The 57,671-nt window shown below is 49.5% G+C and carries 50 protein-coding genes (1 of these 50 running past the window's edge); 32 read left to right on the top strand and 18 right to left on the bottom strand.

Features of this window, described 5'->3' with window-relative positions; genetic code table 11:
* Both SPL68_RS00250 and SPL68_RS00245 read left to right on the top strand, forming a co-directional pair.
* Positions 1–2,072, top strand: partial view of a TonB-dependent receptor gene (locus SPL68_RS00250; RefSeq protein ID WP_323813055.1) — the 3' portion only. The gene continues 271 nt to the left of window position 1, outside the view; only the last 2,072 of its 2,343 coding nucleotides appear in the window; its start codon lies beyond the left edge, outside the window; its stop codon occupies positions 2,070–2,072.
* Between the two features lie 99 nt (positions 2,073–2,171).
* Positions 2,172–3,515, top strand: coding sequence for a PepSY-associated TM helix domain-containing protein (locus SPL68_RS00245; protein WP_323813054.1), 1,344 nt, complete (start codon positions 2,172–2,174; stop codon positions 3,513–3,515).
* Between the two features lie 24 nt (positions 3,516–3,539).
* On the opposite strand, the gene SPL68_RS00240 is transcribed toward SPL68_RS00245, so the two are convergent.
* Positions 3,540–3,956 (bottom strand): group II truncated hemoglobin, encoded by a 417-nt coding sequence (locus SPL68_RS00240; protein ID WP_323813053.1) that lies wholly within the window; start codon positions 3,954–3,956, stop codon positions 3,540–3,542.
* Between the two features lie 84 nt (positions 3,957–4,040).
* Here SPL68_RS00240 and SPL68_RS00235 point away from each other — a divergent pair, with 84 nt between their 5' ends.
* The 3 genes from SPL68_RS00235 (at position 4,041) to SPL68_RS00225 (ending at position 6,634) form a co-directional block, all read left to right on the top strand.
* Positions 4,041–5,009 carry a hypothetical protein gene (locus tag SPL68_RS00235; RefSeq protein WP_323813052.1) on the top strand — a complete coding sequence of 323 codons (969 nt, stop codon included), beginning with the start codon at positions 4,041–4,043 and terminating at the stop codon, positions 5,007–5,009.
* 87 nt (positions 5,010–5,096) lie between these two features.
* Entirely contained in the window at positions 5,097–5,576 is a 480-nt protein-coding gene (locus tag SPL68_RS00230; protein ID WP_323813051.1) for a DUF2721 domain-containing protein, read from the top strand.
* A gap of 17 nt (positions 5,577–5,593) precedes the next feature.
* Positions 5,594–6,634, top strand: coding sequence for an alpha/beta hydrolase (locus tag SPL68_RS00225; protein ID WP_323813050.1), 1,041 nt, complete (start codon positions 5,594–5,596; stop codon positions 6,632–6,634).
* An 87-nt stretch (positions 6,635–6,721) separates the two neighbouring features.
* Here the strand turns inward: SPL68_RS00225 and SPL68_RS00220 are convergent, their stop codons facing one another.
* The 3 genes from SPL68_RS00220 to SPL68_RS00210 form a co-directional block, all read right to left on the bottom strand.
* Positions 6,722–7,741 carry a cytochrome d ubiquinol oxidase subunit II gene (locus SPL68_RS00220; RefSeq protein WP_323813049.1) on the bottom strand — a complete coding sequence of 340 codons (1,020 nt, stop codon included), beginning with the start codon at positions 7,739–7,741 and terminating at the stop codon, positions 6,722–6,724.
* Between the two features lie 10 nt (positions 7,742–7,751).
* Entirely contained in the window at positions 7,752–9,137 is a 1,386-nt protein-coding gene (locus tag SPL68_RS00215; protein WP_323813048.1) for a cytochrome ubiquinol oxidase subunit I, read from the bottom strand.
* 132 nt (positions 9,138–9,269) lie between these two features.
* A complete protein-coding gene (locus tag SPL68_RS00210) occupies positions 9,270–9,839 on the bottom strand; it encodes a GbsR/MarR family transcriptional regulator (RefSeq protein ID WP_323813047.1) in 570 nt (189 codons plus the stop codon).
* A 71-nt stretch (positions 9,840–9,910) separates the two neighbouring features.
* Here SPL68_RS00210 and SPL68_RS00205 point away from each other — a divergent pair, with 71 nt between their 5' ends.
* Genes SPL68_RS00205 through SPL68_RS00195 form a run of 3 tightly spaced genes read left to right on the top strand, consistent with a single transcriptional unit; the run spans position 9,911 to position 11,877 of the window.
* Positions 9,911–10,372 (top strand): hypothetical protein, encoded by a 462-nt coding sequence (locus SPL68_RS00205; RefSeq protein ID WP_323813046.1) that lies wholly within the window; start codon positions 9,911–9,913, stop codon positions 10,370–10,372.
* 18 nt (positions 10,373–10,390) lie between these two features.
* Positions 10,391–10,834, top strand: coding sequence for a thiol-disulfide oxidoreductase DCC family protein (locus SPL68_RS00200; protein WP_323813045.1), 444 nt, complete (start codon positions 10,391–10,393; stop codon positions 10,832–10,834).
* 59 nt (positions 10,835–10,893) lie between these two features.
* A complete protein-coding gene (locus SPL68_RS00195; RefSeq protein ID WP_323813044.1) occupies positions 10,894–11,877 on the top strand; it encodes a TIGR01777 family oxidoreductase in 984 nt (327 codons plus the stop codon).
* A 67-nt stretch (positions 11,878–11,944) separates the two neighbouring features.
* Here the strand turns inward: SPL68_RS00195 and SPL68_RS00190 are convergent, their stop codons facing one another.
* The gene (locus SPL68_RS00190; protein ID WP_323813043.1) at positions 11,945–13,942 is read right to left on the bottom strand and encodes a glycoside hydrolase family 11 protein; all 1,998 of its coding nucleotides are present in this window, start codon (positions 13,940–13,942) and stop codon (positions 11,945–11,947) included.
* A 386-nt stretch (positions 13,943–14,328) separates the two neighbouring features.
* On the opposite strand from SPL68_RS00190, the gene SPL68_RS00185 reads away from it, so the two are divergent.
* Complete coding sequence (locus SPL68_RS00185) at positions 14,329–15,543, top strand: class I SAM-dependent methyltransferase (RefSeq protein WP_323813042.1); 1,215 nt, start codon at positions 14,329–14,331, stop codon at positions 15,541–15,543.
* A gap of 64 nt (positions 15,544–15,607) precedes the next feature.
* On the opposite strand, the gene SPL68_RS00180 is transcribed toward SPL68_RS00185, so the two are convergent.
* From SPL68_RS00180 to SPL68_RS00165, 4 genes are all read right to left on the bottom strand, one after another.
* Entirely contained in the window at positions 15,608–16,909 is a 1,302-nt protein-coding gene (locus tag SPL68_RS00180) for a glycerophosphodiester phosphodiesterase family protein (RefSeq protein WP_323813041.1), read from the bottom strand.
* A gap of 545 nt (positions 16,910–17,454) precedes the next feature.
* Complete coding sequence (locus tag SPL68_RS00175; protein ID WP_323813040.1) at positions 17,455–17,754, bottom strand: YebG family protein; 300 nt, start codon at positions 17,752–17,754, stop codon at positions 17,455–17,457.
* 63 nt (positions 17,755–17,817) lie between these two features.
* Positions 17,818–18,855, bottom strand: a complete 1,038-nt coding sequence (locus SPL68_RS00170) for a glycosyltransferase family 2 protein (RefSeq protein ID WP_323813039.1) — start codon at positions 18,853–18,855, stop codon at positions 17,818–17,820.
* 66 nt (positions 18,856–18,921) lie between these two features.
* Positions 18,922–19,683 carry an MliC family protein gene (locus SPL68_RS00165; protein WP_323813038.1) on the bottom strand — a complete coding sequence of 254 codons (762 nt, stop codon included), beginning with the start codon at positions 19,681–19,683 and terminating at the stop codon, positions 18,922–18,924.
* Positions 19,684–19,771: 88 nt separating this feature from the next.
* Between SPL68_RS00165 and murJ the strand changes: the two genes are divergently transcribed.
* The 6 genes from murJ (at position 19,772) to ispH (ending at position 27,299) form a co-directional block, all read left to right on the top strand.
* The gene (gene murJ, locus SPL68_RS00160; RefSeq protein ID WP_323813037.1) at positions 19,772–21,397 is read left to right on the top strand and encodes a murein biosynthesis integral membrane protein MurJ; all 1,626 of its coding nucleotides are present in this window, start codon (positions 19,772–19,774) and stop codon (positions 21,395–21,397) included.
* 102 nt (positions 21,398–21,499) lie between these two features.
* Positions 21,500–22,453, top strand: coding sequence for a bifunctional riboflavin kinase/FAD synthetase (gene ribF / locus SPL68_RS00155; protein ID WP_323813036.1), 954 nt, complete (start codon positions 21,500–21,502; stop codon positions 22,451–22,453).
* A 28-nt stretch (positions 22,454–22,481) separates the two neighbouring features.
* Positions 22,482–25,280, top strand: a complete 2,799-nt coding sequence (gene ileS, locus SPL68_RS00150; protein WP_323813035.1) for an isoleucine--tRNA ligase — start codon at positions 22,482–22,484, stop codon at positions 25,278–25,280.
* A gap of 126 nt (positions 25,281–25,406) precedes the next feature.
* Positions 25,407–25,916 carry a signal peptidase II gene (gene lspA, locus SPL68_RS00145; protein ID WP_323813034.1) on the top strand — a complete coding sequence of 170 codons (510 nt, stop codon included), beginning with the start codon at positions 25,407–25,409 and terminating at the stop codon, positions 25,914–25,916.
* Positions 25,909–26,358, top strand: a complete 450-nt coding sequence (locus SPL68_RS00140) for an FKBP-type peptidyl-prolyl cis-trans isomerase (protein WP_323813033.1) — start codon at positions 25,909–25,911, stop codon at positions 26,356–26,358. Before lspA ends, SPL68_RS00140 begins: the two co-directional genes overlap by 8 nt.
* Before the next feature lie 2 nt (positions 26,359–26,360).
* Positions 26,361–27,299: a 4-hydroxy-3-methylbut-2-enyl diphosphate reductase gene (gene ispH, locus SPL68_RS00135; RefSeq protein WP_323813032.1), complete on the top strand. Its 939-nt coding sequence runs from the start codon at positions 26,361–26,363 to the stop codon at positions 27,297–27,299.
* 22 nt (positions 27,300–27,321) lie between these two features.
* On the opposite strand, the gene SPL68_RS00130 is transcribed toward ispH, so the two are convergent.
* The gene (locus SPL68_RS00130) at positions 27,322–27,849 is read right to left on the bottom strand and encodes a GspH/FimT family pseudopilin (RefSeq protein ID WP_323813031.1); all 528 of its coding nucleotides are present in this window, start codon (positions 27,847–27,849) and stop codon (positions 27,322–27,324) included.
* 226 nt (positions 27,850–28,075) lie between these two features.
* Between SPL68_RS00130 and SPL68_RS00125 the strand changes: the two genes are divergently transcribed.
* Genes SPL68_RS00125 through SPL68_RS00100 form a run of 6 tightly spaced genes read left to right on the top strand, consistent with a single transcriptional unit; the run spans position 28,076 to position 35,576 of the window.
* Positions 28,076–28,621, top strand: a complete 546-nt coding sequence (locus SPL68_RS00125; RefSeq protein WP_323813030.1) for a GspH/FimT family pseudopilin — start codon at positions 28,076–28,078, stop codon at positions 28,619–28,621.
* A gap of 12 nt (positions 28,622–28,633) precedes the next feature.
* Entirely contained in the window at positions 28,634–29,095 is a 462-nt protein-coding gene (gene pilV, locus SPL68_RS00120; protein ID WP_323813029.1) for a type IV pilus modification protein PilV, read from the top strand.
* Between the two features lie 10 nt (positions 29,096–29,105).
* On the top strand, positions 29,106–30,164 hold the full coding sequence (locus tag SPL68_RS00115; RefSeq protein ID WP_323813028.1) for a PilW family protein: 1,059 nt from the start codon (positions 29,106–29,108) through the stop codon (positions 30,162–30,164).
* 20 nt (positions 30,165–30,184) lie between these two features.
* Positions 30,185–30,730, top strand: coding sequence for a pilus assembly PilX family protein (locus tag SPL68_RS00110; RefSeq protein ID WP_323813027.1), 546 nt, complete (start codon positions 30,185–30,187; stop codon positions 30,728–30,730).
* A 22-nt stretch (positions 30,731–30,752) separates the two neighbouring features.
* Positions 30,753–35,114: a pilus assembly protein gene (locus SPL68_RS00105; RefSeq protein ID WP_323813026.1), complete on the top strand. Its 4,362-nt coding sequence runs from the start codon at positions 30,753–30,755 to the stop codon at positions 35,112–35,114.
* Between the two features lie 12 nt (positions 35,115–35,126).
* On the top strand, positions 35,127–35,576 hold the full coding sequence (locus tag SPL68_RS00100) for a type IV pilin protein (protein WP_323813025.1): 450 nt from the start codon (positions 35,127–35,129) through the stop codon (positions 35,574–35,576).
* An 84-nt stretch (positions 35,577–35,660) separates the two neighbouring features.
* On the opposite strand, the gene SPL68_RS00095 is transcribed toward SPL68_RS00100, so the two are convergent.
* Both SPL68_RS00095 and SPL68_RS00090 read right to left on the bottom strand, forming a co-directional pair.
* Positions 35,661–37,061 (bottom strand): sigma-54-dependent transcriptional regulator, encoded by a 1,401-nt coding sequence (locus tag SPL68_RS00095; protein ID WP_323813024.1) that lies wholly within the window; start codon positions 37,059–37,061, stop codon positions 35,661–35,663.
* A 46-nt stretch (positions 37,062–37,107) separates the two neighbouring features.
* Positions 37,108–38,754: a sensor histidine kinase gene (locus SPL68_RS00090; protein WP_323813023.1), complete on the bottom strand. Its 1,647-nt coding sequence runs from the start codon at positions 38,752–38,754 to the stop codon at positions 37,108–37,110.
* A gap of 304 nt (positions 38,755–39,058) precedes the next feature.
* Here SPL68_RS00090 and SPL68_RS00085 point away from each other — a divergent pair, with 304 nt between their 5' ends.
* Positions 39,059–40,687, top strand: a complete 1,629-nt coding sequence (locus SPL68_RS00085) for an NAD+ synthase (RefSeq protein WP_323813022.1) — start codon at positions 39,059–39,061, stop codon at positions 40,685–40,687.
* Between the two features lie 67 nt (positions 40,688–40,754).
* Here SPL68_RS00085 and SPL68_RS00080 read toward each other — a convergent pair whose 3' ends face one another.
* Positions 40,755–41,657, bottom strand: coding sequence for an outer membrane protein assembly factor BamD (locus SPL68_RS00080; RefSeq protein WP_323813021.1), 903 nt, complete (start codon positions 41,655–41,657; stop codon positions 40,755–40,757).
* Between the two features lie 160 nt (positions 41,658–41,817).
* Here SPL68_RS00080 and rluD point away from each other — a divergent pair, with 160 nt between their 5' ends.
* From rluD to SPL68_RS00060, 4 genes are all read left to right on the top strand, one after another.
* Positions 41,818–42,783, top strand: coding sequence for a 23S rRNA pseudouridine(1911/1915/1917) synthase RluD (rluD, locus tag SPL68_RS00075; protein ID WP_323813020.1), 966 nt, complete (start codon positions 41,818–41,820; stop codon positions 42,781–42,783).
* On the top strand, positions 42,776–43,534 hold the full coding sequence (gene pgeF, locus SPL68_RS00070; protein WP_323813019.1) for a peptidoglycan editing factor PgeF: 759 nt from the start codon (positions 42,776–42,778) through the stop codon (positions 43,532–43,534). The genes rluD and pgeF overlap by 8 nt, the downstream gene beginning before the upstream one ends.
* A 120-nt stretch (positions 43,535–43,654) precedes the next feature.
* Entirely contained in the window at positions 43,655–44,413 is a 759-nt protein-coding gene (locus SPL68_RS00065) for a copper homeostasis protein CutC (RefSeq protein WP_323813018.1), read from the top strand.
* 39 nt (positions 44,414–44,452) lie between these two features.
* Entirely contained in the window at positions 44,453–44,986 is a 534-nt protein-coding gene (locus tag SPL68_RS00060) for a magnetosome magnetite crystal formation protein family (RefSeq protein ID WP_323813017.1), read from the top strand.
* Positions 44,987–45,022: 36 nt separating this feature from the next.
* Here the strand turns inward: SPL68_RS00060 and SPL68_RS00055 are convergent, their stop codons facing one another.
* Positions 45,023–45,400 carry a termination factor Rho gene (locus SPL68_RS00055; RefSeq protein ID WP_323813016.1) on the bottom strand — a complete coding sequence of 126 codons (378 nt, stop codon included), beginning with the start codon at positions 45,398–45,400 and terminating at the stop codon, positions 45,023–45,025.
* A 151-nt stretch (positions 45,401–45,551) separates the two neighbouring features.
* Entirely contained in the window at positions 45,552–46,124 is a 573-nt protein-coding gene (locus SPL68_RS00050) for a DUF4142 domain-containing protein (RefSeq protein WP_323813015.1), read from the bottom strand.
* Positions 46,125–46,640: 516 nt separating this feature from the next.
* Here SPL68_RS00050 and clpB point away from each other — a divergent pair.
* Complete coding sequence (clpB, locus tag SPL68_RS00045; RefSeq protein ID WP_323813014.1) at positions 46,641–49,298, top strand: ATP-dependent chaperone ClpB; 2,658 nt, start codon at positions 46,641–46,643, stop codon at positions 49,296–49,298.
* A 107-nt stretch (positions 49,299–49,405) separates the two neighbouring features.
* Here the strand turns inward: clpB and SPL68_RS00040 are convergent, their stop codons facing one another.
* Positions 49,406–49,831, bottom strand: coding sequence for a DUF4124 domain-containing protein (locus SPL68_RS00040; RefSeq protein ID WP_323813013.1), 426 nt, complete (start codon positions 49,829–49,831; stop codon positions 49,406–49,408).
* Positions 49,832–50,376: 545 nt separating this feature from the next.
* Here SPL68_RS00040 and SPL68_RS00035 point away from each other — a divergent pair.
* From SPL68_RS00035 to SPL68_RS00025, 3 genes are all read left to right on the top strand, one after another.
* Complete coding sequence (locus tag SPL68_RS00035) at positions 50,377–52,110, top strand: acetolactate synthase 3 large subunit (RefSeq protein ID WP_323813012.1); 1,734 nt, start codon at positions 50,377–50,379, stop codon at positions 52,108–52,110.
* A gap of 1 nt (position 52,111) precedes the next feature.
* Entirely contained in the window at positions 52,112–52,603 is a 492-nt protein-coding gene (gene ilvN, locus SPL68_RS00030) for an acetolactate synthase small subunit (RefSeq protein ID WP_323813011.1), read from the top strand.
* A 78-nt stretch (positions 52,604–52,681) separates the two neighbouring features.
* Positions 52,682–53,245, top strand: a complete 564-nt coding sequence (locus SPL68_RS00025) for a DNA-3-methyladenine glycosylase (protein ID WP_323813010.1) — start codon at positions 52,682–52,684, stop codon at positions 53,243–53,245.
* 4 nt (positions 53,246–53,249) lie between these two features.
* On the opposite strand, the gene ilvY is transcribed toward SPL68_RS00025, so the two are convergent.
* Positions 53,250–54,116, bottom strand: a complete 867-nt coding sequence (ilvY, locus tag SPL68_RS00020; RefSeq protein WP_323813009.1) for an HTH-type transcriptional activator IlvY — start codon at positions 54,114–54,116, stop codon at positions 53,250–53,252.
* A 148-nt stretch (positions 54,117–54,264) separates the two neighbouring features.
* Here ilvY and ilvC point away from each other — a divergent pair, with 148 nt between their 5' ends.
* Entirely contained in the window at positions 54,265–55,281 is a 1,017-nt protein-coding gene (gene ilvC / locus SPL68_RS00015; RefSeq protein ID WP_323813008.1) for a ketol-acid reductoisomerase, read from the top strand.
* Positions 55,282–55,353: 72 nt separating this feature from the next.
* Here the strand turns inward: ilvC and SPL68_RS00010 are convergent, their stop codons facing one another.
* Positions 55,354–56,253, bottom strand: coding sequence for an HDOD domain-containing protein (locus SPL68_RS00010; RefSeq protein WP_323813007.1), 900 nt, complete (start codon positions 56,251–56,253; stop codon positions 55,354–55,356).
* 153 nt (positions 56,254–56,406) lie between these two features.
* On the opposite strand from SPL68_RS00010, the gene pssA reads away from it, so the two are divergent.
* Complete coding sequence (pssA, locus tag SPL68_RS00005; RefSeq protein WP_323813006.1) at positions 56,407–57,240, top strand: CDP-diacylglycerol--serine O-phosphatidyltransferase; 834 nt, start codon at positions 56,407–56,409, stop codon at positions 57,238–57,240.
* Positions 57,241–57,671 lie beyond the last annotated feature (431 nt).

The raw sequence follows: 57,671 nt of genomic DNA, 5'->3' as shown, positions 1-57,671 counted from the left end.
GCGACTCCAACGGCACTCTCGGTTTGCGCGGTTCCAATATGTTTGCCACACCGCGCTCAATGGTCTTCGCCGACGGCGTCCCTCTGCATTATTTACTGCAAACCCGCTGGAGCGGTGCGCCGCGCTGGACCATGGTGAGCGCGAGCGAAATTGCGCAGGTTGAAATCCTCTATGGCCCTTTCTCTGCCGAATACAGCGGCAACTCAATGGGCGGTGTCATTCTGATTGAAACCGCCATTCCGCAAGAGCGCGAAGTGCATATCGATGTAGATTATTTCACACAGGATTTTTCTGCCTACGGTTTTAACGGCAATGTCGATGGCTACAAAACTTTTGTCTCCTACGGCGATGCTTTTCACAGTGAAAGCTGGGGCGATTTAAGTGTGTATCTCTCCTACAACCGCTTGGAAAATAACAGCCAGCCGCAAAGTTTTTATTTTGATAGCAAGCGCACTCTCTCCAATGCCACACCCGTTACCGGCTTGATTAAAGATCAGGATGTGTATGGCAACGATGCCTACTACTTTGGTGATACTGGTGTTGAGCAGGCGACAACGGACAATTTCAAAATCAAACTCGGTTACGATTTTGAAAACTGGTCAAGCTTGTTAAATATCGCCTATGAAGATCGCAATACCTTGCGCGATTCACCTAACAGCTATTTAAAAAATGCCAATGGTGAAACTGTCTGGGCGGGCAATTTTATTCAGGACGATGTGGCTATCACCGTTCCTGCATCGCGCTTGGGTGCAAGTGAATTGGATCGCCGCAGTTTATCGACGGGTTTGCGCATCAAAGGCGATTTAAACGAGCACACACGTTTTGAAATGAATATGAGTGACTTCCGAATTTTGGAAGACAACAGCCGCGCATCCAGTCGCGCAGTCGCAGATCCTCTTTTTCAAGGTAATGGCTTAACCACTAATTATGACGATACCGGCTGGCAAACACTGGAGGGGAAATTTACGTTTTCCGATTTGGGTGTTGATGGCATTGAGTTAATTACCGGCGCGCGCTACGAAGCTTACGAATTAAATCTGGATACCTACAATTCCACATCATGGACGCAAGGCGATAACAACGGTTTCACCGGTCGCAGCGGCGGCAAAACCAATATCACTGCCGCCTTTGCGCAAATGAATTGGGATATTAATGAGCGTTGGGATTTGGCACTGGGTGGCCGCTATGAGCGCTGGGAAAGTGAAGGCGGCTATTACAGTAAAGATGTTGCTGCAACGCCGGAATTTGATTTGGTTGCAGTGGACGATGCTTCCAGCAATCAATTCTCGCCAAAGTTTTCCGTCGGATTTGTTCCGACGGATACCTGGTTGATTCGCTACTCTGCTGCAAAAGCCTATCGCTTCCCGATTGTGGAGGAGTTGTTTGCGCAGAGCCAATCCTATTCATCAGCTGTTGAAGCTCAGCCAGATTTAAAACCGGAGAATGGTTTACATCACAACCTGATGTTTGAAAAACAATTTGATTCAGGTTACGCGCGCATCAATTTATTTACTGAAACCGTTCAGGATGCAATTGAATCGCAAACTTCCTTTTTGCCTAGCGGTTCACCGGTTGCTTCTGTCACCACTTTCTCGGCAGTTGATGAAGTAGAAACTGACGGCGTGGAATTGATTGTGAATCGCTACGGTGTGTTGGTGCCTGAGTTGGATATTCGTTTCAATATCGCTTACACCAAATCGATTATTGCCGATAACAGCACTATTGAAGATACCAATCCCAATGTGCCCAGCATTGAAGGCAATGACTATCCACGTATGCCGCGCTGGCGCAGTAATTTAATGGCGACTTATCACGCAACTGATCGCTGGGATGTCAGCGCGAATGTGCAATATGCCGATAAAAGTTTTGGTCGTTTGCAAAACGACGACACCGCAGAAAACGTGATGGGCGCGCAGGATGGTTATACCCGCATCGGCCTCAAAACCACTTACGACCTGAGCGACAATTTGGAGCTGGGATTGGGGGTGGATAACCTCACCAACGAGATCAGTTATGTCGCTCACCCATGGCCGGGTAGAAGCCTCTACGCCAGCCTGTCGTACGATATGTAATAAAAAATCGGAGCACCCGTAGGTTGGGTTAGGCGCGAGTACAACGAGCACCGTAACCCAACATGACCATCTCCAAATACAAGAAAAGGGTTCGATAAAATGAACGCCAGCACTCAAGTTAGCCAATCAAATCAATCCCGCGTGCTTTATCGCACCATTTGGCGCTGGCATTTTTATGCCGGCATTTTTTGTATTCCGTTTGTGATTATCTTGTCGATCACCGGCGCAATTTATTTATTCAAACCCTATTACGAAAGTTGGCAGGAAAGCCAATACAACGAATTGGCAATCAGTGGTGAGCACCTGCCTGCCAATCAAGTTATTCAAGCTGCTCTGGATGCAATCCCCAACGGAAAACTATTGAACTATCGCCTGCCGCAAACAGAAACCGATGCGGTATTGATCAAAGTACAGGCCGAACAAAACTGGCAAGTATTTGTGAACCCTTACACCGCAGAAGTATTGGGCAAACAAGACAGTCAATGGCAGCTGATGAATGTGGTAAAAACCATTCACGGCGAATTAATGATTGGCAATGTCGGCTCGGTTTTGGTTGAGCTGGCGGCTTGCTGGGCGATTGTGTTGATCGTATCCGGTTTGTATTTGTGGTGGCCGCGCAATGCACAGGGTCTAGCCGGTGTTTTGTATCCGCGCTTGCGCGATGGCAGCCGTATTTTTTGGCGCGACCTGCACGCAGTTACCGGTATCTGGATTTCATCACTGGCCTTATTTTTATTAATTACCGGATTGCCTTGGGCGATGGTATGGGGCGCAGCCTTAAAAGAAGTGCGCAGTTTTGAAATGAAACCTGTGCAGCAGGATTGGACGCAAAGCCGCGCGCAGGAGCATCAACACTGGCGCGCGCAAGCAGCAGAAAGATTTGATCTCACACCCGATGTATTGCGCACCGCAGAGCAATTGCAATTGGCGCCGCCAGTGGAATTGAGTGTGGCCAGTGTTAATCATCAGCATGATCATGCTACGCAAGTGCATCGCACGGAATACACCTGGAAAGCTTCATCGCAAAATGCCAACCGCCCGCAGCGCGCCGATGTTTGGATTAAAGGCGATGGCAGCATCGAAAAACAAAGCGGCTTTGCGGAAAAGAAATTGTTGGATAAAGCAATAGGTGTAGGAATTGCCGCGCACGAAGGCGCACTCTTCGGTTGGTTTAATTTAGTGCTCGGCGTACTCACTTGCCTTGGTTTGATTTTGATTAGCGTCAGCGGTTTTATTTTATGGCGCAAACGCAAACCCGATGCAAGCCTGGGCGCACCGCGGGTTATGCAAGGTAAGGTGGGTTTTACGGTTGTGGCAATTACGCTGGTGCTCGCGGCGTTTTTGCCGTTAATGGCGATCTCATTAATCGCGTTATTGCTGATTGAATTTGTGTTGTTGCGCCGTATCAAGCCCTTGAGCGATTGGCTCGGGTTAAGCCACTAATTAGTGCGGCTTTTGCTGTGATTTTTACTGCGGCTTTTTACTCGTCATAAAAATTCGCTCTGCCGGAATGCGCAGTTGTGCAAGCAAATACTTGGAAAAACTATCTGAGTAGGATTGTTTGGCAATTGCGCGCTCCATACACAACAGCCATGCATCGCGCTCGGCCTCGCCAATCGCTAAATGTGCATGATCGCGCGGGATATTAATGCTCCCGTATTTATCCTGATAACGCACTGGCCCACCCATCCAACCGCATAAAAACAAAGTCAGTTTGTCGCGCGATTCGGTGAGGTCGGCTTTGTGCATTTTGCGAATCGTCAACGCCTCTGGCAGCGTATCCATCTCGGTATAAAAATCGTCGACCAACTGGCGAATGCCATCAATGCCTCCCGCTGCCTGAAAGGATGTATCGGAAAATCCATAGAGTGGTGTATCGGTCATTTCGTTGGCTCTTGTTTTGCAGGTTAGGGTAATTGCACTAAAGTTCCTTGTAGAAACCGGTTTGGTCTTATCAAGGAAACTTCAATGTGGGTGTCGCTCCCTGCGCTTAGTGCGCAATTATCCCCGATTCGGCTGGGGATGCTAGCTTTGGTTGCCGGATGCAGTGTCTGGTCTTCCGCTTCATTGGCGATAGGCGAAAAGCTGATGGATCAATTGATCTCCAGCGATTTTGTCTACGACCGCAATATCTCCAACGCGCCGCCGCTGATGATTGGCTATCTGGATACCAACGCGCAAAACGGCCTGACCTTTGATGGTGAATGTCCGCCCGCATTGGCAGACGACTGCCGCCTGAGTTATCGCAGCCTATCGCAAGGGTTCGGGACGCCAGTGTGGGTGGGGCAAAAAAATATGCTGGTGCTGGGCGAAACGCTGGATGTGGATTACTTCAGCAATCGCACCGAATCCTTTTCTATCTACACTGGCGGCGTGTTGGCTGCTTGGATCAATCAGCCTTCAGAGCAATGGCAGCAGGGCGCGTTTGTCTATAACTATTGGAATCTGGGCGATGATCAAGAGCGCGCGGATACCAGTACTACTTATGCCGGATATGTTGCCCGCTATCGCCACTCGGCGCGTTTCCACTCCTATTTGGGTTTGATTTATACAGATGCGCTGGAGCGCGCATTGGTATTTCCCTACGCGGCGTTTGATTGGTTTGTGGATGACCGCTGGACCATTAGCGCTATCTTGCCTTGGCCACTACTGACCTATAGCCCCAACCCCGATCAGGCATTTAAAGTTGGTGCTGTGGTGACTGGCTCCTCTTGGGCCAGTGCAAGCGATGGTGATGTTTATTCACGCGATTTTACCCAGCTCAATCTCGGCTTTGTGTTTGAGCAGCGTTTGAGCGAATTGTTTTGGGGGGAATTCAGTTTGGGTTACGCGGGGCTAGGGCGATTGAGTGTGGATTCGGATCAAGACAGCGAATTGGAAACGAATTTGGAATCCAGCCCCTATTTTCGTATCGGCATTACGGTGCGCCCGTTTTAATCGCAGGCTTGAGCTTTTTGGCTGAGGCGCTATTGTGTGCCGCTTGATAAGCCCAATCGGGCGTTGAATGATTTAAGAGAAATTATTATGAGCCTAACCTCTACTGCCGCTGCACATTTTGGCGATGTGGCCCAAGCCATCCAACTAGCACTTGCACCGGTATTTTTATTAACCGGGATCGCCGGATTATTAAATGTAATGGCGGGGCGTTTAGCGCGCATTATTGATCGCGGTCGCGATTTAATGGAACACAAAATCCCTCATGATGAAGATGGCAATCATGAAATGTGGCAAAAAGAGTTGGTGCGTCTTGAACGTCGCCGCCGCTATGCCAGCGCTGCTATTACCGCCTGTACTTGCTCAGCTTTATTTGTGTGTATTGTGGTAGCAGTGATTTTTTTGCAAGTGATTTTGCAAGTAGGTTTAAATTGGGTAATCAGTTTTTTGTTTACCGCATCGACACTATCGTTAGTCATCGGTCTTGCGTACTTTTTACACGAAGTTCATCTCGCCACCCGCTCGATTCGCATTCATGTAGTTGAACTTCCGGAGCGGTTGATTAAATAAAAATCGGAGCAGGTTAAATGGTGATAGTGCGTAGATTTTTGAGAATCCCTTTTTCAATATTTTTATTATTTTCTTTTTGCTCAATAGCTTTCGCTTCGGAAGCTGAAAGCCTTGGCATAGGTGCATCCGTTAAAAAAGCAGATATGACTGCCGCTCAGCCTGTGTCATCGTCACTGCTATATTCGCAGGAAATTTCTCTATGGCCAGAGAGCTCCAAAGTATTGCAGGCTGGAATTGAAATTATTTCCAATGATGAATACGCATTAAGTCATCCTTGGCTTGTTATTACCCATCCCACAATGATCCGTTACACCCCCCAAAAGAAATCAACAGGAACTGCAGTTATTGTTTTTCCTGGCGGCGGATATAAAGGTGTAGCTATAGGCAGGGAAAGTACAATTGGATTTAATGGAGCTGATGTTTGCCAGTGGCTTACCAGCGCTGGAATCAATTGTTTTATTCTAAAGTATCGAGTGCCGAATTCTGGATGTAGCTGGAATTCCAAATTGCGCCAGCATGAAACGCCAAATATACCAATGGCGTTACAAGATGCCCAGAGAGCGATAGCCATCCTTAGATACCATGCAAAAAAGTATGATTTGGATCCAAATAAAATAGGCGTAATGGGGTTTTCGTCAGGAGGAAATTTGGCGGTTCTTGCCAGTGCGCTCTTTAAAAAAAGAGCCTACGAGCCAATTGATAAAGCAGATCAGGTAAGCAGTCGTCCTGACTTTGCTATACCCGTTTATCCTGGGCACTTGACGATGGAGCATAAAAATAAAAAACCGCGTGCAATGGCTAAAAAAGAACTTAACTCTGATATCGAAATATCATCAGCAATTCCGCCAACGCTTCTAATTCACGCACTAGATGATCCAATTGACCCTGTTCATTATTCAAAAGTTTATGATCGGGAACTAAGGCGAGCCGGAGTAAACGTGAAGCTTATGTTGTATGAAACTGGTGGTCATGGTTTTGGGGTAAAAAAGCAAGGGAAGGATACAGACAAATGGACAGCAGATGCATTGGATTGGCTCAAAGAAATCAATATGCTTTGAGATTAACTTGTTGATTGAATCAGCTTTAATTTTTGGGGCACAAGGGATTGTTGTCCTTTCCCTTGTACCGATTGTTGTTAAGGTTAGTCAGTAGTACTTCAACTGCGTCGCCTTACCGTGGAAAACTTTGTAGGCAAAAAAGGTGTAGCCTAGGATGGTCGGTAATACGATGATCACGCCGTACAAAATAAACATTAGCGATTCTGGGGCGCTGGCGGCTTGCCATATATCGAGTTTGTTGGGGACTACATAAGGAAAAAAGCTGTAGGCCAAGCCGATGAAACTCAATAAGAAAATCATCGCTGCAGAGACAAAAGGAATCCAGCAGCCAGCATCTTTTTCATAGGGATAATGACGTAGATAGCGATCCACAATAAACAGCAGCACAAAGCAAAATATTGGAATAATCATCAATATTAAAAACAATGAGCTGCCAAACCATTTGTTGAAAATAGTATCGCTGACTAAAGGGTTAACAATCGATACCGCAATAATTCCCAACGTCATCAACCATGCGCAGCGGCGCGCCCACCAAACTGCGCGCTTTTGCAATTCGCCTTCGGTTTTCATCACCAGCCATGCCGCGCCGATAAAACTGTATCCGGCAGTGACACAAATTGCACTGAGTGCGGCAAATGCATGTGCGGCAATTGAGTCTTCAAAGCCCATCACAAACAAGCCGAGCATATAACCCTGTGCAAGGGTGGCGAGTAGTGATCCTGTTTTGAAAACCCTATCCCACAAGTCTTTGTGATCTGCCGGCGCTTTTGCGCGAAAGTCAAAGGCAACGCCGCGCAGAATTAATCCCGCCAGCATTACCGTAACAGGCAGATACAAATGAAATAAAATTTGGCTGTGCGCAAGCGGGAAGGCGATCAATAAAATACCCACGCCGAGCACTAGCCAGGTTTCGTTTGCATCCCAAAAGGGGCCGATGCTGGCGATCATAGTATCGCGCTGCGCTTCAGAATCTTTGGGTAATAAAATTCCTACACCTAAATCATAGCCATCGAGGATTGCGTAAATAAAAAACGCCAAACCCATCAGGCCGATAAAAATAACGGGCAGCCAAAATGCAGCGCCGGATAAATTGCTGATATCAGTCATGATGGATTCCTCAGAGATTTTTCTCGACCAGTTTTTCTTGCAGGGTTTCTACTTCTTCAGGGCGATCAACCAGCACGGATTTTCTGGCCATCAAAAACAATGTACGTATGTAGGCAAAGAGTAAAACTACATAGAGCGTTAAATAAATCGCCAGCGATGTGCCCACATTTGCTGCGGGTGTTGTGGTGACGGCATCGGCTGTTTTGAGTACGCCAGTCACTAACCAAGGCTGACGGCCAATTTCAGTGACGTACCAACCGGCGAGGGTGGCGATCCAACCGGAGAAAGTCATGCCGACAAATAATTTTAATTGCAGCGGCGATATTTCTTGTTTGCGGAAGTAAGTCCAGCAGCCCCACCAGGATATCAACAGCATCGCCATGCCTATGCCGACCATCAAACGAAAGCCGTAAAACAAAGGTGCAACGGGCGGATGTGCATTGGGGAATTCATTGAGGCCTTTAATTTCGCCATCAGCTTTATGGGTGAGAATCAAGCTCGCGAGTTTGGGAATTTCAATTGCAAGTTTGTTGCTTTGAGTTTCTTTGTCGGGCACAGCAAAGAGCACCAGAGGCGCACCTTTTTCGGTGTGCCATACCGCTTCAACTGCGGCGATTTTTGCTGGCTGATATTTAAGTGAATTTAAGCCGTGCATATCACCCAGAAAAATTTGCAGCGGAATTAAAATCGCCGCTGCGATAGTGGCAGTTTTAAGTGCAAGGCGCGGTGCGGGTTTGTGATCGCCTTTTAATAAACGATAAGCTGATAGACCCGCAATCAAAAATGCGGCAGTTAAACCCGATGCAATCAGCATATGCGCCAAACGGTAGGGCATAGACGGGTTAAAAATAATCGCCCACCAATCGAGTGGAAATGCTTTGCCGTCACGCATTTCAAAACCGACGGGAGTTTGCATCCAACTGTTGAGTGCAATAATCCAGAAGGCTGACATAGTTGTGCCAAAGGCCACTAAAAATGTGGCAATGGTATGCATGCGGTTGGACACTTTATTGATACCAAACAACATGATGCCGAGAAACGTTGCCTCCAGAAAAAATGCGGTCAGCACTTCATAACCCAGCAGTGGCCCAGCGATATTGCCCACGGTTTCCATATAGCCCGGCCAGTTGGTGCCGAATTGAAAACTCATGGTGATGCCGCTCACCACGCCCAGCGCAAACGTGAGTGCAAATACTTTTACCCAAAAGCGATAGGCACGCATCCACACATCATCGCCGCTGCCGTTGTAGCGCAGTTTGAAATACACCAGAAACCAACACATGGCGATGGAAATAGAAGGGAATAAAATATGGAAGGAAATATTTGCCGCAAATTGAATGCGCGAGAGCATCAGGGTGTGAGCAAGCGCCGGATCAAGCACAGAAGGGTCGAGCATGATATACCTCGATAAATGTTAACTAGAAATCCTTTTGCGGGTGAATCTCCTTAGAGAGTTTCGGTTGGTGGTGCAAGATGGTCATGTTGGGTTACGGTGCTCGCCATACTCGCATCTAACCCAACCTACGCATCACTTCGTTGCGTCTTTTTTTGTTGTGCCGAGCAAACGGTCTTTCATGTCTAACACTTTGCCGATGCTGTTGCCGAGTTTGAGTAACTTGCCCAGTTGATTTGAATCCAGTCGCTGAATTTCCTGCGTCCAGAGAGTGAGCATTTCGATCAGCTCGTGCATTTCGCGCATACGCTGCTGCGCATATTCTTCATCGGCGTTGGCAGGTGTTTCGATCAATAAATTGCGCAGCGTTGTCAGTGTAGGATCCATCTCGCGTTTGCGGCGCTGCTCGATCAATGTCTTGGCGATATCCCACACATCACCCGGCGCCGAGTAAAACTCTTTGCGCTCACCGGGGCGATGCTGCAGTTTCACCAATTCCCATGACATTAATTCCTTCAGTCCCATGCTCACGTTGGAGCGCGAAATCCCCAGCGCCTCGGTCATGTCATCCGCGCACAGCGGTTCTTTGCTTAACACTAACAGCGCGTACATTTGCCCGACTGTGCGGTTGATACCCCAGCGGCTGCCCATCTCCCCAAAATGGAGGATGCAGGATTGGATCATAGGGGTGAGATTGGTTGTCATTTTGTAATTCCTGAATTTTCAGTATATTCTGAAATTACAGAATGTTTTGATTTTGGTCAAGGGAGAGTTTAATGATGTTTGATAGTGCGATGGGTCGAGAAAGGGGGCGGGTATGGCTGGTACGCTGGTTATATCTGGTGGCAGTGGGGCATATTGTCAGCGCTTTTTTTATGACCTGGTGGGCTGAATCGCCGTTACTTACGTATTACCACCAACAGGCCGTAGCGAGTTTTGGTGGAGCCGAGCCACTGCAATTAAAGGAAATCCAGCTCTGGTGGTTCAAATTGTTTGGCGCCACGCTGCAGGCTTTTTCATTGTTTATGCTGGTATTAATTTACGTGGCGAATCGCACGGCTGATGCGCTGGTGTGGGTTGCACTCGCATTAACGATTTTATGGTGGGCGCCGCAGGATATTGTTATTTCACTGCAGCAATCCATGTGGTCGCATTTGTGGGTGGATGCGGCGGCGGTTATGGCAATAGTGCCGGCTGCGATTTGGCTGGCCCTCATTGATCGCCGCCAAAATGCTTAGCGAGAGGAAACCCATGCAATGGAAACTATGAGCGTTAAGGCTGACTTACCGGTGCTGGCGGCTACCGACAAAGTGATTTTGTTTGATGGTGTGTGCAAGCTGTGTAACCACTGGAGTCGATTTATTTTGCGCTTTGATAAGCATCAGCGGTTCAAATTGTGCGCGGTTCAATCGCCAGCGGGGCAGGCATTGCTGGCGCATCACTGCTTTCTATTGGAAAAGTTCGAAACACTGGTGCTGATTCGCAAGGGTACTTGCCTGACGCATAGCGATGCGATTATCGCCATTCTGCGCGATCTACCTTTGCCTTGGTCTGCAGTGGGTGTGTTGCGCTGGCTGCCTAAACGTTGGCGCGATGCAGGTTACTCCGTAATCGCGCGCAATCGTTACAAACTATTCGGGCGTTACGACCAATGTGCGATGCCATCTGATGATTATCGGCACCGCTTTTTAGACGAATAACTGGGTGTTTGACTTGGAGTTTCTGATATCGCGTTGTCTGCGCGTTGATGAGGTGCAATATGTCGAGTGAATCTACATCAAATCCAGAGCCGCATTTTAGTGATCGAACTCTGCGGGTGTTGGTGACCGGGGCGACGGGGTTTATCGGTCAGTTATTGGTGAAGGCATTGTTGGCGGACGGCCATGAGCTGGTGGTGTTGACCCGGCGTATCGAGGCGGCGCAAGTGATTTTGGGCAGTAGGGTTAAATGCATATCGCGCATGGATGATTTGCCGAGTGACTATGTGTTGAATCTGATCGTGAATTTAGCCGGTGCGCGAATTTTAGGTTGGCGCTGGACTGAAGCGCGCAAAAAACTATTGCGCGCGAGCCGTATCGAATTAACCAAATCCATTGTGGATTGGATCGCGCGTGCGGAGCATAAGCCGGAGTTACTGTTATCGGCCTCGGCGATTGGCTATTACGGAATTCAACCGCTAGGTGACGCCGCGGACTTAAACGAAACCAGTCCGCCACAGCCGATTTTTATGTCGCAACTCTGTCAGGAGTGGGAGGCCGAAGCCTTGCGCGCGAAAGATGCTGGCGTAGCCGTCAAGATTATGCGTTTTGGTGTGGTCTTGGGGCATGAGGGCGCGCTGCCGATGATGATGTTGCCGATTAAGCTCGCCATGGGCGGAAAGCTGGCAACGGGTCAGCAGTGGTTTTCCTGGATTCATGTGCAGGATTTATTGCGCGGAATGGCGCACCTGTACCGACTGTATCAGCTCGAACGACACGAGCATTTAACACCGCACACAGCTTATAACTTCACTGCGCCCGAAGCCGTCAGTCAGTGGGAGTTTAGTCGGCAGGCGGCCAGTGTTTTGCATCGCCCTTGTGTGATGCGTACGCCTGCTTTTGCCATGCGCCTATTGCTGGGTGAGCAGGCAGATTTATTACTGGAAGGGCAAAAAGTCGTGCCAACGAATCTGTTGCGCTCCGGGTTTGCATTTCAATTTCCGACGTTGAAATCAGCGTTGGTAGATTTGTGCGCTCGAGCTTAAAAATAAAAAAGCGAGAGCAAAAACTGCTCTCGCCAAAAGGGACTAGCTAGGGATTGGTGAAGCGATACTAATTACAGATTTGGCTGCCGCCGCCGGGGCCTTGGCTGTTACAGGTCGCGGTGGTGATACAGCTGCGGTTGTTCTCCCAGCCCCAACCACTCGCGGTGTTGGTGCAGGTTGGGTACATGGTGCCCCACCAGTTGCACTGGCAGTTGCTGCCGGTATTGCCACCGCTACTGCTGGTAACGCTGCTGCTGGCCTGACTGCTAGCAGGGGTGCTGCTTGCGACCGAACTGGTGCTACCACCTGCGGGTGCAACGGCGCGACCAGTGGCCGGGTCGATTCTGCCTGGGCAGAGATTTTTCGCGCGCAGGTTAGCGGCGATCTGCGCAATAGCGGCGTTGGTGTTGTTGTAGCTGGCGTCGTGCATCAGGATCACTTGGCCGTTCTGCAATTGGTTGGCGGCATTGGCAATCGCTGAGGCGCTGGCACCGTTCCAATCTTGTGAGTCCACATCCCAAGTGATTACACGTAAACCTGCGGCCTGTGCCGCCTGATTAATGGTGGAATTGGTTTCACCGTAGGGTGGGCGGTACAGCGTTGGCTTGGGCGCGCCGGCATTTTGAATGGCCTGATTGGTGCGGTTAATTTCATCGGCCACCTGCGCTTGCGTCCAAGTGGTCATGTGCGCGTGGGTGTAGCTGTGGTTTTGAATCTCACCCACACTCAGCAAGCTGGCGATAAGGTTGGTGTTGGAGGCCACGTAATTGCCCTGTACAAACCAGGTCACTGGCGTCAGGTTGTTTTGCTTGAGCAGGTTGATGAGTGTGGTGCTGTTGCTGCCCGGGCCATCGTCAAAGGTGATGCCGACATAACCTGAGCAGTTGCTGTTACCGCCACCGGTGCTGGATGCAACACTGCTGGTGCCGCCGCCAGTGCTTCCGCCCGAGCAGTTGCCGCTGAAACAGTCGTAGGTGTAGCCAAAACCGATCACCCCGTTGCAGTGCATGGTTTCAGAGTTACCGCCACCGCCGCAGGAGCCGTTGGCGTAGAGCCCGGTGTTGTAGTCCATATCTTCCGCTTGGCGGGTTTCGCCATTGACGCGGATGTAATCCACCACCACATCGCGGCTGCCGCCATCGTTATCAAACTGGACTTGGATATCGCCCGAGGCGCTGCCGGTGTAGCTCAAATCCTGAAAGCTGGTGGTCAGATTCCAGCTGGCAACAGTCGCGCCGCCGATGCGCAGGTTGATATGTTCGCCACCTGCAACACCGCGGGCGCGAACCAAAACTCCGCTGCTGCCACCATTATTTGCCGAGCTGGTTGTGCCGCTGCTGCTGGTTGGTGTGCTACTGGTACCGCCACCCCCGCCGCCAGAACCTTCACTTACGGTGATGTCGGAGCTGCCCATACTTTGGTAGCCCTCGGTTGCCATTACCTGATAGTTATGGTTCCCCAGATTCAACCCTTTGCTCGCCCAGAAGGCGGCGTGGTTGGCGAAGGTGATGGTGCCGGAAATCTGCCCAAAACCTTTTTTCGGATTGCGCACACTGAAGTATTGATAGAAGGTTTGAGTGCCATCAATCGACGGTTGCTGCACACGCTGGCAGCGGCGCACGTTGTAGGTCGCGCCATCACTCTGGAAGCTGCCGTAATCGGTGCCGCCGGAACAGCTCGCCGGATTGTACGAGCCGTAGCTCTCAATCACGTAGTATTCAATCAATGGGCTGCGCGTCCAACCGTAGAGCGCAAGGTAAGAGTTCTGGCTGGCGGTGACGCCGTAGTTTCCCGAATAGCTAATCGTGCGGGTGCTGTTGCCGGGGTTCCAGCCTTTGCCGCCCACCCAGTTGTTGGTGTTGTTTGTCCATTGTGAGGTGTAACGGCCACCTGCACCCAAGGTCATGGTGGCATTGCCGGAATCCTTCCAGAAGGTGTAATAAAAACCGTTATTGGTTCCGGTGGAGTTGGAGGATAGGGTTTGTGCGTTGGCGCTGCTGATGCAAATCGCCGCGGCGCCGATGAGTGTCGGTATGACACCTTTGCCGAGATCAAGGAATCGCATGATGAATCTCCATATTTAGCCATCCAGCCATAATCTTGTTAGCGGTGAATGGCTGCTGTAGGTCGATCCTGTTTATTGCAAACAGGCGTTTTTTCGGGCGACATACATCGTTGTAATTATTGTTTTTACACTGCGCGGTGATTCCGAAGTGCACTTGTATACTGCTGCGGTTGTCTTATTGTCAATTAAACCATATTAATATGGTTATCCAGACTATATGTGTGTTTCCAGTGTGATTTTTCGCACGTAATGAAACCCATAGGGCTAACATTTATTTGGTTGGAAATCGGCTAGCGCGTTGGCGCATAGATCTGCTGAGCGTGTATATTCGCGGCCAGTTTTTTCAGTTTTGTTGTTTTTCAGTTTTATTGACGTTGAGTGATGTTATGACCGAGTTCGCCCCCAATCCCGATATCGACGGTTTCCTGCAGGATCTGCAACAAGCCTTTACCGCAAACGCGTTGCAGCGGCTGGTGCTATCCAAATACAAGGGAGCCGAACCGGACTTGAATCGCATCACTATTCGCCCGGTACAGATTAAAGAGCAAAAGTTGCTGTCGTTTCTGTTTGAGTATCGCACCAATCACGTAACCAAAAACTTAGCGCTTGACGATGCGCTAGCACAGTTGCAGCAATGGTTGGGCGGCGATTTTCACAACGCGCACATGATCAATGATGATTGGGAAATCCAATTGAGCTTTAGTAAAAAAGGCAAGGTGCTGATTAATAAAAATCGCAACAAAAATGCGTCGGCTGTAACAAGTGAGCAAGTGGCTGCCGAGCTTGCTCACAATCGCACCAAGCTGCGCTACGTGGAGCAAAATCGCCCCTACTTGCGTGAGCTGGGCATTACCGATGCCAATGGCCAAATAATTCCGGCCATGTCGCGCAAGTGGAAACAGATCAATAAATTTATTGAAGTGTTATCCACTGCGATTGCGCAAACCGGTTTGGATAAACGCGAGCTGTTGCATATCGCCGATTTTGGTTCAGGCAAAGCCTATTTAACTTTTGCCGTTCACGATTATGTAAGCGCAAACCTCGGTGTAAAAACGCAAGTGACGGGCGTAGAGTTGCGCCAGAATCTGGTGGATTTATGTAATCAGACTGCGCAGAAATTATCGCTTGCGGGAATTAAATTTGAGCAGGGCGATGTGCAGCATTTCTCGGCGCAAAATATCAACATCATGATCGCCTTGCACGCCTGCGATACTGCCACAGACTACGCGCTCAATATGGGCATTCGCACCGGTGCCGAGATCATCATGTGCTCGCCCTGTTGCCACAAACAAATTCGCCCACAACTAAAAAGCCCCGCGCTGCTTGCACCTGTGTTGCAACACGGAATTCATTTAGGGCAAGAAGCGGAAATGCTCACTGATGGCCTGCGCGCACTTTTATTGGAAGCTTACGGTTACGATACAAAAGTGTTTGAATTTATCTCACTCGAACACACCAGCAAAAACAAAATGATCCTCGCGCAAAAACGCAAAGCCCCTCGCGACAACACTGGAATCTTGAAGCAGATCGCCGACATCAAAGCGTTTTACGGTATTAAAGAGCAGTGTTTGGAGAGCCTATTGCTTGCTGAGCCGATCTGATTATGTGCGGCAATAAAAAGCTCCGGTCATGTGTATGGCCGGAGCTTTTTTTGTGGCTGAAAAATTACTTCAAATTCATACAGCTTGCGTAGTAACTCACGCTTGCTGGCCAGTCAGAAAAAATTCCCGCTACGCCAACGTCTTTTGCCAGTACATGCAAAGCATCCATCATGTCGCCATCGTTGTTGATCGCGGGATTAACACTTTGGTAGTACCAGCCGCCGCCATTTTTTAATGGTCCTGAGCGCTCAAATGACCATGCAATCATTTTCAATCCTGCTTTTTTAGCATTGCGCGCGTATTCAGATGGAACGATTTTATTGTTGTTGTCCAGTGCCAGTAAAACCCAGATCGGTGGGGCGACAATCTTGAAACCTTCATCGGCGTACATCTGCAAATCTGCTGCGGTAGGTACATCGGCGATGGTGTTGGCATCATCCAGATACACAGATTGCTTACCGAATTCCGGTTCGTTTTGAATCCAGTAGCGTACGTCTTGAATATCAAATGACTGCGGCCATACATCGCGCGCTTTAACACCGGCTTGGCGATATTCATCAATCAGCTGTTGCGCATACATGGCTTGGGTGTAGGTGCCTTCAAATGGCATAGGCACGCTGGCTGATTTCAATTCCGGCGTCATTTTTACATTGAGCTTTTTAAACAGCTGAATACTTTCGGCGTGCGATAAAAGCGTGCCGCGCTGTGCGTACAAATCAGTGCGCCAATTAGCGGTGCCAGTGAGATATTCATTTACCGTAGTGGCTTTAGGATTGTAAGCATCCATTTTGCCTTGCAGGGTTTTGAATTCAGCGAGGGTGATGTCGCTGGTGCAGCAATTGGCGCTGGCCGCTTTGCCACTTACCGGATCAAAAGGTGAAAAGTTTTGCGTACATTTATTCGCTAATGGCGTGGCGAGAATATTGGTGGTGGTATGCAGATCGCATTGCGAGTGGCGGCACACGAGTTGTTTATCTTTGGTAAATGCAACATCGCACTCCAAAATACCTGCGCCCATTTTAGCTGCCGCTTCATAGGATTCTTTGGTGTGCTCGGGGAATTGCAACGGTGCACCGCGGTGGCCAATGGAGAAATTGGTTTTTTTCATCGGGCTGTTGATGCAGCTTTGCAGTTTCTTTTTCAGCGGGCTTTCATCCATGTCGTCCACTAAATAAAACGGGCGCGGACCAACCTGGATGCTGCTGTTATTTTTGTCGCTATGGTGATTTTTATAATCATCGTGATACCAGCGATCATCCCGGTCTTTATCTTTGTGGGCAAAAGCAGATAAAGGAATTGTGAATGCTAACGCGAGTGCGCCTGTTAAAAGATGAATTCGACGCAACTGCTGTAATCGATACAGCATAGAAACCTCCTTTTGAAAACCTGAGTGTAATTGGGGCTGATTGGGTGTAGCTGAGCAATGCTTGTGGCCAAGCAGCCTTACCCTAGGTTTCCAGTGTGACGCTAATTTGCTGGTTTGATGACAGATTAGTGATCTTGGCCAGAGATGAGATGTTATTCAAAAATAAGCAACATAAAAGAAGTTTGTGGCGCCAAGCTAAATTTTGAAAAGTTTCAGACGAGAATTTAACGAAAAAACCACCGCACCCGTTGAGGTTTTCCTAATGTCATTGGCACTAGGAAAGGTGCAGTGGCGAAAGCGATCCTGCATCGCGCTGCGGATGTGGCTGACAACCGGGCGGATGAGGATGGTTGGAAGCAGGTGTGCAGGCAAATAGCGAAACAACGGCTGGGGAGTCGCTCTCCCGCTATTCACGTAGCACACCTTAAACACGTACAAACCGCTGAGTGGTGATTCAGCTATTTGTAGTTGTTGATGGCAGTGTGGGCGGCCATCAACTGCACAGGCATGTGTGGGCACGCCTGTGCTTACAGTCACCGCTAGGCCTAGTTGTCCTTGTCCGTGGCGGCGGTTGTGCTGTTCAGGGTTGCAGGCTTTTCGTAAGTGAATGGCTGCAAGAGTTCATCTGGCTTGCCTTTACAGGCTTTGGCCAGTAGTTCGCGGCGTTGCGCCAGCAAAATACCAATCGCCTCGCTGTATTTCTCATCGATACCGGGAATGTTTTCTTCAATCAACTGGGTGATATTGGCGGCCAGTTCCAGATACTTATCGTGCTCTTCTGCGACTTTTCTATCTTCAAACATGCTGCCATCCCGATCACATAACCAAACGGCCACTACTGCCATTGTGTAAATCCTCGAAAGTGTTGTTACTGTTTTTATGTACAGTATCTGGCGGCGGCGTGAATGTCAACAGTGTCCTTTGTTGGAGGATAGGTTGGACGGTGCGCTTGGGTGTTGTCGCAGGCGTTGCTCCAGTTTGCGCAGAGTGCGTTTAAGTTTTATGAAATGAATGAGTGTTTCTGCATTTGATTTGGCTTTTAGCAGCTTGCATAAGCCGGTGATCTGCCATGCTGTCTGGCGCGCATGTACTTCGCTAATAACAGCGGGTAGTTGGTTGGCATCAAGTGTGCGCGCTTCGCGCACCAGTTGCAGCAGAGTGCGTATTTGCAAACTTTTGTAGTGCATTTTTTGTGCGTCTGTGGCGGCAAAGCGACCGCAGTTTTCGATGCTGTACAGCCACCATAAGTAGGAGCCGGTTTGGAATTTCCGGCCAGTGACGCTTGAGCTGCGGAGTCTGTACTGATAAACGTTTTTGGTAATCAATACCAAGGTGTTTGCGCAGGCAAACATCTCTGCGCAGTAAAGTGAATCCTGAGCCATCAACACGCCGGGGGTATTTTTAATGTGGCCTAAAGTCGCGCGCCGAAACAGTTTTCCCCATGTGTGGCCGCGCGTTTTTTTGTGTGCAAAAAACGTAGCCAAAATATCAGCACCTTTAACTAGCTCGGTGCGATTAATGTTGGTGTTGGCAGAGCGATAGTTTTGCTCATCAAAGGTCTGATGGTTGCCTTTGATTATGTCGGCGTTATATTGAATGGCTGCATCGTAAAGAGATTGCAGTGCATTGGGTGGTAGCAGGTCATCTGCGTCCACAAAAGTAAAATAAGTACCTGTAATTGCAGCTAAACCAGTGTTACGCGCAACCGACAGGCCGCTGTTCTGCTCGTGACATATCAATTTTATTTTGTTTGGATGTGCGCGCAAAAATTCTTCGCAAATTTGTTTGCTGTTATCGGTTGAGCAATCATCCACTAATACAATTTCAAGTGAGTCAGAAAAGCGTTGTTGAAGGATCGAATTTAGTGTCTCAGCAAGATAATCCTGCATGTTGTATATCGGCACTATTATCGAAATGGCTGGTGTTGCATCGGCCTTGGGTTGCATGGTTCGTCCTGGGTAATACATTAAGTTGAAAAATACACTTGCGAGGTAAGACGGTTTTAATTGGTGTTAGTCAGCTTTTTTGCACACTAACTCGGGCGCTTCATAGCCCCAAACTACACGCGCTTCGCCTTGATGTTCCCAAAAACTTTCATTGCGCCCTTCATATTTACTGCCGCTGCCGGAAGGCACTGAATACATAAGTGATGTTTGGTCGCCGCGTTCGGCGATGAGAGTTGGCGGTGTGGTTTCATAAAAGGTGACAACAATTTCATCAGCGGGTGAGCTGCCGCACTGAAAGTGCACCGGGGCGGTTTTGACGACTAATTCATAGCGGGCCTGTAGCTCGGCGATGCGTTGTTCATATTCAGCTTTAACACAAGTGAATTTGTCGTCGCTTTTCCAGCACTCATTGCGGCCCTTGATCCAACCTCGTTGCTCAGCTGCGAGTGTTGGCGGGTGTTCGTTAACCGCTTTTTCGGTAGCTTCGCCGTAAATACGGGCAAGCAGTTGATCCAGTTGGGCAAGTACCGGGTCTTTGCAAATCAGTTGTTCAACGCTGCTGTCTGCTGCTTTGTTGCATTCAAAGGTGGGGGTTGTGACTGGCGCCGGGCGCGGTTTGGTGTAGTCGATGGTGTGATCGCAGCTGCCGTTGGTCTCGCAGTCGTTTATGCCGTTGTTATCGGCATCCCAGCTTGGGTGCATGGTTGTGCTGGGGGCAGAGGTGGCGATGGAGGTGTCGTCGGGTGAGGATTCTGCCGTAGGCTTGCAGGCAGTGATTGATAATGTGCCGACGATAAGACCGCCAAGCCAATAAGATGCTTTGTGCACGTAAATCTCCTTGAGGGGCTCGGGTGTTGTGCCAGAGTATACCAGCCGTTGATAATGCGGGATATTTTTCCTCTGCAGGATGTGTGCCGTGTCTGACTCCGAATTGCCAACGCAATCATCGTCTCTTAACCCATCACCCGAACAGCCGCCCACGCCAAAACCCAAGAGTTTGCTGCGTTCCAGCTTACTTACCGGCTCCATGACCATGACCTCGCGCGTGCTGGGGTTGATTCGCGACATAGTGCTGGCGAGTGTTCTCGGTGCAGGCGGGGCGATGGATGCTTTTGCTATCGCGCAAAAAATCCCCAATTTCTTTCGTCGATTATTTGCCGAGGGTGCTTTTTCCCAAGCATTTATTCCGGTGCTGTCCGAGTACCGCGAAAAGGGCACTCATGCGGCAGTGAAGGAGCTGGTCGATAAGGTGGCTGGCTGTCTCGGTTCGATTCTGCTGCTGTTTACCCTGATTGGCGTGCTCGGCGCCGTCGGCTTTGCTTATATCTTTGGTTATGGCTATGCCGATAATCCCGAGAAGTTCTCGCTGTTGGTCGATTTGGTGCGCATCACCTTTCCTTATCTGATGCTTATTTCGCTCACCGGTTTTGCCGGGGCGATTCTCAACAGCTACGACCGCTTTGCGATTCCGGCGGTGACGCCAGTATTTCTCAATGTGTTTATGATCGCCGCTGCCTTGCTGGTGGCCGATTTCTTCCCTAGTCCCGCTTACGCGCTGGCGTGGAGTATTGTCGCAGCGGGTATTTTTTCGCTGCTGTTCCAGTTGCCATTTTTAAAGCAAATCCATTTGTTGCCATCGCCCAAGCTGGATTGGTCGCACCCCGGTGTAAAGCGCATTCTGGTGCTTATGGCGCCTGCGCTGTTTGGGGTATCGGTGAGCCAGTTAAATCTGCTGTTGGATTCCATTATCGCCACCATGCTGGGCGATGGTGCCGTGAGCTGGCTGTTCTATTCCGACCGCTTGGTGGAATTGCCGCTGGGGGTGTTTGGGGTGGCGATTGCGACGGTAATTATGCCGGGCTTATCGCGCCTGAGCGCCGCGCAGTCGGGTGAAAAATTCAGCCAGATGCTCGATTGGGCGATTCGCTTTGTGGTGCTTATCGCGCTGCCTGCAACCCTTGCATTGGTGATTCTTGCGGAGCCGATTCTGTACACGCTTTTCTATCATGGCGAGATGAAACTCTCCGACATTCTGATGTCGTCTTACAGTCTCAAGGCTTACGCGCTGGGCTTGTTTGCCTTTATGTTGATCAAGGTGTTGGTGCCCGGTTACTTCGCGCGGCAGGATATGAAATCGCCGGTGCGCTTCGGCATTATCGCGATTGTCGCCAATATGCTGATGAAACCGCTGGTGGTAATCCCGCTGGTGATGCTCTGGGGTTTAGGGCATGTGGGCTTGGCCTTTACCACCGCGCTGGCAGCTTATGTAAACGCTTTTTTGCTCTATCGCGGTCTGCGCAAGGCAGAGGTTTATGCGCCCGCCAGCAACTGGCCAAAACTTTGGTTGCGCTATGGAGCGGCCAATCTGGCGATGGCAGCAGTCTTGCTGGGCTTTTTGTCGCTCTGGACGCTCTGGTCAGAATGGGGTGTGATGGAGCGAATCCTGCGTCTTGCGGTTGTCTGTGTCGCCGGTTTGATGGCTTATCTGTTGGCCTTGTTTGCAGTGGGGGTGCGCCTGCGCGACTTCAAGGCGCGGGCTTAAGTTTGGGCGGGGTAGGCTCAGGCGCCGCCGCTCCTGTATACTTCCCGCCTCATTTTTCAGGCAGTTTATTTTCCGGTAATCGGGTTGAGGTCAAAGTAGAGCGTGAATCCAGCGGCACATGCGTTTATTCGCGGTTTGCACAACCTGCGCCCCTGGCATCGCGGCTGTGTGGCGACTATCGGCTCCTTTGATGGTGTGCATCTTGGCCATCAAGCCATATTGCGCCAGCTGATCGCCGTTGCGCATCAGCACCAGTTGCCGGCGGTGGTGATTGTCTTTGAACCGCAACCCCATGAATTTTTCTCGGGTGATAAAGCCCCCGCGCGCCTGATGCGTCTGCGTGAAAAAGTGCAGGCGCTGCTCGCCGCTGGCGTAGCGCGTGTGCTTTGCGTTCAATTCAATGAACGCTTGCGTAGCTTGTCCGCCGAAGAGTTTATCGAAACCGTATTGCTTGATGGCTTGGCGATCAAGCATCTGGTGGTAGGCGATGATTTCCGCTTTGGCTGTGATCGCCGCGGGGATTACGCTCTGCTGCAAAAAATCGGCAGCGAGCGTGGTTTTGGCGTTACCGATACCTGCACCCTTGAGATAGATGGCGAGCGCGTCAGCAGCACTCGCATCCGCCAACTATTGGAGTTGGGTGATTTTGCCAAGGTTGAAATGCTGCTCGGCAAGCCTTATAGCATCAGCGGCCGCATCGCCTATGGCCAACAGCTCGGGCGCAAACTGGGGGTGCCGACCGCCAATGTGCATTTGCGCCGCTATCGCTCGCCACTGCATGGCGTATTTACCGTTACCGTCACCTTTATGGATGGCAGTGTGCATCAGGGCGTAGCTAACGTGGGTGTGCGCCCAACTGTCACCGGCGACAAAAAGCCGCTGCTGGAAGTGCACCTGTTTGATTTCTCGCGAAAAGTCTACGGCGCCATGATCGATGTGGTATTCCACTCCAAATTGCGCGATGAAAAAAAATTCAATTCATTGGATGAGCTACAAACGCAACTGCAAACGGATATTGCTCAAGCCAAACAATTTTTTTCGACCTTTTCTAATTAATTTTTGCTAACAAAGTTGACCGTGAATCATGACCGATTACAAAGCAACACTGAATCTGCCTAACACCGGTTTTGCCATGAAGGCAAACCTCGCCCAGCGCGAGCCGGACATGTTGAAACAATGGCAAGCGAATGATCTGTATCAACAAATTCGCAGCGCGCGCGCTGGCCGCGAGCAATTTATTTTGCACGACGGCCCACCTTATGCGAACGGCGATATTCATATCGGTCACGCGGTTAACAAAATTCTTAAAGACATTATCGTCAAAAGCAAAACCCTGAGCGGTTTTGATTCGCCCTATGTGCCGGGTTGGGACTGTCACGGTCTGCCGATCGAGCACAATGTCGAGAAAAAAATTGGCAAAGCGGGCGATAAAGTCGATGTAAAAACTTTCCGCAATAAATGCCGCGAATACGCCGCTAAACAGGTCGACGGTCAAAAAGCTGACTTTGTGCGTTTGGGCGTATTGGGCGAGTGGGATAAACCTTATCTCACCATGGATTACAAATTTGAAGCCGACATTATTCGCGCGCTCGGCAAAATCGCCGATAACGGTCATTTGCACAAAGGCTTTAAACCTGTGTACTGGAGCGTGGTGGGCGGCTCTGCGCTCGCTGAAGCAGAAGTGGAATATCAGGATAAAACCTCTTTTTCCATCGACGTAAAATTCGCGTTTGTCGATCAAACTGCGATTGAAAAAGCGATCAGCGAATTAAGCGGCAGCGGTAAAATTTCGTTGGTGATCTGGACCACCACTCCTTGGACTTTGCCTGCGAACCAAGCGGTTTCTGCGAATGCGGAAGTTGACTATGCATTAGTACAAGTAGGCGATGAGCGTTTGCTGGTTGCCGAGACGCTGATCGGCAGTGTGCTTGCGCGTGCAAAAGTTGAAGAGCATAAAATTGTCGGCCGCGTAAAAGGCGCAGCGCTGGAAAAAATGCTGCTGCAACATCCGTTCTATGCGCGTCAGGTGCCAGTCATTCTTGGCGATCACGTAACTACCGATGCCGGTACTGGCTTTGTTCACACAGCGCCGGATCACGGTGCGGACGACTTTAATGTCGGCGTGAAATACGGAATCGGCACACTTAATTACATCGACGACCACGGTACCTATCGCCCGAACGTAGAAATCTTCGCGGGCGATCACGTTTACAAAGTCGATGAAAAAGTTGTCGCATTGTTGATTGAAAAAAATGCGCTGCTCGCGCAAGGCAAAATCACTCACAGCTTCCCGCACTGCTGGCGTACTAAAACGCCGCTGATTTTCCGCGCGACGCCGCAGTGGTTTGTGAGCATGAGCAAAAACAATCTGCGCGATCAAGTTGCACAAGCGGTTGAAGGTGTTGAGTGGGTGCCGGACTGGGGCAAGGCGCGTATCGATGCCATGCTCGCAACTTCACCTGACTGGTGTATCTCGCGTCAGCGCACTTGGGGCGTGCCTATCGCCTTATTTGTGAATAAAGAAACGCAAGAATTGCATCCTGAAACTGCGCGTTTGATTGAAGCGGTTGCACAAAAAGTTGAGCAGGGCGGAATGGATGCCTGGTTTGAATTGGATGCGGCTGAACTGCTCGGCACCGATGCCGATAAATACCAAAAAGTCACTGACACTTTGGACGTATGGTTCGACTCTGGCGTAACTCATTACGCGGTGTTGTCACAGCGCGCTGGTTTGCGTTTCCCTGCTGATTTGTATCTGGAAGGTTCTGACCAGCATCGCGGCTGGTTCCAGTCATCGCTCAAGACTTCTATGGCGATGCACGCCAAGCCACCCTACAAAACTGTGTTAACCCACGGCTTTGTGGTGGATGCGCAAGGGCGCAAAATGTCCAAGTCGATCGGCAATGTTATTCCACCGCAAAAAGTGGTAAACGATTTGGGCGCGGATGTTCTTCGCTTGTGGGTTGCTGCAACGGATTTCAGTACCGAGATGAGCGTGTCCGATGAAATCTTAAAGCGTACTGCGGATTCTTATCGTCGTATCCGCAATACTGCGCGCTTTATTTTGTCGAACCTCACTGGCTTTAATCCGGCGACTGATGCTGTTGCGCCAGAAAATATGTTGCAACTTGATCGCTGGATAGTGACGCGCACTGCGCATCTGCAGCAAGAAATCATCGCCGCTTACGACAGCTATCAATTGCATTTGATCTATCAAAAGCTGCATAACTTCTGCGTGGTGGAATTGGGTGGTTTCTATCTCGATATTATTAAAGATCGCCAGTACACCGTAAAAGGCGATGCACTTGCTCGTCGCTCGGCACAGACGGCGCTGCAATATGTGATTGAGGCTATGGTGCGCTGGATTGCGCCGATTTTGAGTTTTACTGCCGATGAAATCTGGAAAGAAATCGCCGGTGAGCGCGAAGCCAATGTGTTTGTTGCCGAGTGGTATCAATTACCAGCAATGCCTGCAGATTCATTTGCCGACAGCTATTGGGATTTGGTTGCCGAAGTGAAGGATGCGGTAAACAAAGTGCTCGAAGCAAAACGCGCCGCCGGTGAAGTGGGCGGCTCTTTGGGGGCGGAAGTGATTTTGTATTGCGATGAAAAACTGCAAGCGGAATTGCAAAAGCTCGCCAATGAATTGCGCTTTGTGTTGATCACATCTACCGCAGAAATTCGCCTACTTGCGGAAGCGCAAAATGCAGAAGCAACGGATTTGGCTGGATTGAAAGTGGCGGTGAAAAAATCCGAGCATGCAAAATGTGAGCGCTGCTGGCATCACCGCGCTGACGTTGGCGCAAATGCTGCGCATCCAACCATTTGCTTGCGCTGTGTAGAAAATGTGGATGGTGCTGGTGAATCGCGCCAGTTTGCTTAATTAAATCCCTCCCTAACCCTCCCTTTTCCAAAGGGCGGGGGTAACACCAGCCTGACCTTAACGAAGGGAGTAAACTCCTCCCCTTTGAAAAAGGGGAGGTTGGGAGGGGATTAAAAGTGAGTATTTATGTCTTTAAAAATTTATCAAAAAGCCTGGTTTTGGTATGTGGTAGCTTTAATCGTTGTTGCCTTGGATCAAGCTAGCAAACACGCCATCGAAGCCGCATTTGAATACGGCGAAACCTTGGTGTTTACCTCATTTTTTAATTTCACCTTGGCTTATAACACCGGCGCGGCGTTCAGCTTTCTTGCCGATGCTGGTGGTTGGCAGCGCTGGTTTTTTGCGGTAATCGCGCTGGCTGCAAGTGTGTTGTTAAGTGCGTGGATTGCACGTACCGCAAAAGATAAGCCACGCGAAGCATTTGCGCTGGCGTTTATCCTTGGCGGTGCAATCGGCAATTTGTATGACCGAATTGTGCTTGGTCATGTGGTGGATTTTATTGTGGTGCATTATCAAGATAATTACTGGCCAGCATTTAACCTTGCTGACTCTGCAATTACTCTGGGTGCCGCAGTGTTAATTATTGATATGTTGTTTAGTAAAGAAAACAGTAAAGAGAAAAAAGCGGATGCGTGAATTAGCAATTGGTCCCGGCACTAAAATTACTCTGCACTTTGCATTGCAGCTGGAAAACGGTGACATGGTTGACTCCAACTTTGAGCGCGATCCCGCGACTTTTACCGTCGGTGATGGCAACTTGCTGCCAGGTTTTGAAAAAGCACTGTTTGGCATGCTGGAGGGTGAGCATAAAACGGTGGTGATCAAGCCTGAAGATGGTTTTGGTCAACGCAATCCAAACAATATTCAGGAAATCGCCCGCAGCCAGTTCAGTCCGGACATGGAATTAAGTGAAGGTTTGATGTTGTCTTTTGCTGACGCGCAAAAAACTGAATTACCTGGAGTCGTGCAGAGTTTTGACGATGAAGTTGTAGTGGTAGATTTTAATCATCCACTGGCAGGGCGAAATATTTTGTTTGAAGTGGCCATTCTTAAAATTGAACCGGTTCAGGTGCATTGATCATGACGCAAATTAAACTCGCCAATCCGCGCGGTTTTTGTGCCGGCGTTGATCGCGCAATCGATATTGTCAATCGTGCGCTCGATGTTTTTGGTGCTCCAATTTATGTGCGCCATGAAGTAGTACACAACAAGTTCGTAGTGGAGTCATTGCGTGAGCGCGGCGCAGTTTTTGTCGATGAAGTTGATCAGGTTCCCGATAACGTAATTTTGATTTTCAGTGCACACGGCGTATCCCAAGCGGTGCGCAAAGAGGCAGAAGATCGCGGCTTGCAAGTGTTTGATGCTACCTGCCCATTAGTTACTAAAGTGCATATTGAAGTGACTCGCTACAGTCGTGAAGGGCGCGAGTGCATTTTGATCGGACACGAAGGTCACCCGGAAGTAGAAGGTACTATGGGGCAGTACAGTGCTGCTAATGGCGGTGCCATTTATTTGGTGGAAGATGAGGCGGATGTTGATGCGTTGGTGGTGCAAGATCCAGAAAGCCTTGCTTATGTAACGCAAACAACTTTATCAATGGATGACACGGCAAAAGTGATTGAAGCCCTGCGTAATAAATTCCCTAAAATTCAGGGGCCGCGCAGAGATGATATTTGCTACGCAACCACCAATCGTCAGGATGCGGTGCGTCAACTTGCACTGGAGTGTGAACTGGTGTTGGTTGTTGGCTCCCCCAACTCATCAAACTCTAATCGCTTACGTGAATTGGCAGAGCGCTGCGGGACGGAAAGTTATTTGATAGATGGTCCGGAAGATATTAACCCCGAGTGGCTAAAAAATCGCACTGCAATTGGAATTACCGCTGGTGCATCGGCGCCGGAAGTATTGGTGAAACAAGTGATCGATAAATTAAAAGCCTGTGGTGCACAGGCTCCCGTCGAAATGGATGGCACACCTGAAAATATCAGCTTCTCGTTACCCAAAGCCCTGCGGCAATAATGCGGTACTTGTGCTGAGGTTGTTAGATGACCTCAGCACACTCCGCGAGTGTCAGATTTTGTATTCGTGTCCTGCCTCCGCGAGACAGGATTAGGGCATAACCTTTACCTGAGGTTTCGGGGCAGATTTTTATAGTTCCCACTTGAAATGCGCCCCCATTCTCTATTCCTATTTTTCTTCCTTCTCCTGTGCCTATAAATGAGATGTACTCTTCCACGTGGCTATTAGCGTGAATCTTTATATCTTTAAGCGCTTTTCTCTGTTGTTTTAGTGTTTCTTCACCGTTTAATACTCCGTCGTTGTTGTAATCAATAAATAAAGCCCAGCCTTGCTCCCAGTCATTCTGATTGGCGAGCAGTACTGAGCGCTTATTGCTAGTCACGGCGAGGGTGCGAGCGGATTCAATAGCGCGCAGAAGTTCATGCGTTGCTACCTTGGTTCGAATAGTTTTGATTTGTTCGAATAAACTGGGGATTGCTAGACCGAGAGTTATTGCCAAAACCGCTGTGCAAATCATGAGTTCGAATAATGTGAAACCTTGCGATTTCATAGTAGGTGCCCTCCATGGGTTAATGCGTCGCTAACCGGATCCGCCCAAGTGCGGCCGTTCATGCGTCCTTGTTGACCGGATATCGCACGTCTGAACAGCTGCTGAACAGGGTGTGATACGGTGTGACGAATATAATTTGATCGCAATTTATTGTCTAGGTTGTCAATTGATCTTGGGTGACAACTTTGCTTCCTGTCTCTGTATTTATCGTTTATAGGCGCAAGAAATGCGAAAAATAAAAGGGTTTACACTCATTGAGCTTATGGTCACCTTGGCTGTTGCTGCTATCGTTCTTGGAATTGCTATCCCTAGCTTTAACCAGACGATGCGCAATAACAGCTCCAGCGCATTGGGGACTGAATTGGCGGGTGCTCTGAATTTTGCTCGAGCCGAGGCCGTTAAGCGCGCTAAACGTGTCTCTATTTGTGCATCCAGTGATGGGGCCACCTGTTTGGCTGCTGACAATTGGGCAAAGGGCTGGTTGGTATTTGTTGATGACGCAGCAGCAGATAATACCGCTACGGTAACCATTGGAACTGTTATTCGTTATTGGAGTGGTCTTAACCCTCTGGCCGTGGTGACTGGGCAAACAAGCGTTAGTTCAACAAATATTAGTTTTGTTCGCTTCACTAGCACGGGTACTCTGGCTCGATTGGATACACAAGGTCGCCGTTTTACTGCCCGCGTGAATAACTGCAAGGGTGATGCTGCGACCCAAATCCTGGTGGGACTGGCGGGCATGCTGAGTACCACCAAACAGGCATGTCCATAGGTGACGATGATTATGTTGAATAAAAGTGCACAGTCAGGGGCAACACTTATTGAAGTCGCAGTCACGGTATTGATTCTCGCTACGTCTTTGTTGGCGATGTCGACGTTACAGACTCGATCACTGCAGTTTAATCAAAGCGCATTTATGCGTTCCCAGGCGAATATCCATGCTTATGACATCATGGATCGTATGCGTATCAACCGGGGCACGGACGCAGATAATCGTTTGTCTGCGTACACGGCTGATTATGAGGGGGAGCCTGCTGGAAATGCCGTAGCTTCGGCGGATGTTGCGGAATGGCGCGAGCGCTTGGAAAAAGATTTGCCGGAGGGAAAAGGGAAAATTGCCTGTGTGCAGGCCACCCGTATCTGCACGGTCTCTATCAAGTGGAAAGATTCTTCGTTATTCAATGACGAGGATGAAGATCAAGCGACAGAGGCAGCAAGTGAATTTGAATTTACCTCGGTTATTTGAGAGCTGATCTATGAAGAAGCAGAAAGGTTTATCACTGATTGAGCTCATGATTGCCATCACCTTGGGATTGATTTTAATCACCGGTGTGTTGCAAGTGTTTATCTCTAGTAAAACGGTTTATACAACACAGCAAGCGCTGTCGCGCATACAGGAAACCGGGCGCTTGGCTATCGATTTTCTGGCTCGTGATATTCGTATGGCGGGTTACATGGGGTGTGCATCCCGCTCATCGGAGATGACTGTTACCAACACATTGAACAACAGTAGTAATTATCAATATGACTTCGGTACTGCCATTATGGGTTATACCGCAGCGACCTTACCCGCTAACCATGGCCTGAGCCCCTTGCCGAAAGCTGGTACCGATTTATTTGTATTGCGCGGGGCATATGGCTCGGGAGTGCAAATCAATAGGAACAATGATTCTGCACAAGTGTTCGTCACCCTTTTAGGTACTGAGCCGGGTGCTTGTGCGGATGGATCAGATAGGGTGAGTGGTTTGTGTCAGGGCGATATTTTAGTGGTAACTGATTGCACCAAAGCTCGTGTCTTTCAGGCAACCAACGTAACGGCTAGCGGAGGGGACACCAATGTAGTTCACAGTGGTGCTAATTATACGCCCGGCAATGCAGTTACTAGCTGGGGCGGCAACTCTGGTAGTGATGAGGAAACTTTTAAGCCTGGCGCAGAATTATTGATGGCGACCAGCATTACTTATTTTATTGCGACTGGAACTTCTGGTCGCCCAAGCCTCTGGCAAAACAATAATGGCGTTAATCTCGAGTTGCTTGAAGGCGTGGACGATATGAGTGTGAACTATGGTGTGGACACCAATGAGGATTATGTGCCGGATGCTTATTTGCCCGCGACAGGAATTACTGCGGCTGACTGGGCAAAAGTCGTTGCCCTTCGGGTTGAGCTACTCGTGAGTAGTATTGATGATGGTGTGCTACCGGAAACGCAAACTTATAGCTTTGAAGGGGTAGACGGAGTAACTCCGAACCCTGTCGATAAACGGTTGCGTCAAGTGTTTAGCTCAACAGTCGGTATCCGTAGTCGATCTTTTTAAAATCTCTTCTGGAAATATTTATGAAGTCGCAATTTATTGAAATCAAGCAGCAGACCGGAGCAGTTCTGGTAGTAGGTTTGGTTCTGCTGTTAATCCTAACCGTTATCGGGTTGGCGTCGATTCGCGGTAGTGATTTGCAGGAACGAATGGCGGGCAATATGCGCGATCGTAATATTGCTTTTCAGGCATCTGAAGCAGCTTTACGCGAAGGTGAAGACTTATTGAATTTACCTGTATTGCCCAGTTTTTCTGGTTCTGTTGTCGGTTATTGGCCTGATTTGAATAAGCCTGGCGCTATTCGCCCTCGTCCGACAGCCTGGACTGCTCAACAATGGGGGGCTAACAGCGTGCAACTGGATGCCGATACCATTGGAGAAACAGTTGAACAGCCGCGCTATGCAATAGAGAAAGTTATTGTGACAGGTCTTGCTGCTAGCCAAGGTAGTGGCGTTGACAAAGAAAGTATAGAAAGAGCTCAGGATGCGGAGTACTACCGGATAACCAGTCGTGGGCTTGGTATCACCTCAGATGCTGAAGTGGTTTTACAGTCCACATTTGCCCGTTAATCCAGAGTGTTTTGGAGATTATATGTTAACTACCACATCGTTTTATAACGCTATGGCGAAAACCTGGATTGCAACCTTGGCCGGCGGTTTAGCATTATCTTTCACACATGTTGCTGTAGCAGAGCCGCATCAGAGCCCGTTGTTTCTGGTGGCACAGGTCAAGCCGGTTACCATGCTCAATATGTCGCGCGATCATCAGTTATATTTCAAACTTTATGATGACTTCTCGGATATTACTGATAGTCGCCCAACCATTAATAATACGGCGAATGCCAATTACGGCAAAGAGCCGGATGGTGCTCCCGATACCACCTATGTTCATGGTTTCGACTACTACGGCTACTTCGATAGCTATAAATGCTACACCTACAACACCACCAGTAATCAATTTAATCCAGCGGCCTTTTCGGCTAACAAATACTGTAACGACGGAACCTCTGTGCAGTGGAGCGGCAACTTTTTAAACTGGGCCTCAATGACGCGTATGGATGCTGTGCGCAAGATGCTATATGGCGGAATGCGCTCAACTGATACCACTTCTGAGACAGTATTGGAGCGGGCGTATCTTCCGACCGATGCGCACTCATTCGCAAAATATTATGGTGGCGCTGATTTGCCGCAGCTCACCCCTTTCTCTGCTGATATTTCTGCAGATCTACAAACTACAGGCATCACCATTTGTAATACCTCGGATCCCGGTACCGCCACTCATTCACAGTCGGCGACAAGCGCTGTCGGTGCTCGCCCGTTAATGCGTGTCGCACGTGGAAATTACAGCTTGTGGGCCAGTAATGAACGTTACCAATGTCGATGGGGCTCAACGCTCTCAGGCGACGACGGTAAAAATGAAAATAATGCAGCAGAGAGTCTGATTCCCGCCTATTCGGACAGCCCTATAGATGCCCATAAGTTGGGCACTGGCTCAGCGGCAGGGGAGTTTGTTGCGCGCGTCGCGGTTTGTGTCAGCAACTTAACGGCAATGGATGCGGCTCACGATAATGAAAAGTGCTTTGAGTACAACCGCACCACGGCGCAAAAACCGCGCGGGCTATTGCAGGTTCATGGAGGCACACAAAATTTTGCGTTAATGACTGGCTCCTACGGGAAAAATAAATCAGGTGGAGTGTTACGCAAAGGTGCAAGTTCAATTAGTAATGAAATCAACTCCAACGGTATTTTTCAGGTGCCCAGCAATGGCAATAGTATCATCAAGACTCTGGATTTATTGCGTATCTACGGTTATCGCTACAGTGAGGGGCTGTACCACAACGATCGTCATGAAGTGAATACACCCGGTGCCTCTGTCAGTGATGGTTGTAAGTGGGAGACGAGCAGTTTTGCTAACGGCCAGTGCACTAACTGGGGTAACCCTCAAGCCGAAATTTATCTTGAATCGCTGCGCTATTTGAGTGGCGCTAGCAGTCCGCAATTTGACTCAGATGACTCCAGCTATATTGCTGGATTGAATCGGGTCGCAACCTGGACCGACCCGATTTCTACCACAACAACCGGTAACTATTGTGCCCCTATCAATGTGTTGCAGTTTGATGCCTCTATGACCTCGTTTGACGCTGATAATCTCACCAATGCGCCAGCGACTATAGGCACTATTAGTGATGCGACCAACATTGTTGGCGCGGCTGAAGGGATTCACGGGAATAGCTATTTTGTCGGTGATAATGGCACTAATCGCAACCAGCTGTGTACAGCGAAAGAAGTGGCCTCTTTATCCAGTGTATTAGGCGCTTGCCCTGATGCACCAAGATTGGAGGGTAGTTATCAAATTGCTGGCTTGGCATACAAAGCGCGCTCGGCTGGTATTGCAGCTAATCGCGAAAAAGTAATGACCTATGGCGTCAATCTGGCCGCATCGGTTCCTAACGTGGTGGTGCCAGTTCCAGGTTCTACCTCTGGTGCTAAGGTTACTATTTTGCCCGCCTGCCGTAATACCACCCCGAGTCCCGCTGCCAACTGTGCAATCGTCGATTTTAAAATTGTGCAACAAACATTCACTAATTCCACCAACTCTGGACGGCTCTACGTGAACTGGGAGGATACCGAACACGGTGGGGATTACGACCAGGATATGTGGGGAACTATTGATTATGCAGTTACATCCACCGGTGGTGTGACTGTCACTACCAATGTGGTTGCATCATCGACCCCCAACAATATGGGTTTTGGCTACACCATTAGCGGTACAGACAATGATGGCTTTCATGTCCAATCCGGTATTGGTGGTTATACCGGCGGCGACTGTTCAAATTGCAACGAAGGAGATGCGGCGGCGGCGAAAACATTTACGGTAGGAAGCTCTACCGGTTCCTTATTACAACCACCTTTGTATTACGCGGCTAAATGGGGTGGCTATAAAGAGGACACTTTAACAACCGCAGAAATTGCTGCCATTACAGAAGTAGGGTCTTACTTTAAAGCAACCGATCCACGCAAGCTTGAACAAGAACTGGATAATTTCTTCAGTGATTTTGGCGCATCAGGCTCATCGGCAACCGTTGCGTCCAACTCGACTCGCCTGGAAGATGAAACCAAGGTTTATCAGGCAATATTTAACAGTGATGACTGGAGTGGCGCTATGCGCGCATACCCTCTCAACACCAACGGCACTATTAATACGACCCGTGCTTCATGGGATACAGATCAAACCCTGACGGGCGCATCTGGTCGCCGGATATATACACTGGGCGATTCAACTGTAGTCAATTTGAACTCTGCTGGTTGGGCTGGCAGTACGGCAGCGGCGCTCAAATCGGCTTTACAGCTTTCATCAGAATCTACAACCGATAATGCCCAAAAACGTTTTAATTGGTTAATGGGCACTGACCAGACTGGCTTGCGTCAGCGCAGTAAACCATTGGGCGATATAGTTAACTCCGACCCTGCTTATGCCGGGCCTGGCAGCCAGCGCTACAACCTACTGCCGGCCAGCTATGGCGCTGCCACTTATGAAGATTATGTACAAGCCAAAGCGAGCCGTACTAAAGCAATTTTTGTGGGTGCCAATGACGGCATGATGCATGCGTTTAATGCAGATACAGGTGCCGAGCTCTTTGCTTATATTCCGCGTGGTGTCTATGCCAAGCTGGCTTCGTTGACTGATATCGATTATCAGCATAAATACACAGTAGATGGCCCACTGTACGTGGAGGATGCCTATATTGATAGCAACGGTGACGGCACTAAAGAATGGCGTACTTTGGTTGGAGGTACTTTAGGTGCGGGAGGGCGTGGAGCCTATTTATTGGATGTCACCGATACCTTGGCGAGAGGCGCTACACCGCGAGTGATTTTTGATATTCATGCTGGTGATACCTCATTGACCTATAGCAATGACCTGGGCTACAGCAATGGCAAAATGCTAATTGCTCCTGCTGCCGGTGATCGTTGGGTCGCCGTTTTAAGTAATGGCACTGAAAGTAATAGCGGTACCGCCAAGTTAATTGTGATAGATGTTCAGACCCCTTCTTCCTATAAATCCATAGCAACTTCTACTGCGACCGGTAATGGCCTTTCCGGTACTGCACTACTGCCTAACTCGCAAGGTATATCCACTTATGCTTATGCAGGGGATCTCAAGGGCACTATGTGGAAGTTTAATCTGGACAATGCTTCTATTGATAGATGGGGGCTTTCCTATCCTGATGGTCTTATCACCGTTAAAGACTCTGCGGGAGCCGCACAGCCGATAACGGGCACGCCGACATTGGGTAGAAATGCGCTCAAAATGGCGGGTACTGGCAGCAATCGCGCACCTTCAGTCATGGTGTATTTTGGTACTGGTAAATACTCCGAGACGACAGATATTTCCAGTACTGCGGTGCAAAGCATTTATGCAATTGCAGATGCCGGCAATGCTATATCGCTCACCAACCGGAATACAACGCTGCTACAAAAGTCGATTACCGCTGAAACCAATGGGGTTCGTACTGTTTCTCCCGATGCAACACCTGTTGCGACAGAGATACCCGTGGTGGACTGGAGCCGTTACTCTGGTTGGTATCTTGATCTTAAATTTGGTACTGCAGCCAGTGCAGCGAAGGGGGAGCGAGTTATCGTAAAACCATTGCTACTTTTTGATCGCCTTATTGTGAACACGTTTATTCCATCACCGAATCAATGTGATTATGGCGGCAGCGGTTGGTTGATGCAGTTGACTGGTGTGGGCGATAAATTTATTGGACTTAATGTTCTGCTTAACAACGCAAATATTGAGCTGCAAGATCCTATTTTGGGTGATTTGATTCCCATCATGGCAGGCGAAAGAGTATTTATTTTGGGTAGTGAGTTAAGTGGTAGTGTTGAGGCATTTGTGGGTGAGGCTGGTGCTGGAACTCGTGGTCGCATGTCTTGGCGGCAACTTAAATAATAAGGGGCTTTTATGCGCAACGCAGGTCGTGGTTTTACATTAGTTGAGTTGATGATTGGTGTGGCAATTATTGGCATTTTGGCTGGTATAGCTTATCCCTCGTATCTGAAACAGGTGCAGAAAAGCAATCGCTCTGACGCCAAGGTTGTATTAAATGATGTCGCCCAGCGGCTACAGCGCTGCTTTACCGCGCATGGTCGCTACAACCCGGCAGATGGAACTTGCGCTGTTGTTGATGCGGTGAAGGCTGCGGCTGGAATAGCATCTACTGAAGGCTTTTATGTAGTGAAAGTGGCTGATGCGGCAGATTTGACGGCAACTACCTACTTGCTTACAGCCACTCCGGTAGCTGGTGGGCGGCAAGCCAGTGATAGTGATTGCGCGCGTTTCACACTAAATCAGCTGGGAGTCAGAGCGGCGTTTTCCAGTTCCAATGTTAATAACACGGATAAATGCTGGTAACAAAACACGTTTGATTTTGCTCCAATGAAAAATGGCCTCGCGATGAGGCCATTTTTATTGGAAGTTCATCTGGTTTTGGTGAAGTTATTCGTCATCCAATCCCAATTTTTGCAGGCGATAACGAAGGGATCTGAAACTGATGCCCAAGTGTTTTGCTGCAAGGGTTTTGTTCCACTTTGCCTGCTCCAATGCGTGGCAGAGAATTTCTTTTTCTACATCCTGTAAGTATTCATCGAGTGAGGAATATTCGGCGCAGCGAGCGGGGTAATCGACGCTGTTGTTATTTGCTCGTTTGGTGGTGCGGTTGGAATAGGATTTGTCGGCGAGTTGGTCGAGCTGATCAGTGCCGCGCAACTGCAAATCTTGCGCTTCAATCAGATTGCTATCGCAGAGTGTGAAGGCGCGCTCCAAAATATTTTCCAGTTCGCGCACGTTGCCCGGAAAGGCATAGTTGTCGAGCATTCGCTGTGCTTCTGCTGAAAGTTTGGGGGTGGGCAAACCTATGTCGGTGGCGAGTTTGTGTAACAGATGTTGGGTGAGCAGGGCGATGTCTTCGCGTCTTTCACGCAACGGCGCAACGGCCAATTGGATAACGTTCAGGCGATAAAATAAATCCTGCCGGAAGCGACCTTCATTGACTTCCACCTCCAGATTTTTATGGGTCGCGCAGAGGATGCGCACATCGGTGGCGATTTCATCAGCTGCGCCTACCGGGCGCACGGATTTTTCCTGAATTGCGCGCAATAATTTAACTTGCATATCCAGCGGCAAATCAGCAACTTCATCAAAAAATAAAGTGCCGCCTTCCGCTGCTTGGAACAAGCCGGTTTTATCTTGATGCGCGCCAGTGAAACTCCCTTTTTTGTGGCCGAAAAATTCGCTTTCCATCAGCTCGCGTGGAATCGCACCGCAGTTGACGGCGATAAAAGGTTTAGGTGCGCGCGGCCCAAGGTCGTGAATCGAATGCGCAACCAATTCTTTACCTGAACCTGATTCACCGCTGATATAAATGGGCGCCTGTGAGCGGGCGAGTTTTTCAATGCTGCGAATCAAATCCTGAATCGCTTTTGATTCGCCGATAATCGGTGTGGTTTTCGCGAGTGGTTGCGGTTTTAGCTGGCTGGATTCGATGGCGGTATTCACCAATTTGCGCAGCGTCTGCAAATCCACTGGCTTGGAAATAAAATCAAACGCACCGGCTTTCATGGATTCAATCGCGGTATCGATACTGCCGTGGGCGGTAATAACTGCGACGGGCAATTGCGGATATTGCTGCTGAATTAATTCCACCAATTCCAAGCCTTTGCCGTCGGGCAAATGCATGTCGGTCAAACACAAATCATAATGATTTTGCGCGAGCAGTTGTTTGGCGCTGGCGACGCTGGCGGCGCTGTCGGTGCAAATTTGCATACGTCCCAAGGTGATTTCCAGCAGCTCGCGGATATCCGGTTCGTCATCGATGATTAATACACGTTTTTGAGTCATAAGAGTTCCTGAATCGCCTGAGCCATTCTTAAGATGTTTTTTGGGCTTAAGATGTTTTTTCCGGATGCGCTAACTGCAAGTGAAAACAGCTTTCGCCTTGCTCGGTACGCTGGTAAGAAATAATGGCCTGATTGGCCTCGCACAATTCTTTGCAGATATATAAACCCAAACCAGAGCCGGTGTTTTCGGTGGTGAAAAATGGCTCGAACAGATGCTTGCTGTTTTCGGCGCTGATACCTTGGCCGTAGTCTATCACGCGGATGTAGGGTTGCTGTTGATTGGTGTCCAGCCCAATTTCGATGCGCAAATCCGGTTTGCCACTTTGATTAGCGCCGTAGCGAATGCCGTTATCGAATAGATTAGTGAGTACCTGCTGCAATTGGCTGGTATCAAATTTTGCAGCGAAGTTCGTGTTGCTGTGGTCGTGCATCGGCTCGCCGATATTTTTTTCTTTGATTTGGATAGTTAGTTTTTCGCCATTACTTTTGCTGGCTTTGTAGTCGCTGACAAATGTTGGAATCCACTGCTGCAAATTAATGGGGGTAGGTTTTGCGCTGCGTCGGCGTGAGAGCTGCAAAATATTTTCAATAATCTGGTTCACCCGTTTGCTGTGATTGTTGATGATATCCAGCAGGCGTTGATCACCCGCAGGGAGCGCCTCTGATTCGCCCAGCAATTGGCTTGCATGACTGATAGCGCCGAGTGGATTGCGAATTTCGTGGGCGATGCTGGCGGTCAATCGCCCTAGCGATGCCAGTTTTAATTGCTGCGCTTGCTGGTTGATGGAGCGAACATCCTCCAAAAAAATCAACACATCGGGCGACTGTCCCGGCTCCAGATACGCAAAATTAATTTTGGCTTCGGTGATGTTGTTATTTTCCAGCTTTAGATAGGGCGTGTGGTCACTCGCATTGCGCTGCCATGACTGGTGTTTTTTATAGAGTTCGGGGACGCGATCCAAATGCAGATTTTTGACCGACTCTTGTGTGGTTCCAAGCAGGGTTAAGGCCGCCTGATTGCACAGTTCTATCTCCTGATTTTTATTGAGCACCAAAATACCGGTGCGCATTCTCTCGACGATCAGCTGCGCCAGTTTTTGTAAATGCGCAGCTTGGGCGGCCTGAGCTTCGGCTTCGGCATAGGAGAGACGAATCTTTTTGGTGAGATGTTGAAACAGCAGCGCGGTCAGAAACGCGAGCGCACTGAGCGTGCCGGAGGCGAAGATGGTTTTATTGTCCTGCGCCAAAAAGATAAAGCGATAACAGCCTTCGCTAATCACCACAATGGTAGTGATGGCTGCGAGAAAGAGTGAGATGCGCTCGCGCAGCATGATGCCGCCTGCAGCAATCGCGATCAGCAACAAATAACCCAAACCGCTCACTGCGCCGCCGCTGGCGTGCATTAACAGGCTGAGCGCGATGACATCGATTAACAGTGAGCCAAAAAGTTTGCGCTGCGAGGGCGAATATTTGAGTCGCCACATCACGATCAGCGTCATAAAGTTGATCGCGGTGTAGCTGATAGATGCGTAGAAAAACAGATCGGGGTTGTCGTTACCCAGCACCTTGGGCGCAAACTGGAGTTGGAACATCATCAACAACACACTGCCCAGCAGCGTGCGGTAATAGGTATAAACGCGCAGCAAATCGTAGGGGTTATAGTTCTGCGGCTGGTGGAGCAGGTTGGAGGTCATGGTGTTCTGCTGTGTCCTTTTGGTCGGGCGGGTAAAATCCGCTTGGCTTTAAAAGGGTAGATCGCGGACAATGCGCGCCTATGTTTAAATCCTATGGGTTTGAATCCTGTGGGTTTGAATCCCATGAGTTTAAATCGCATGGGTCTGAATCGCCTGAGCCTATAATTCTTATGGGCTAGGCGCTGTGCAATTTGATGTGCGGGCAATTTTGCCATTTTCGCGTTGCTTATACTGCCATCTACCTTGCGATTCCAGACTTATTTTCAGCAATGCTGCTGCCACTCTTTCATATCCCTTGAATGCTATGTCGTCGTTACACTTGATTCTCGCCCAAATAAATACGCTTGTCGGCGATATTCCCGGCAATACCGCCAAGGTGCTGCAGTGCGCGCGTGAAGCGCAGGCCGCAGGCGATGTTGATGCAATTGTGTTTCCCGAACTGACACTGACGGGTTATCCGCCGGAAGACCTGTTATTGCGCCCGAGTTTGAACCTGCGTATCGAGCGCGCGTTACAGGAGTTGATGGCTGCCAACTTGTCTATGGCGCTGGTGGTTGGTTATCCGCGCCAGAAGGATGGACGCTTGTACAACATGGCCGGTGTGATTAGTGACGGTCAGTTGATCGCTGAATACGCCAAACAGTGCCTGCCGAATTATCAGGTATTTGATGAGAAGCGCTATTTCGCTGCGGGCGATAAAGCTTGCGTGTTTGACCTCAAGGGAATCCCTACCGCGCTGAGCGTGTGTGAGGACATCTGGTTCGCCGAACCTATGGCGCAAGCCAAAACGGCGGGCGCCAAGCTGATGTTCAATCTCAATGCCTCGCCCTACCATCAGGGTAAGCAGCAAACGCGCGAAACCGTGATCGCCCAGCGCGCACAAGAAGGTCAGATGCCAGTGGTCTACACCAATCTGCTCGGTGGTCAGGACGAGCTGGTGTTTGATGGTGGCTCAGTGATGATCGATGCCAATGGCATCACTCAGTTCCGTGCACCTTCATTTGAAGAGGGGCTGTTTCCGGCTCGATTGGAGTGGAATCAGCAACAAGTCACTGTGCCGCCACAATCCTGCGCCGCGCTGCTCGATAATCTCGCGGCGGTTTATCAAGCGCTGGTGCTGGGCATGCGCGATTACGTCAACAAAAACCGCTTTAAAGGCGTGGTGCTGGGCTTGTCTGGCGGTATCGACTCGGCACTGACGCTGGCGATGGCGGTAGATGCGTTGGGCGCTGACCGTGTTGAAGCGGTGATGATGCCGTTTCGTTACACATCCGACCTGAGTAAAAACGATGCTGAGGATGAAGCTGCGCGCCTCGGCGTGCGCTACAGCTCAATCAGCATCGAGCCTATGTATGAAGCCTTTATGGCCGCACTCAGCGACGAATTTGCGGGCACCAAACGCGATACCACCGAAGAAAACCTGCAGGCGCGCTGCCGCGGAGTATTGCTGATGGCGATCTCCAACAAAAAAGGTTATCTGGTGCTGACCACCGGTAACAAGAGCGAAATGGCCGTGGGTTACTCCACGCTCTACGGCGATATGGCCGGCGGTTTTGATGCGCTCAAAGATGTGCCTAAAACCCTGGTGTTTGCCTTATCGCGCTATCGCAACACCTTGGGTGGGGTAATTCCTGAATCGGTAATTACCCGTCCGCCCTCGGCCGAATTGGCGCCGGATCAAAAAGATGAAGACAGTCTGCCGCCTTACGAAATCCTCGACCGTATTCTGGAGTTGTATGTCGAGCAAGACTACAGCGCCGAGGCGATTATCAATGAAGGTTTTAACCGCGAACAGGTTGAGCGCGTGGTGCGCTTGGTGGATGTAAATGAATACAAGCGCCGCCAAGCGCCGATTGGGATTCGTATCAGTCAGCGCGGCTTTGGCCGCGATCGCCGCTACCCGATTACCTCGGGTTGGAAAATGGGTGACTGATATTGCCCAAAACAACAAAGGCCGCATAAGCGGCCTTTGTGGATGATGTTAGCGAGCGAACAATCGATTAATCGACGCGCGCCACATCGGTAGATTGTTTGTATTGCGGGTCGTAAAGCTTGCGGGTATCAAAACCAGTCACTTCGTTTTTGTTAAACAAACCCAGTGTCAGGTAGGCAACCCAAGGCGATTTACCATTGTTGTACATAAAGTCGTAATCGAATTCGCCTTGTTTATTGAGTGCCGGGTAGTCGGCATAATTGAGTTTCAGGATTTCCAGCATCTCATTAGAGCGCTCGGGCATCTTTAGCAGGTGATAACCCTGTACCATAACGGCCAGCGCATCGGGAATTGCCGGCGATTGCGGGAAGTTTTCCAGCACATAGCGGCCGCGACCTACCGCAGCAACATAAGCGCCGCGTTTAAAGTAGTAGTTAGCGACGTGAATTTCGTAACGCGCCAAGTGGTTGCGCAGGTGCAACATGCGTTTTTTGGCATCGACGGCATAGATGCTGTCGGGATAGCGGTTGAGCAGTTGGGTAAAGTTGGCGAGCGATTCACGCGCTGCCCCTGGATCGCGACGGGAGTTATCCACCGGCATCACGCGCTCAAACATGCCCTGGTCTTTGGTAAAAGATGCCATGCCCAGCATGTAGTAGGCGTAGTCAACATTGCGGTGCTGCGGATGCAAACGGATAAAACGGTTGGCTGTGGCGATAGCCGCATCGGGTTCGCCCGAGCTGTAATGAGCGTAGATAAGTTCCAGTTGCGCCTGATCGGCGTAGGTGCCGAAGGGGAAGTTTTCTTCCAGCGAGTTGAGATTTCTGATCGCCGATTCCCATTGGCTGCGCTCAAGTTGCTCTTCGGCGGCGTTGTACAGATCCGCTTCGGTGGTGTATTCAGGCTCTTTACTGGAGCAGGCAGTCAGCAGCACTAGGGCGCTAAGCGTCAAACAGGGCAGAACTCGCATAGGGTTATAGACTCTTATCACGTAAACATAGACCCCATTTGCGGGGCAGGGTATTTAAACACAGAGCTTGGCGGATACCAATCTGGCGACAGTAAAAGCTCTTGAATTCCGGTTTTTGGCGCTCCTTTCGCAGCCAGAAACAATCACTAGAGGTTATTTAATGAAAGATGTTTTTGACCTGAGCGCACAAGTGCCGATCCAGATGAATGGCATGCGCTTCGACCAGATCGCCTCCGAGTTGTTCCCCGACTTCTCGCGCTCGCGTCTGCAAAGTTGGATTAAAGACGGCCAGCTGAAAGTAGATGGCCGTGTAGCCAAGCCGAAAGACAAATTAATCGGCGGCGAAACGCTGGAGCTGAAAGCAGAGCTTGAAGCGCAGGGCGAGTGGGAACCGGAAGAGATCACGCTGGATATAGTCCACGAAGACGACGACCTGATCATCATCAACAAACAAGCAGGTTTGGTTGTTCACCCAGCGGCGGGCAATTACACCGGCACCTTGGTAAATGCGCTGATCAATCATATCCCCGGTTTGGTCAACCTGCCGCGCGCGGGCATTGTGCATCGTTTGGATAAAGAAACGACAGGTTTGATGGTGATCGCCAAAACTCTGGAAGCGCATACCGATTTGGTTGAGCAGTTGGCCGATCGCACAGTGAGCCGCGAATATGAAGCAGTTGCCGTAGGTGCTATGACTGGCGGCGGCACTGTGGATGCACCTATGGGGCGCCATCCTATGCAGCGCAAACTCATGGCCGTACTCAAAGCGGGCGGTAAGCGCGCGGTAACTCACTACCGTGTGGCCAAGCGCTACCCGAGCCACACTCATATTCGCGTGAAATTGGAGACTGGTCGCACTCACCAAATCCGCGTGCATATGGCGCATATCGGCCATCCGCTGGTGGGCGATCCGACTTACGGCAATCGCTTCAAAATCCCCAAGGGCGCCAATCAGTATTTGATCGATACCCTCAAGAGTTTTCCGCGTCAGGCGCTGCATGCGTTCAAACTGGGCTTGGAGCATCCGGGCACTGGCGAATACACCGAGTGGACTGCGCCGCTGCCGGAAGATTTTAAAAACCTGCTCGATGCGCTCAATAACGGTTTTACCCTTGCCGATGACTGATTCATTTGGAATTACGCCCGATTGGCCAATACCTGCCGGAGTGAAAGCCTTTATCAGCACCCGCGCCGGCGGGTTTAGCGCATCGCCCTATACCAGTAATAATTTCGGGCTGCATGTGGGCGATGATCCGCTGCTGGTTGAAAAAAATCGCGCGCAGTTATGTGAGCGTTTGGGGTTGGATATGACCCCGCAGTGGCTGGAGCAGGTGCACGGAGTCAAAGTTGTTGATGCCAAAGCCGATGGCATGGTGCGCACCGCCGATGGCAGCTACAGCGACCAGCGCGGTCAAGCCTGCTTGGTGATGACGGCAGATTGCTTGCCGATTTTGCTGTGCGATAAACAAGGCACTCAAGTCGCAGCACTGCACTGCGGTTGGCGCAGCCTAGCGCATGGTATCTGCGCAAAAGGCATCGAGAAGTTTTCTGTTCCTGCATCTGAAATCATGGCCTATCTTGGCCCTGCAATATCCCAGCCTAATTTTGAAGTGGGGGTGGATGTGCTTGAAGCCTTTTTTGGTGCCGCGCGCAATGAACTCCACACCGATCAAATCGCCGCCGCGTTTATTTCTGCCAAACGCCCGCTGCATTTTTATGCGGATATCTATGCTCTTGCGCGCGCCGAATTAACCGCGCTGGGAGTGACGGATATCTACGGCGGCGATTTTTGTACCTATGCCGATGAAACCCGCTTCTATTCTTATCGTCGCGATAAAACCACCGGGCGCATGGCCAGCTTGATCTGGCGCGAATAAATTTCTGTTAAGTGAATCCAATCGGGCACTGATTGCATCTAAACTTTGGCGCGTAAATTATTTGTTGTCGCGCTTGGCGCCGATGATTTTTCATCCCCTGCCCATACTGGAGTTCTCGCTATGTCAAAACACCCGTTCAAAATCGAAATCTGTGTTGAAGGAATCGATGGCCTTGTTGCCGCGCAACAAGCGGGTGCTGATCGCGCAGAATTGTGTGCCAGCTTGCTTGAGGGTGGACTAACACCGAGCTTGGGGGTAATCCGCGAAGCCCTGCGTGTCGCGACCATTCCGTTTCATGTGATTGTGCGCCCGCGCGGCGGTGATTTCCTTTATTCCGAGCTCGAATTCAACAGCATGTTGGAAGATGTCAAAGCGCTGCGCGATCTGGGCGTGGTTGGGGTAGTGATCGGCTGCCTGACGCCCGATGGCAAGATCGATGAGGTGCGCACCAAAGCCTTGGTCGTTGCCGCGCGCCCGATGAAAGTGACCTGCCATCGCGCCTTTGATATGACGCGCGACTACGCGGAAGCGCTTGAAGCCTTGATTCGCAGCGGCGTTGATAGGGTGCTAACCAGTGGTCAGCGCGATACTGCCGTTGAAGGCAGTGACATTCTGAAAGATACAGTTGCACGCGCAGATGGCCGCATTGTGATCATGGGCTGCGGCGCGCTCGATGTTGATAATATCGCTCAAGTACGCCGCGCAACTGGCGTTGATGAAATGCATTTTGCCTCGCTCAAAACTATTAAAAGCGGTATGGAATTTCGCAATCCCCATGTTGGCATGGGCGGTACGGCGTTGGAGCGCGAATATGAAATTACCCTGACCGATGTGGAGGCGGTGCGTGCGACTATCGCCGCTGCCCGCGCTGCCGGTTAATCCTGTTTTTTTAAATCATCATCTACAAGGAAATTTTTTATGGATCTCGATCAAATTGAAAAACTGAATGACCTTAAACAAAAAGGCTTGATCAGTGAGGAGGAATATCAGCAGGCCAAGGAACGTATTCTGGGCAATGTTAAGTCTCAGCAAGCTCATGCTACCAGTGCGCAACCGCAATCTATTGTTGTGAAAACCAACAACTACGATTATGCAATGGTGCTGCATCTCACCCAATTCTGTTCATGGCTGTTTCCATTCTTGGGCTTAATCGTGCCGCTGATTATGTGGCAATCCAAAAAAGAAGATGCCTATGTGGATGAGCAGGGCAAGGTGGTGATGAACTGGGTATTCAGTTCGCTGATTTATTTTTTGGTCAGCGCAATTCTGTGCTTAATCGTGGTGGGTTTTTTCCTCATGGCAATTCTGTTTGTCTGCTCGATTGTGTTTACCATCATGGGGGCGATGGATGCTAATAAGGGCGTCATCAAAAACTATCCAATGTCGATCAAGTTTTTTGATGTAAATGAAACACCGCGCCCACCAGTTACCCCTGCCAATCCACAAGTCTGATTGCGCAGAATAAAGTTAAAAATTGCCGCAGCACTTTTAGTGCTGCCCAGCCTGCCTTAATGCAAGAATCAAATCCGGTTTGTTCATGGATGAACGGCCGGCAATGTTTTTCTCTCTCGCGAGTGTTATTAAATAATCTTTAGTGTGGGACTCAAGTGAATTCGGCTTTGCTTTCTCTTTGCGTGTAATGGCCGCTTGATGAGCCGAGTCTTTACGTGCAGCAGCTTTTTTAGCCGCAGATGCTGTTCTTCCTGAGCCAGAACGTTCACCACCACCGGATTGCTTATTCACCGTCGCCCACGCAATTTCTGCTGCTTTTTCAGCTGAAACACCCTTTTCCATGTAGCCATCTTCAATATGCCGTGCTTTGCGTTTTTGCTTATCGGTGTATTTTGCTTTGCTATCGGTAGCCATATTCAGCCTCCATCATGTATTCAAAACAATGTTTTCAAAAATAATGTAAAAAACTTGATGGTGTTTGTGAGGAACTTACAGAATCAGGCAGGCATGCCAGCCTGATTCTGTAATGTGCAAATAAAAATTCATCTAGGGTAATTGCGCTTAATTAGTGGTAATCAGCTTTGCCATCATCCACTTTTATATTGCTGCTGGTGCTAGCCAATACAGTAACCAAAGCCTCAGCTTCAGCCAAATGTTGTTCAAGTTTTGGCAATGAAATGGCCGCTAATTGACGTACATCATCATCCTTTGATGATGAAGCGTCTTTGTACAATTCGATGGCAGCTTTGTGGGAATCTATTTGATTGTTGATGTAAGTAGCATCAAATGATTCGCCGTCGCGTTGCTCCAAAATATAAGTTTTCGCTTTTGCTGTCAGTTCAGCATCATCTGCAACTTCCAGCTTTTTTTTGCTGGCGAGCGCGCGCAGGTCTTTATTGCTGGTTGCGTGATCGGTAATCATTTTTCTGGCGTAGTCTTTTACTTCCGGGAAGGTTGCTTTTTGCAGTGCAAGTTTCCCAGCTTCAATTTCAGCAATCCCTTTTGCTGAGGCTTCCTCGATAAAATCGTCAGTATCAACATCCGCTAAAGCATTAAGGCTGGTTCCGAGCAGAGCTGCTAGAAGTACAAAGAATGCGACATATAAAAAATTTGCGTGTTTTTGATTGGTGGTTTTCATAATTTTCACCTCGCTAAAAATTTAATTTCTTCGTCATAAAAAATCTGGCAAAAGCTGATTTTTTGTTAGAGCAAATACTGCTACGCAATATCGAAGCCAATTTTCGTTTGCATGATAATTACTGAAATTATTTCTTGGTATTTTTGGTGAAATGATGATTTCGGTGAAATTTTTCTGTTTTTTGGTGTGACCCAAGAAATTAAATTCAATTTCGCCAGTCGTATATCTCTTGCAAGTAAGAGCACGTTAGAGCAGGGAAAGTTAACAGCTCACTTGGCTTGTAATTTTTGCAAGTTATTTACCGCATGATCGGGGTGGTCTGATATAGGTAATTGATAGATATATATTCAGCGGGCGAAGCTGATGTGTGAGGTAGGGATGTTAGGTAGAGATTTTAGGTAGGGAGTAAGACGCGACATTTTGCCCTGTAAATTCCTATCGCGCCCCGCTTGAAATCACCTTCTGCGCCCCCACGTTTGTCTCAACTGAATTGTCACTATTCGCTTGAGGTAATCCATGCGTATCGACCGTCTAACCAATCAATTGCAAGTTGCCTTGTCCGACGCCCAATCTCTCGCGCTAGGGCAGGATCACAGCCAGCTCGACCCAAGCCACCTGCTACTGGCGATGCTCGATCAAAAGGGCGCCGCCAGTGTGCGCCTGTTGCTGAGCCAAGCGGGGTTTGATGTCGCGGGCTTGCGCACAGCGCTCAATGAATATCTGGAAAACCTGCCGCAAATCAAAAATCCAACCGGTGAAGTCACTATGTCGCCAGACATGGTGCGCCTGTTGAATCTCGCGGATCGCCACGCACAAAAAGTGGGGGATAAATTTGTCTCCAGCGATTCGGTGCTGCTGGTATTGATGCAAGAAATGCAGGGTCCTATTACCGAGTTGCTGAAAAAACACGGCAATGCCCAGCGCTTGCAGCAGGCGATTCAAAAGGTGCGCGGCGGTGAGAATGTGGATGACGCTGATTCCGAAGGCAATCGCCAGGCCTTGGAAAAATACACAGTCGATTTAACCGCGCGCGCCGAAGCGGGCAAGCTCGATCCGGTGATTGGCCGCGACGATGAAATTCGCCGCACTATTCAAGTGTTACAACGCCGCAGCAAAAATAATCCGGTATTAATTGGTGAGCCGGGCGTGGGTAAAACCGCGATTGTAGAAGGTCTTGCGCAACGTATCGTCAACGGCGAAGTACCGGAAGGTTTAAAAGATAAGCGTCTCTTATCGCTCGATCTTGGCGGCTTGCTTGCCGGCGCAAAATTTCGCGGTGAATTCGAAGAGCGCTTGAAATCGGTAATCAACGAACTAAGCAAGCAAGAAGGCCGCGTAATTTTATTTATCGACGAGCTGCACACTATGGTCGGCGCCGGTAAAGGTGAAGGTGCAATGGATGCGGGCAATATGCTTAAACCTGCGTTATCGCGCGGCGAATTGCACTGCGTGGGTGCCACTACGCTGGATGAGTATCGCAAATACATTGAAAAAGATGCCGCACTTGAACGCCGCTTCCAAAAAGTCTTGGTCGATGAACCCAATGAGTCAGACACCATTGCAATTCTGCGCGGATTAAAAGAGCGCTACGAAGTTCACCACGGTGTGGATATCACCGACTCAGCGATTATTGCCGCGGCAAAATTGTCGCAACGTTACATTACCGATCGCCAATTGCCCGATAAAGCCATCGATTTAATTGATGAAGCCGCGAGTCGTATCCGCATGGAGATCGACTCCAAACCGGAGGAAATGGATCGCCTTGAGCGCCGTTTGATTCAATTTAAAATCGAGCGCGAAGCAGTAAAAAAAGATGAAGACGAAGCGAGCAGAAAACGTCTTGCCAAACTCGATCAGGATATTGATCGTTTCGAGCGTGAGCTGAATGATTTGGAAGAAATCTGGCGTGCCGAAAAAGCTGCGTTGCACGGCTCGCAAGAAATTAAAAGTCAGCTTGAGCAAGCGCGTTTGGAATTGGAAGACAAGCGACGCAAAGGTGATTTAACGCGCATGAGTGAATTGCAATACGGCATTATTCCGCAGTTGGAAAAACAGTTGGATATGGCCAGCCAAGCCGAAATGATGGAAATGAAACTGCTGCGCAATAAGGTGACTGAAGAAGAAATTGCGGAAGTGGTTTCCAAGTGGACTGGCATTCCCGTGTCCAAAATGTTGGAAGGCGAGCGCGATAAATTATTGCGTATGGAAGACGCGCTGCATCAGCGTGTTATCGGCCAGCATGAAGCTGTGGTTGCCGTCGCCAATGCGGTGCGCCGTTCGCGCGCCGGTTTGAGTGATGCCAATCGCCCTAATGGTTCGTTTTTGTTTTTAGGGCCAACGGGTGTGGGTAAAACCGAATTGTGCAAATCGCTCGCGGAGTTTTTATTCGATACTACCGATGCCATGGTGCGTATCGATATGTCTGAATTTATGGAGAAGCATTCGGTTGCGCGTTTGATCGGCGCGCCACCGGGTTATGTGGGTTATGAAGAGGGCGGTTATCTCACTGAAACTGTGCGCCGCAAACCTTACTCGGTAGTGCTGCTCGACGAAGTGGAAAAAGCGCATCCCGATGTATTCAATATTTTGTTGCAAGTATTGGATGATGGCCGCCTGACTGACGGCCAGGGGCGCACCGTGGATTTCCGCAACACGGTCATTGTGATGACGTCCAATTTGGGCTCAGACCGTATTCAGGAATTGGCGGAAGACAAATCGTTCGATACTGTAAGCTTCGATAGTTTTGTGAGCGATGATTCAAATAACTCGTTAAATAACGAGAACCGCTACAACGCGATGAAAGATGCGGTGATGGAAGTGGTGGGCAATCATTTCCGTCCGGAATTTATCAACCGTATCGATGAAGTTGTTGTGTTCCATCCGCTCGGGCGCGAACAAATTCGCGGCATCGCTGATATTCAATTGGAATTGCTGCGCAAACGTCTGGGCGAACGCGAGCTGAGTTTGGAATTGGATACTGATGTGATGGACAAGCTGGCGGCAGTTGGTTTTGACCCAGTGTACGGCGCGCGTCCATTAAAACGCGCTATCCAACAGCTGATTGAAAACCCGCTGGCGCAGGATATTCTCGCCGGCAAGTTTATGCCCGGCGCAATTATTCATGGTCACTTGCTGGGTGAAAAAATCGTGTTTGATCCCAAACAATTGAATTAACTATTTATCGTTACTTAAAATTATCGTTACTTAAAAACTTACGCCAATAAAAAAACGGCCATCAGTTTATGCTGATGGCCGTTTTTATTGATGCTGCGAAACTGCGATTATTCGCAGGCTTCGTCAATCGCTTGCTGTGCAATTTCACGCTGTTTGGCTTTATCTTCTTCAGTCAAATAAACCGTAATGCCTTCGGCGTTGACAGTTTTGATGCGCGCAACAGAATTTAATATCGCCAGATTCTCTCGGGCTTTGGAGCAGCGCTCAGGGTCTTTTAAAGAAGTTGGTTGCGCTTCTGTAGCCGTAGTTGCAGTCGTTGTTGCAGCGGCGGGGGCTGCAGTCGCCGGGGTCGGAGTTGGGTCGCTATGGCCGGTGCGGGTTTTTACCAATGTGGCCTTTACATTTTTGGGCGGGCGCTCACCGTAGTGAACCACGCCTTTGCTGTCAGTCCATGTATATACTTTTGCAGCCACTACACATTGGCTGGCGAGCAGGCCGAGTAACAGGCATCCGATAATCTGTGCGCGTTTCATGTTGTACCTTTTTAGTCATAGGCTTTTTGGGCAGTTCTGCGCCAACTATAGACCTTATGCTGAACATGCGAAACTGGGAAACGCAAATCTGTGAGGCTGCTCAAGCTGCCAATCCGATTCCGGATTTGGCGTTCGTATCTAGTTAAATAGATAGTCTTTTGATTAAAAAATCCGCAAATTGGCGTTAATTTCTTGACTTTGAAGCATATCTTGCCAAAATTGCCAGTCCTCCAGATGGCTGGCAGCTGGCCGATAATCACGGACTCATCTGCTTCCCACCAAGTCACCCTCTTGGTGAACCATCTGCTGGCGATGTTCCTACCAGAACATCACCTTAGAAAACCGCTGTTTACCTGCACGGTTTTCGCTGATCCGATCCTGACCTTGCCGGGTTTTGATCGTGGATCATTCACGGCGTTGGCCTGCCCTAAGTGCCGATGCTTTCCAGTGTGATTCTTTGCCGCATCCAACCTTTGGCTGTAACAGCCCTCTGGTAAAAGACACACGCGCATCTATGCGATTCACATCCTAAAAGGGGAATTATTGTGGAAATGCTTTCCGGCGGAGATATGCTCATCCGCGCCCTGAAAGACGAAGGCGTTGAATACGTTTTTGGTTATCCGGGCGGCGCAGCGCTGCATATTTACGATGCCATCTTTCGTCAAAAAGACGTTAAACACATTCTGGTTCGTCACGAACAAGCTGCTACCCATGCTGCCGACGGTTACGCACGTGCGACCGGCAAAGTGGGCACTGTGCTGGTGACCTCCGGTCCAGGCGCGACCAATGCCATTACTGGTATTGCGACGGCCTATATGGACTCTATTCCAATGGTGGTTATTTCCGGTCAGGTGATGAGTCACTTGATTGGTGAAGACGCTTTCCAAGAGACCGACATGGTCGGTATTTCTCGCCCGATCGTAAAACACAGTTTTATGATCAAACACGCTAGCGAGATTCCTGAGATTGTTAAAAAGGCATATTACATCGCTGCAACTGGCCGCCCAGGTCCGGTAGTTATCGATGTGCCTAAAGATCTGACCCATCCGGCGCACACCTTTGCTTACGAGTATCCCGAGAAAGTGAAGCTGCGTTCCTATACGCCAGCGACGCGCGGTCACTCTGGTCAGATCAAAAAAGCAGTACAGCTGTTGCTCGGTGCCAAGCGCCCGATGATCTACACCGGTGGCGGTGTAGTGCAGGGTAATGCTTCGCACTTGTTGAAAGAGTTGGTTGATCTGCTGAATTATCCGGTAACCAATACCCTGATGGGCTTGGGCGCTTATCCGGGCACTGCAAAAAACTTCCTCGGCATGTTGGGTATGCACGGCACCTACGAAGCCAATACTGCAATGCATCACAGCGATGTGATTCTGGCGGTAGGCGCGCGTTTTGATGACCGCGTAACTAACGCTGTGAGCAAGTTCTGTCCGACTGCCAAAATTATCCACGTGGATATCGACCCAGCATCCATCTCTAAAACCGTGGTTGCCGATGTGCCTATCGTAGGTGCGGTTGATAGCGTATTGAGCGAAATGCTGGCGCTTATCAAAGAGTCGGATGAAAAGCCCGACGCTGCTGCACTTGCCTCTTGGTGGGAGCAAATCAACGAGTGGCGTGAGCGTCACGGCATCTACACCAAAAATCGTTTCGATACTTCTGGCGATAAAATCAAACCGCAAGAAGTTATTCAGGCGATTTGGGAAGTGACCAAAGGCGATGCTTACGTGACGTCTGACGTAGGTCAGCACCAAATGTTTGCTGCGCAATACTACCGTTTTGATAAGCCGCGCCGTTGGATTAACTCCGGTGGCCTCGGCACTATGGGCTTTGGTTTGCCAGCCGCTATGGGCGTGCAAATGGCGGATCGCGATGCGACCGTTGTGTGCGTGACTGGTGAAGGTTCAATTCAAATGTGTATTCAGGAGTTATCGACCTGTACGCAATATCACTTGCCTGTAAAAGTGATTTGTTTGAACAACCAAGCGCTCGGCATGGTTCGCCAGTGGCAAGACATGCAGTACTCCAGCCGCTACGCGGAAAGTTTGTATGAAGATTCGCTGCCGGACTTCATCAAGCTCGCAGAAGCCTATGGCCATGTGGGTATGCGTGTAACCAAGCGCGACGAGCTGAAACAAAAATTGGAAGAATGTTTTGCGATGAAAGATCGCGTGGTGTTTATGGACATCATGGTTGATCAAAGCGAACACGTTTACCCGATGCAGGTTGCACAGCAATCCATGCGCGATATGATTTTGAGCAAGACGGAGCGCACCTGATATGAGACGCATAATTTCTGTATTGGTTGAAAACGCTCCCGGCGCACTCTCACGTGTAGTGGGTTTGTTCTCCCAGCGCGGTTACAACATTGAAAGCCTCACTGTTGCGCCAACGGAAGACGGAACCCTCTCGCGCTTGACGCTGACCACCTTGGGCGACGATCACAAAATCGAGCAAATCACCAAACACCTCAACAAATTAATTGATGTTGTTAAATTGGTTGATTTGACCGAAGGCTCGCACATCGAACGCGAGCTGATGCTGATCAAAGTAAAAGCATCCGGCGCGCAAAGGGCAGAGGTTAAACGCTGTGTGGATATTTTCCGCGGCCAAATCGTGGACGTCACCAGCACTCTCTACACCATTCAAATCACAGGCGCGAGCGACAAGCTCGACGCGTTTTTACAAGCTGTCGGCGATGCAGCGATTATCGAAGTGGTGCGCACCGGCGTGTGCGGTATTTCGCGCGGCGAGAAGGTGTTGAGTTTGTAAGTTGATGCGTTAAAAACGAAAGGCCGATGCTTGAAAAGCATCGGCCTTTTTCTTTTCTGCTAGTTGTACGGGAGAGCTATGACAAAGCGTTTGCCATTCGATTTTGCTCAGCCCTCGCACATAGTCGCTCCGCAATTAATCGGCTGCGAGTTTTTAGTGAATGGTGTTGGCGGGATTATTGTAGAAGTTGAAGCTTACGATCAATCCGAGCCAGCATCGCACACATTTTCTGGCCCTAGTGTGCGCAATGCTTCTATGTTTGGTGCGCCCGGTTGTGCTTATGTTTATCGCTCCTACGGAATTCACTGGTGTTTGAATTTTGTATGTTCGCCGGAGGGGCATGGGGCAGGTGTTTTAATTCGTGCGATTCAACCAACTCACGGATTGGAAATAATGCGCGAGCGGCGCGGTGTTGAATCAGAGAAACTACTTTGTGCAGGGCCGGGGCGCGTAGGGCAGGCGTTGGAGATTGTGCATGCATTTAATGGGCGATCACTCGCACAAAAACCATTTCAGTTATTACCTGCATTTGCGCCGATTCATGTTGTAAGTGGTCCGCGTATCGGCATTTCCAAAGCGATGGATTTACCTTGGCGTTTTGGTTTGGCGGGTTCGCCGTTTTTAAGTAAACCGTTTCGCTAATCGCTTAGCGATTGGGTTCGCGTAGCTGGCTCCAAAATGCATTCACAATCGGGCTTTTTAAGCGTTTTTCCATCACGCAAATCCCTGTGTCATAAGGCCCCAAATCTGGCTGTGGATCAAAGCGTTTTACTTTGTCGGCCAGCGGGCTGTTATCCACTACGATTTGTGGTGCAACACCAACACCAAAGCCCAAGCTCACCATACTTACAATCGCTTCATTACCTTTTACTTCCGCATAGATATTCGGTTTGATGCCGAGCGATCCAAACCAATTGTTTAATCGCTCGCGCGCCAATCCTTCCTCGGGGATGATCACCGGAATTTCTTCCCAGTTTTTTCCTTGCCAGTCTTCATTGCTTGCTGTGATAAAAATCAGCGGCGAGCTATTGATCGGTTTAAAGCTAACGCCAGCGGGCAGCTTGTCGGGCTTGGCGGCAATCGCAATATCCTCTTCCCCAGCCAATATGTGCTCGATGGATTGCGCCGGGTCGCCGGTGTGTAACTTGATTGCAATACCCGGATGTTTGACTCGGAACTCGGTGAGGATTTCGTAGAGAAAGCTGTAGCTGGCAGTGACCGAGCAGTAGATGCTGAGCTGCCCGTGTAGCTGATCGGCCTGTGCGAGCAGCGATTCCTGATAGGTCTCCCACTGGCGAATCACCTCTTTGGCAAATTCCAGAAACTGTTCGCCTTCGTGGGTCAGCACTACCGAGCGGTTGTCGCGCACAAACAGGCTGACTTTTAAGTCGTCCTCAAGTTGTTTGATGTTGCGGCTCAATGTGGATGGGCTGACATGGGAGCTGGCAGCGGCGCGACCAAAATGCAGGCTGCTGGCGAGATTGCAAAACAAGCGGAGTTTGGTGATATCCATAAGCAGCTCTAATAGCTTTGTTGCATAAACTGAAATATTGAATTGCGAATATATCATTTTACGCGATGCGGGTGTTTCTCTACACTGGCGGCCTTTTATCCAATCTGCCCTATTTGATGGGGTGGTCATATCCCAACAGGAGTCTGTTATGCACGTTTATTACGATAAAGATGCTGATCTTTCTATCATCCAAGGTAAAAAAGTAGCCATCATCGGTTACGGCTCACAAGGTCACGCGCACGCGTGCAACCTGAAAGATTCAGGTGTTGATGTAGTTGTTGGTCTGCGTACCGGTTCTGCAACTGTTAAGAAAGCTGAAGCTCACGGCCTGAAAGTAACTGACGTTGCTACCGCGGTTAAATCTGCTGACGTAGTAATGATCCTGACTCCGGATGAGTTCCAATCAAAGCTGTATAAAGAAGAGATCGAGCCAAACATCAAGCAAGGCGCTACTTTGGCTTTTGCTCACGGTTTTGCGATTCACTACAACCAAGTAGTTCCACGCAAAGATTTGGACGTAATCATGGTTGCGCCAAAAGCACCTGGTCACACTGTACGTTCTGAATTCGTACGTGGCGGCGGTGTACCTGATCTGATCGCTATCTTCCAAGACGCATCAGGCAAGGCGAAAGATACTGCTCTTTCTTATGCATCAGGCGTAGGCGGCGGCCGTACCGGTATCATCGAAACTACCTTCAAAGACGAAACTGAAACTGACCTGTTCGGTGAGCAAGCAGTTCTGTGTGGTGGCGCAGTTGAGCTGGTTAAAATGGGCTTCGAAACTCTGGTTGAAGCAGGCTACGAGCCAGAAATGGCTTACTTCGAGTGTTTGCACGAGTTGAAGTTGATTGTTGACCTGATGTTCGAAGGCGGTATCGCCAACATGAACTACTCAATCTCTAACAACGCTGAATACGGTGAGTATGTAACTGGTCCGCGCGTAATTAACGAAGAATCACGCAAGGCTATGCGCCAAGCGCTGAAAGACATCCAAACTGGTGAATACGCTAAGAAGTTCATCCTGGAAGGTCAAACCAACTACTCTTCAATGACTGCTGCTCGTCGTAATAACGCTGCGCACGGCATCGAAGTTGTTGGTACCAAGCTGCGCGCTATGATGCCTTGGATTCAAGCGAACAAAATCGTTGACCAAACCAAGAACTAAAATTCTGGTTGTTGTTTTGGCAATAAAAAAACCCGCATTTTTTGCGGGTTTTTTTATGCATTCATGACTCTATTACCAAGAGCTCAGTAGCTCTTTACAGGCCTGATCCATTGCTGTTTGCAATTGGGTGTAGTTTGGATTTTGTAGCTCCGCAGGTTCGGTTAGATCGGGTAAATCCAGTTTCTGCATTTCAGCAAAACCACCGGCAAACAGGTTGGCGATATAAATAATGTCCGACAAGTTTCTGGGTTGTTGAATGGTGGGGCGAGGGATATCCGTTTCTTTTACTGCTTCGATGATCTCCTCGGGCAGGCCTAGAGCATCCAGAAGTACTGCGCCAATGCTCTCGTGCCACTGAGCTACTAAATAGGCAGCTGTCTGTGGGCGTTCGACCAGCTCCTGATAGTTGGATACACGGTGCAGCATAAAAAAAGCCCCTAAGTCGTGTATCAGTCCTGCCAGCAGGGCGCTCTCTGCTGTGATGCGCGGTGTAAATTGTTTGGCTAGCACTTGTGCAATAGCGGCAGTTTTCAGGCTGTGGATAAAAAACTCATTAAGTTGCTCTGCAAATACGGAGGCTTTATGTGCCTGCGCAAGTTGCGCAAGTGCGCAGGCTAGTGCAACCGATCGCGCTGTATTAATACCGGTGCGGCTTAGTGCCTTTTCAAGATCGGTAATGGTCTGAGCTGAGGGGTTATAGGCAGCAGAATTGGCAAGGCCTAGCACCTTGCTGGTCACTAATGGGTCGTGTTGTATTTCGTGAGCAATTTCTTTTAGGTCTGTTGAATCGCTGCGCATCGCTTTTGAGATGCGTACCGAGACATCAAAACAGGTTGGAAAGATGATATCCCCTTCGAGTTCTTTGGCTATATCTTCAAGTAACTGAAAGCGCTTGGTTTTCAATTCCTTGGCAGGTATTTCATCCATATCGATAGATTCCGGCAAACAAAGTAATAGTGAGGACTGCTTCAAACTATATCCCAAACTGCCGGTGTGCGCAGGTTCTTCTTGCCTTTATAAATAAGCGGGAATATCTCGCCTGAATGATGCTGCGAAAATATATGCAGCCTATATTTGGTGTGTACAATGGCGCCCCCGGCTCCATCGCCATAACAGAGGTTGATCATGACTAATCACGAGCAAGAGCAAGGCAGACCCATCGATGCCGGTGATCACGAAGACCCCTTGCCATTTGGGGACTTGGTTGAAGAGGTGTCTGAAAACGGGAAAAAGGTGCGCCATAAGGGTGTCTATCTGTTGCCAAACCTGTTTACCACAGGGGCTTTATTTGGTGGTTTTTATGCCATCGTCTCTGCTATGAACGGTAATTTTACCCATGCGGCCATCGCTATTTTTGTCTCCATGCTGCTTGATGGTATGGATGGTCGTGTCGCGCGTATGACCAATACTCAAAGTGCGTTCGGTGAACAGTACGACAGTCTTGCCGATATGGTGTCCTTTGGTGTTGCACCGGCATTGGTGGTGTTCAGTTGGGTGTTGCAGGATTTGGGGCGTTGGGGTTGGGCGGCAGCGTTTATCTATATGGCTTGCGCGGCTCTGCGTCTTGCGCGATTTAATACGCAAATCGGTGTTGTTGATAAAAAGTACTTTATCGGGCTGGCAAGTCCTGCGGCTGCATCGGTTATTGCAGGCATGGTGTGGGTCTGGTCGACATCCTTCCCAGGGGAGTCTTGGGGAATTGTGGTTGCGGTAGTGACTGCGCTTACCGGTTTATTGATGGTATCCAATTTTCGCTATACCAGTTTCAAAAGTCTGGATTTTCGTGGGCGTGTGCCTTTCGCATTTATGTTGCTGGTGGTGTTGGTGTTTGCATCGCTCATTATTTATCAGGAGCAGGGCATATTTGCGATAGCGGTAATTTATGCGCTCTCGGCGCCTGTCATAAAAGGTGTTGGTGCTGTATTTGGTGGCGCAAAAAAGACCGGTGCGACTAAATAGTCGGCATGTTGTTTCTTTGTTGTCTGTAATTCCAAAAAAATGAAAATAAAGCTTGCGCGGCGAGGGTTGGATTCATATAGTGCGCGCCCTCGCCGAGCATGGCTGGCTGCGAAAGCGGCTTGATGTAAATGTTCGGCGGTTTGTAAAAAATTAATGAAAATTAAGGGTTTACAAACGAAAAAAATAGCGTAATATGCGCGCCTCGCTTAGCGGCGAGCGGTGAAAAAACGAAAGCAAGCAGCTTTGCGTGAGGTCACCGGCAAGCGAAATCTGAAAAAAGAAACGTTTGCGAAAATGAAGATGATGCGTATAATGCGCGTCCCACGGTTGAGCCGAAGCGCTAACCGGTTTTTTAACAAGACAGATCAAGCAATGCGTGTGGGCACTTGCGGATGGTGATTGGCGACAAGCAAATTATCAGAAGAAGTGAA

Source organism: Cellvibrio chitinivorans (assembly GCF_035117775.1).
Lineage (GTDB): Bacteria > Pseudomonadota > Gammaproteobacteria > Pseudomonadales > Cellvibrionaceae > Cellvibrio > Cellvibrio chitinivorans.
The sequence above is the reverse complement of the archived record's forward strand: the minus strand, read 5'-3'. Positions and strand labels throughout refer to the sequence as shown.

Bases quoted from the DNA above. Each gene is read 5' to 3' on its own strand.
- SPL68_RS00245 (WP_323813054.1), top strand. From the start codon at position 2,172: ATGAACGCCAGCACTCAAGTTAGCCAATCAAATCAATCCCGCGTGCTT.
- SPL68_RS00240 (WP_323813053.1), bottom strand. From the start codon at position 3,956: ATGACCGATACACCACTCTATGGATTTTCCGATACATCCTTTCAGGCA.
- SPL68_RS00235 (WP_323813052.1), top strand. From the start codon at position 4,041: ATGTGGGTGTCGCTCCCTGCGCTTAGTGCGCAATTATCCCCGATTCGG.
- SPL68_RS00230 (WP_323813051.1), top strand. From the start codon at position 5,097: ATGAGCCTAACCTCTACTGCCGCTGCACATTTTGGCGATGTGGCCCAA.
- SPL68_RS00225 (WP_323813050.1), top strand. From the start codon at position 5,594: ATGGTGATAGTGCGTAGATTTTTGAGAATCCCTTTTTCAATATTTTTA.
- SPL68_RS00220 (WP_323813049.1), bottom strand. From the start codon at position 7,741: ATGACTGATATCAGCAATTTATCCGGCGCTGCATTTTGGCTGCCCGTT.
- SPL68_RS00215 (WP_323813048.1), bottom strand. From the start codon at position 9,137: ATGCTCGACCCTTCTGTGCTTGATCCGGCGCTTGCTCACACCCTGATG.
- SPL68_RS00210 (WP_323813047.1), bottom strand. From the start codon at position 9,839: ATGACAACCAATCTCACCCCTATGATCCAATCCTGCATCCTCCATTTT.
- SPL68_RS00205 (WP_323813046.1), top strand. From the start codon at position 9,911: ATGATGTTTGATAGTGCGATGGGTCGAGAAAGGGGGCGGGTATGGCTG.
- SPL68_RS00200 (WP_323813045.1), top strand. From the start codon at position 10,391: ATGGAAACTATGAGCGTTAAGGCTGACTTACCGGTGCTGGCGGCTACC.
- SPL68_RS00195 (WP_323813044.1), top strand. From the start codon at position 10,894: ATGTCGAGTGAATCTACATCAAATCCAGAGCCGCATTTTAGTGATCGA.
- SPL68_RS00190 (WP_323813043.1), bottom strand. From the start codon at position 13,942: ATGCGATTCCTTGATCTCGGCAAAGGTGTCATACCGACACTCATCGGC.
- SPL68_RS00185 (WP_323813042.1), top strand. From the start codon at position 14,329: ATGACCGAGTTCGCCCCCAATCCCGATATCGACGGTTTCCTGCAGGAT.
- SPL68_RS00180 (WP_323813041.1), bottom strand. From the start codon at position 16,909: ATGCTGTATCGATTACAGCAGTTGCGTCGAATTCATCTTTTAACAGGC.
- SPL68_RS00175 (WP_323813040.1), bottom strand. From the start codon at position 17,754: ATGGCAGTAGTGGCCGTTTGGTTATGTGATCGGGATGGCAGCATGTTT.
- SPL68_RS00170 (WP_323813039.1), bottom strand. From the start codon at position 18,855: ATGCAACCCAAGGCCGATGCAACACCAGCCATTTCGATAATAGTGCCG.
- ileS (WP_323813035.1), top strand. From the start codon at position 22,482: ATGACCGATTACAAAGCAACACTGAATCTGCCTAACACCGGTTTTGCC.
- lspA (WP_323813034.1), top strand. From the start codon at position 25,407: ATGTCTTTAAAAATTTATCAAAAAGCCTGGTTTTGGTATGTGGTAGCT.
- SPL68_RS00140 (WP_323813033.1), top strand. From the start codon at position 25,909: ATGCGTGAATTAGCAATTGGTCCCGGCACTAAAATTACTCTGCACTTT.
- ispH (WP_323813032.1), top strand. From the start codon at position 26,361: ATGACGCAAATTAAACTCGCCAATCCGCGCGGTTTTTGTGCCGGCGTT.
- SPL68_RS00130 (WP_323813031.1), bottom strand. From the start codon at position 27,849: ATGAAATCGCAAGGTTTCACATTATTCGAACTCATGATTTGCACAGCG.
- SPL68_RS00125 (WP_323813030.1), top strand. From the start codon at position 28,076: ATGCGAAAAATAAAAGGGTTTACACTCATTGAGCTTATGGTCACCTTG.
- pilV (WP_323813029.1), top strand. From the start codon at position 28,634: ATGTTGAATAAAAGTGCACAGTCAGGGGCAACACTTATTGAAGTCGCA.
- SPL68_RS00115 (WP_323813028.1), top strand. From the start codon at position 29,106: ATGAAGAAGCAGAAAGGTTTATCACTGATTGAGCTCATGATTGCCATC.
- SPL68_RS00110 (WP_323813027.1), top strand. From the start codon at position 30,185: ATGAAGTCGCAATTTATTGAAATCAAGCAGCAGACCGGAGCAGTTCTG.
- SPL68_RS00105 (WP_323813026.1), top strand. From the start codon at position 30,753: ATGTTAACTACCACATCGTTTTATAACGCTATGGCGAAAACCTGGATT.
- SPL68_RS00100 (WP_323813025.1), top strand. From the start codon at position 35,127: ATGCGCAACGCAGGTCGTGGTTTTACATTAGTTGAGTTGATGATTGGT.
- SPL68_RS00095 (WP_323813024.1), bottom strand. From the start codon at position 37,061: ATGACTCAAAAACGTGTATTAATCATCGATGACGAACCGGATATCCGC.
- SPL68_RS00090 (WP_323813023.1), bottom strand. From the start codon at position 38,754: ATGACCTCCAACCTGCTCCACCAGCCGCAGAACTATAACCCCTACGAT.
- SPL68_RS00085 (WP_323813022.1), top strand. From the start codon at position 39,059: ATGTCGTCGTTACACTTGATTCTCGCCCAAATAAATACGCTTGTCGGC.
- SPL68_RS00080 (WP_323813021.1), bottom strand. From the start codon at position 41,657: ATGCGAGTTCTGCCCTGTTTGACGCTTAGCGCCCTAGTGCTGCTGACT.
- rluD (WP_323813020.1), top strand. From the start codon at position 41,818: ATGAAAGATGTTTTTGACCTGAGCGCACAAGTGCCGATCCAGATGAAT.
- pgeF (WP_323813019.1), top strand. From the start codon at position 42,776: ATGACTGATTCATTTGGAATTACGCCCGATTGGCCAATACCTGCCGGA.
- SPL68_RS00065 (WP_323813018.1), top strand. From the start codon at position 43,655: ATGTCAAAACACCCGTTCAAAATCGAAATCTGTGTTGAAGGAATCGAT.
- SPL68_RS00060 (WP_323813017.1), top strand. From the start codon at position 44,453: ATGGATCTCGATCAAATTGAAAAACTGAATGACCTTAAACAAAAAGGC.
- SPL68_RS00055 (WP_323813016.1), bottom strand. From the start codon at position 45,400: ATGGCTACCGATAGCAAAGCAAAATACACCGATAAGCAAAAACGCAAA.
- SPL68_RS00050 (WP_323813015.1), bottom strand. From the start codon at position 46,124: ATGAAAACCACCAATCAAAAACACGCAAATTTTTTATATGTCGCATTC.
- clpB (WP_323813014.1), top strand. From the start codon at position 46,641: ATGCGTATCGACCGTCTAACCAATCAATTGCAAGTTGCCTTGTCCGAC.
- SPL68_RS00040 (WP_323813013.1), bottom strand. From the start codon at position 49,831: ATGAAACGCGCACAGATTATCGGATGCCTGTTACTCGGCCTGCTCGCC.
- ilvN (WP_323813011.1), top strand. From the start codon at position 52,112: ATGAGACGCATAATTTCTGTATTGGTTGAAAACGCTCCCGGCGCACTC.
- SPL68_RS00025 (WP_323813010.1), top strand. From the start codon at position 52,682: ATGACAAAGCGTTTGCCATTCGATTTTGCTCAGCCCTCGCACATAGTC.
- ilvY (WP_323813009.1), bottom strand. From the start codon at position 54,116: ATGGATATCACCAAACTCCGCTTGTTTTGCAATCTCGCCAGCAGCCTG.
- ilvC (WP_323813008.1), top strand. From the start codon at position 54,265: ATGCACGTTTATTACGATAAAGATGCTGATCTTTCTATCATCCAAGGT.
- pssA (WP_323813006.1), top strand. From the start codon at position 56,407: ATGACTAATCACGAGCAAGAGCAAGGCAGACCCATCGATGCCGGTGAT.